This is a genomic window from Streptomyces monomycini, from assembly GCF_022271435.1.
Taxonomy (GTDB): Bacteria; Actinomycetota; Actinomycetes; order Streptomycetales; family Streptomycetaceae; genus Streptomyces; species Streptomyces monomycini.
On record NZ_JAFIQY010000017.1, the window covers coordinates 112,830 to 157,150 of the forward strand.

General features: G+C 72.1%; 38 protein-coding genes (1 of these 38 only partly in view). 20 read left to right on the forward strand and 18 right to left on the reverse strand.

All coding sequences use genetic code 11. The features are described from left to right. Both JXZ78_RS20625 and JXZ78_RS20630 read left to right on the forward strand, forming a co-directional pair. Nucleotides 1–490: the 3' portion of an amino-acid N-acetyltransferase gene (locus tag JXZ78_RS20625; RefSeq protein ID WP_030025332.1), read on the forward strand. It extends 29 nt beyond the left edge of the window; the window shows 490 of its 519 coding nt (coding positions 30–519); its start codon lies beyond the left edge, outside the window; the stop codon is at nucleotides 488–490. A gap of 156 nt (nucleotides 491–646) precedes the next feature. Then, nucleotides 647–979, forward strand: coding sequence for a histone-like nucleoid-structuring protein Lsr2 (locus tag JXZ78_RS20630; RefSeq protein WP_030025331.1), 333 nt, complete (start codon nucleotides 647–649; stop codon nucleotides 977–979). Here the strand turns inward: JXZ78_RS20630 and JXZ78_RS20635 are convergent. Continuing rightward, nucleotides 910–1,608, reverse strand: a complete 699-nt coding sequence (locus JXZ78_RS20635; protein ID WP_030025330.1) for an SCO3374 family protein — start codon at nucleotides 1,606–1,608, stop codon at nucleotides 910–912. The two genes, JXZ78_RS20630 and JXZ78_RS20635, sit on opposite strands and share 70 nt — an antisense overlap. 509 nt (nucleotides 1,609–2,117) lie before the next feature. Between JXZ78_RS20635 and JXZ78_RS20640 the strand changes: the two genes are divergently transcribed. Further along, nucleotides 2,118–4,637, forward strand: a complete 2,520-nt coding sequence (locus JXZ78_RS20640; protein ID WP_031005653.1) for an ATP-dependent Clp protease ATP-binding subunit — start codon at nucleotides 2,118–2,120, stop codon at nucleotides 4,635–4,637. A 440-nt stretch (nucleotides 4,638–5,077) separates the two neighbouring features. On the opposite strand, the gene JXZ78_RS20645 is transcribed toward JXZ78_RS20640, so the two are convergent. Beyond that, nucleotides 5,078–7,750, reverse strand: coding sequence for an NACHT domain-containing protein (locus JXZ78_RS20645; protein ID WP_238783255.1), 2,673 nt, complete (start codon nucleotides 7,748–7,750; stop codon nucleotides 5,078–5,080). Between the two features lie 526 nt (nucleotides 7,751–8,276). On the opposite strand from JXZ78_RS20645, the gene JXZ78_RS20650 reads away from it, so the two are divergent. After that, complete coding sequence (locus tag JXZ78_RS20650) at nucleotides 8,277–8,966, forward strand: M23 family metallopeptidase (RefSeq protein WP_030025324.1); 690 nt, start codon at nucleotides 8,277–8,279, stop codon at nucleotides 8,964–8,966. A gap of 66 nt (nucleotides 8,967–9,032) precedes the next feature. On the opposite strand, the gene JXZ78_RS20655 is transcribed toward JXZ78_RS20650, so the two are convergent. Further along, nucleotides 9,033–9,611: a TetR/AcrR family transcriptional regulator gene (locus JXZ78_RS20655; RefSeq protein WP_030025322.1), complete on the reverse strand. Its 579-nt coding sequence runs from the start codon at nucleotides 9,609–9,611 to the stop codon at nucleotides 9,033–9,035. A 139-nt stretch (nucleotides 9,612–9,750) separates the two neighbouring features. Here JXZ78_RS20655 and JXZ78_RS20660 point away from each other — a divergent pair, with 139 nt between their 5' ends. The 3 genes from JXZ78_RS20660 to JXZ78_RS20670 all read left to right on the forward strand — a co-directional run bounded on the left by JXZ78_RS20660 (nucleotide 9,751) and on the right by JXZ78_RS20670 (nucleotide 12,530). Continuing rightward, entirely contained in the window at nucleotides 9,751–11,370 is a 1,620-nt protein-coding gene (locus JXZ78_RS20660; protein ID WP_030025320.1) for an MDR family MFS transporter, read from the forward strand. A gap of 245 nt (nucleotides 11,371–11,615) precedes the next feature. Then, a complete protein-coding gene (locus JXZ78_RS20665; protein ID WP_050503127.1) occupies nucleotides 11,616–12,020 on the forward strand; it encodes a helix-turn-helix transcriptional regulator in 405 nt (134 codons plus the stop codon). Between the two features lie 54 nt (nucleotides 12,021–12,074). Continuing rightward, entirely contained in the window at nucleotides 12,075–12,530 is a 456-nt protein-coding gene (locus JXZ78_RS20670; protein ID WP_030025318.1) for a VOC family protein, read from the forward strand. 78 nt (nucleotides 12,531–12,608) lie between these two features. Here the strand turns inward: JXZ78_RS20670 and cseC are convergent, their stop codons facing one another. The 5 genes from cseC to JXZ78_RS20695 all read right to left on the reverse strand — a co-directional run bounded on the left by cseC (nucleotide 12,609) and on the right by JXZ78_RS20695 (nucleotide 17,178). Then, complete coding sequence (cseC, locus tag JXZ78_RS20675; RefSeq protein ID WP_031005668.1) at nucleotides 12,609–13,910, reverse strand: two-component system sensor histidine kinase CseC; 1,302 nt, start codon at nucleotides 13,908–13,910, stop codon at nucleotides 12,609–12,611. Between the two features lie 8 nt (nucleotides 13,911–13,918). Further along, nucleotides 13,919–14,629, reverse strand: coding sequence for a two-component system response regulator CseB (cseB, locus tag JXZ78_RS20680; RefSeq protein ID WP_030023565.1), 711 nt, complete (start codon nucleotides 14,627–14,629; stop codon nucleotides 13,919–13,921). Nucleotides 14,630–14,638: 9 nt separating this feature from the next. Further along, a complete protein-coding gene (locus tag JXZ78_RS20685; RefSeq protein WP_238783256.1) occupies nucleotides 14,639–15,319 on the reverse strand; it encodes a hypothetical protein in 681 nt (226 codons plus the stop codon). Nucleotides 15,320–15,369: 50 nt separating this feature from the next. Then, entirely contained in the window at nucleotides 15,370–15,921 is a 552-nt protein-coding gene (locus JXZ78_RS20690) for a SigE family RNA polymerase sigma factor (protein WP_030023568.1), read from the reverse strand. A gap of 309 nt (nucleotides 15,922–16,230) precedes the next feature. After that, entirely contained in the window at nucleotides 16,231–17,178 is a 948-nt protein-coding gene (locus JXZ78_RS20695; protein WP_030023570.1) for an HhH-GPD family protein, read from the reverse strand. Between the two features lie 183 nt (nucleotides 17,179–17,361). On the opposite strand from JXZ78_RS20695, the gene JXZ78_RS20700 reads away from it, so the two are divergent. Then, on the forward strand, nucleotides 17,362–17,856 hold the full coding sequence (locus JXZ78_RS20700; protein ID WP_030023571.1) for a pyridoxamine 5'-phosphate oxidase: 495 nt from the start codon (nucleotides 17,362–17,364) through the stop codon (nucleotides 17,854–17,856). A 105-nt stretch (nucleotides 17,857–17,961) separates the two neighbouring features. Here JXZ78_RS20700 and JXZ78_RS20705 read toward each other — a convergent pair whose 3' ends face one another. Further along, nucleotides 17,962–18,546: a phosphatase PAP2 family protein gene (locus tag JXZ78_RS20705; RefSeq protein WP_030023573.1), complete on the reverse strand. Its 585-nt coding sequence runs from the start codon at nucleotides 18,544–18,546 to the stop codon at nucleotides 17,962–17,964. A gap of 260 nt (nucleotides 18,547–18,806) precedes the next feature. Between JXZ78_RS20705 and JXZ78_RS20710 the strand changes: the two genes are divergently transcribed. Together JXZ78_RS20710 and JXZ78_RS20715 are read left to right on the forward strand one after the other, a co-directional pair. After that, nucleotides 18,807–19,622 (forward strand): hypothetical protein, encoded by an 816-nt coding sequence (locus JXZ78_RS20710; RefSeq protein ID WP_030023574.1) that lies wholly within the window; start codon nucleotides 18,807–18,809, stop codon nucleotides 19,620–19,622. Between the two features lie 110 nt (nucleotides 19,623–19,732). Beyond that, entirely contained in the window at nucleotides 19,733–20,716 is a 984-nt protein-coding gene (locus JXZ78_RS20715) for an NAD-dependent epimerase/dehydratase family protein (RefSeq protein WP_030023575.1), read from the forward strand. A gap of 60 nt (nucleotides 20,717–20,776) precedes the next feature. Here the strand turns inward: JXZ78_RS20715 and disA are convergent, their stop codons facing one another. Together disA and radA are read right to left on the reverse strand one after the other, a co-directional pair. Then, the gene (gene disA / locus JXZ78_RS20720; protein ID WP_030023576.1) at nucleotides 20,777–21,931 is read right to left on the reverse strand and encodes a DNA integrity scanning diadenylate cyclase DisA; all 1,155 of its coding nucleotides are present in this window, start codon (nucleotides 21,929–21,931) and stop codon (nucleotides 20,777–20,779) included. A gap of 274 nt (nucleotides 21,932–22,205) precedes the next feature. Then, complete coding sequence (gene radA / locus JXZ78_RS20725; RefSeq protein ID WP_030023578.1) at nucleotides 22,206–23,618, reverse strand: DNA repair protein RadA; 1,413 nt, start codon at nucleotides 23,616–23,618, stop codon at nucleotides 22,206–22,208. 255 nt (nucleotides 23,619–23,873) lie between these two features. On the opposite strand from radA, the gene JXZ78_RS20730 reads away from it, so the two are divergent. Further along, nucleotides 23,874–25,616 carry a BACON domain-containing protein gene (locus JXZ78_RS20730; RefSeq protein WP_238783257.1) on the forward strand — a complete coding sequence of 581 codons (1,743 nt, stop codon included), beginning with the start codon at nucleotides 23,874–23,876 and terminating at the stop codon, nucleotides 25,614–25,616. A 30-nt stretch (nucleotides 25,617–25,646) separates the two neighbouring features. Here the strand turns inward: JXZ78_RS20730 and JXZ78_RS20735 are convergent, their stop codons facing one another. Continuing rightward, entirely contained in the window at nucleotides 25,647–26,498 is an 852-nt protein-coding gene (locus tag JXZ78_RS20735) for a DUF3109 family protein (protein ID WP_030023581.1), read from the reverse strand. Nucleotides 26,499–26,591: 93 nt separating this feature from the next. On the opposite strand from JXZ78_RS20735, the gene JXZ78_RS20740 reads away from it, so the two are divergent. The 4 genes from JXZ78_RS20740 (at nucleotide 26,592) to ilvD (ending at nucleotide 31,066) form a co-directional block, all read left to right on the forward strand. Further along, nucleotides 26,592–27,524 carry a Ppx/GppA family phosphatase gene (locus JXZ78_RS20740; protein ID WP_030023582.1) on the forward strand — a complete coding sequence of 311 codons (933 nt, stop codon included), beginning with the start codon at nucleotides 26,592–26,594 and terminating at the stop codon, nucleotides 27,522–27,524. Between the two features lie 57 nt (nucleotides 27,525–27,581). Then, a complete protein-coding gene (locus JXZ78_RS20745) occupies nucleotides 27,582–28,394 on the forward strand; it encodes a sugar phosphate isomerase/epimerase family protein (RefSeq protein WP_078624587.1) in 813 nt (270 codons plus the stop codon). Then, a complete protein-coding gene (locus tag JXZ78_RS20750; RefSeq protein ID WP_030023585.1) occupies nucleotides 28,394–29,050 on the forward strand; it encodes a TetR/AcrR family transcriptional regulator in 657 nt (218 codons plus the stop codon). Before JXZ78_RS20745 ends, JXZ78_RS20750 begins: the two co-directional genes overlap by 1 nt. Nucleotides 29,051–29,215: 165 nt before the next feature. After that, nucleotides 29,216–31,066, forward strand: a complete 1,851-nt coding sequence (gene ilvD, locus JXZ78_RS20755; RefSeq protein ID WP_030023586.1) for a dihydroxy-acid dehydratase — start codon at nucleotides 29,216–29,218, stop codon at nucleotides 31,064–31,066. Nucleotides 31,067–31,242: 176 nt separating this feature from the next. On the opposite strand, the gene JXZ78_RS20760 is transcribed toward ilvD, so the two are convergent. Further along, nucleotides 31,243–33,564, reverse strand: coding sequence for a serine/threonine-protein kinase (locus JXZ78_RS20760; RefSeq protein ID WP_030023588.1), 2,322 nt, complete (start codon nucleotides 33,562–33,564; stop codon nucleotides 31,243–31,245). A 156-nt stretch (nucleotides 33,565–33,720) separates the two neighbouring features. Between JXZ78_RS20760 and JXZ78_RS20765 the strand changes: the two genes are divergently transcribed. Together JXZ78_RS20765 and JXZ78_RS20770 are read left to right on the forward strand one after the other, a co-directional pair. After that, nucleotides 33,721–34,110: an SH3 domain-containing protein gene (locus tag JXZ78_RS20765; protein ID WP_030023589.1), complete on the forward strand. Its 390-nt coding sequence runs from the start codon at nucleotides 33,721–33,723 to the stop codon at nucleotides 34,108–34,110. A 153-nt stretch (nucleotides 34,111–34,263) separates the two neighbouring features. Then, entirely contained in the window at nucleotides 34,264–34,791 is a 528-nt protein-coding gene (locus JXZ78_RS20770) for a hypothetical protein (RefSeq protein WP_030023590.1), read from the forward strand. Between the two features lie 626 nt (nucleotides 34,792–35,417). On the opposite strand, the gene JXZ78_RS20775 is transcribed toward JXZ78_RS20770, so the two are convergent. The 3 genes from JXZ78_RS20775 to JXZ78_RS20785 form a co-directional block, all read right to left on the reverse strand. Next, on the reverse strand, nucleotides 35,418–36,836 hold the full coding sequence (locus JXZ78_RS20775) for a M1 family metallopeptidase (RefSeq protein ID WP_030023591.1): 1,419 nt from the start codon (nucleotides 36,834–36,836) through the stop codon (nucleotides 35,418–35,420). Between the two features lie 102 nt (nucleotides 36,837–36,938). Beyond that, entirely contained in the window at nucleotides 36,939–38,426 is a 1,488-nt protein-coding gene (locus tag JXZ78_RS20780) for a SulP family inorganic anion transporter (protein WP_238783258.1), read from the reverse strand. A gap of 330 nt (nucleotides 38,427–38,756) precedes the next feature. After that, the gene (locus JXZ78_RS20785) at nucleotides 38,757–39,173 is read right to left on the reverse strand and encodes a hypothetical protein (RefSeq protein ID WP_050502913.1); all 417 of its coding nucleotides are present in this window, start codon (nucleotides 39,171–39,173) and stop codon (nucleotides 38,757–38,759) included. Nucleotides 39,174–39,339: 166 nt separating this feature from the next. Here JXZ78_RS20785 and JXZ78_RS20790 point away from each other — a divergent pair, with 166 nt between their 5' ends. From JXZ78_RS20790 to proC, 3 genes are all read left to right on the forward strand, one after another. Continuing rightward, nucleotides 39,340–40,188 (forward strand): ABC transporter ATP-binding protein, encoded by an 849-nt coding sequence (locus JXZ78_RS20790; RefSeq protein ID WP_050502914.1) that lies wholly within the window; start codon nucleotides 39,340–39,342, stop codon nucleotides 40,186–40,188. Beyond that, nucleotides 40,185–40,985, forward strand: a complete 801-nt coding sequence (locus tag JXZ78_RS20795) for an ABC transporter permease (protein WP_238783259.1) — start codon at nucleotides 40,185–40,187, stop codon at nucleotides 40,983–40,985. The genes JXZ78_RS20790 and JXZ78_RS20795 overlap by 4 nt, the downstream gene beginning before the upstream one ends. Nucleotides 40,986–41,602: 617 nt before the next feature. Next, the gene (proC, locus tag JXZ78_RS20800) at nucleotides 41,603–42,412 is read left to right on the forward strand and encodes a pyrroline-5-carboxylate reductase (RefSeq protein ID WP_030018065.1); all 810 of its coding nucleotides are present in this window, start codon (nucleotides 41,603–41,605) and stop codon (nucleotides 42,410–42,412) included. Between the two features lie 94 nt (nucleotides 42,413–42,506). Here proC and trpS read toward each other — a convergent pair whose 3' ends face one another. Both trpS and JXZ78_RS20810 read right to left on the reverse strand, forming a co-directional pair. Beyond that, a complete protein-coding gene (gene trpS / locus JXZ78_RS20805) occupies nucleotides 42,507–43,511 on the reverse strand; it encodes a tryptophan--tRNA ligase (RefSeq protein WP_030018064.1) in 1,005 nt (334 codons plus the stop codon). Nucleotides 43,512–43,956: 445 nt separating this feature from the next. After that, nucleotides 43,957–44,321: hypothetical protein (locus JXZ78_RS20810; RefSeq protein ID WP_238783260.1), on the reverse strand; the 365-nt coding region annotated here is incomplete at its 5' end.

Genomic DNA, 44,321 nt, shown 5'->3' on the forward strand with positions numbered 1-44,321 from the left:
CCGCCGTGCCCGGACCAGCGATGTACCGGCCGTACGCCGGCTCATCGACGCCTACTCCCCGGACGGCATCCTCCTCGACAAAGCCACCGTGACGCTTTACGAGTCCATCCAGGAGTTCTGGGTCGCCGAGCGGGACGAGGACGCCGAGGTCGTCGGCTGCGGAGCGCTGCACGTCATGTGGGAAGACCTGGCCGAAGTGCGCACTTTGGCGGTGGACCCGCGGCACAAGGGCGCCGGAGTCGGCCACCAAGTCCTCGACAAGCTGCTGCGCACCGCGGGCTGGCTCGGAGTGCGGCGCATTTTCTGCCTCACCTTCGAAGTGGACTTCTTCGCCAAGCACGGGTTCGTGGAGATCGGTGAGACGCCCGTCGACGGCGATGTCTACAGCGAGCTGCTGCGTTCCTATGACGAGGGCGTTGCCGAGTTCCTCGGTCTCGAACGAGTGAAGCCCAACACCCTGGGCAACAGCCGGATGCTTCTGCACCTGTGATCAGCGTTCTATGTCCGAATCGCGCCCCTATCTCATAGCTGTGGAAGCAAGCGTTCCCCGGCCGTGGTGCAACTGAACCCTACCCAGGGGTTTGTGTTTTTCCCGGAAAAGCGGTTTGCTTTCCGTCGTAATCCGCATTCGATGAAAGGGAAACCGGTGGCACAGAAGGTTCAGGTTCTTCTTGTCGACGACCTCAACGGCGGCGAGGCCCATGAGACCGTGACGTTCGCCCTCGACGGCAAGTCCTACGAGATCGACCTGTCCGACGACAACGCGCACAAGCTGCGCGAGTCGCTGGCCGAGTTCGTGAAGGCGGGCCGCAAGACCGGTGGCCGTTCCGGTGGCCGCGGCAAGGCGCGCGCGTCTTCCGGCGGCAGCCCGGACACCGCGAAGATCCGCGCGTGGGCGAAGGAGAACGGCTACAACGTCAATGACCGCGGCCGTGTGCCCGCGGAGATCCGTGAGGCGTTCGAGAAGGCGAACGGCTGACCGCCGTACCCGCAATCCGTTTGTCTTCGAGCTTGACGACCGCGCAGCAAACGGGCCCGGTGGCATTCCGTGGCCGCCGCGCTCACGAGTCGTACGAGGTCGGGGGCGCGCCCCTGGCGATCCGCGAGGGGAACACCGTGGCCCCCGCGCCCTGCCCCTGTCCCCGTGGTGGGCAGAGCCGCCTCGATCTCGCGTCCCGGTTCGGGAGGCCGCACCCACCCCGCGGCCTCCCGTGGGCCCGATCCGTACGGCCACCACGCCCGCGGTGACGGCGGCGGGGACGGCGCGGGCATCCGGTCCCCGGTGCCGCGTGCGGTCAGATCCAGCCCCAGCGAGCCCCATTCCAGCCATTCCAGAAGCTCCGGCAGTTCCTCCGCGGCCCCTGCGGTCACGAGGACGAGCATCCTGGGACCGGCGGAGCCGCTGCGGTCGATCAGCACGGGCCCGGTGGGGCCCACCCGCCCCAGTACGGCCCGGCCCGCGTCGGCCGGCAGATCGAGGGCGTCGAAGCGCACCCCGGTCAGCAGCTCCACCGGCTCCGTGCCGGTGGTCGGCCAGCGCAGCTCGTCCTCGTACCACTGCCGTACGGCGGCGAGGGCGGAGCGGGAGCGCGGGAGCGCGACGGGCATACCGGGAGCAACTCGCGAAACTCCGAGAAGTTACGCTGGGTTGACACACGGGTGCGGACTGTCGCCGCGGAAGGGGGCGTGCGGGGGCGTGACGGCGCAATGGGCGGCGCTCGGGTGTTCGCCCATAGCGGATGGAACGGGCCCACGCCGCATGGAGTGTCCGTGGCGGCGGGTAAGACATCCCCAGTGGGGAGAGACGGTGCAGCGGCGTGCGCAGCGCTTTTTCCGGAGCGGCGACGGGCTCCGGGCGGGCGTGTCGGTGACGGGTGCGTTCGCCACGGGCGTACTGGCCCGGGGCGTATATGCCTGGCCTGCGGGAACATCGTCTCGCACCATCGGGTTGGAGCAGATGTCGGCTGTTCGGCAGCAGATTTCCCCGCCGTCGCGGGGGTGATCCGGACGGATGTCGGCAGTTGGAATGAGCTGTCCCGTCCCACGGGACTAGCATGCGGAAGGACAGGGAGGGGACCGACCCCTAACTGCCTGACCGCTCTGAGGAGCGATTAACGATGTTCGAGAGGTTCACCGACCGTGCGCGGCGGGTTGTCGTCCTGGCTCAGGAAGAAGCCCGGATGCTCAACCACAACTACATCGGCACCGAGCACATCCTCCTGGGCCTGATCCACGAGGGTGAGGGTGTCGCCGCTAAGGCCCTGGAGAGCCTCGGGATTTCGCTCGAGGCGGTCCGCCAGCAGGTGGAGGAGATCATCGGCCAGGGGCAGCAGGCCCCGTCCGGTCACATCCCCTTCACCCCCCGTGCGAAGAAGGTCCTGGAGCTGTCGCTCCGCGAGGCCCTTCAGCTCGGCCACAATTACATCGGTACGGAGCACATCCTGCTCGGCCTGATCCGCGAGGGCGAGGGCGTCGCCGCCCAGGTCCTGGTGAAGCTGGGCGCCGATCTGAACCGGGTGCGGCAGCAGGTCATCCAGCTGCTCTCCGGCTACCAGGGCAAGGAGGCCGCCACCGCCGGCGGCCCGGCCGAGGGCACCCCCTCGACCTCGCTCGTCCTGGACCAGTTCGGCCGCAACCTGACGCAGGCCGCCCGCGAGACCAAGCTCGACCCGGTGATCGGGCGCGAGAAGGAGATCGAGCGGGTCATGCAGGTGCTGTCCCGCCGTACCAAGAACAACCCGGTCCTCATCGGCGAGCCCGGCGTCGGCAAGACGGCGGTCGTCGAGGGCCTGGCCCAGGCCATCGTCAAGGGCGAGGTGCCCGAGACCCTCAAGGACAAGCACCTCTACACCCTGGACCTGGGCGCCCTGGTCGCCGGCTCCCGCTACCGCGGTGACTTCGAGGAGCGCCTGAAGAAGGTGCTCAAGGAGATCCGCACCCGCGGCGACATCATCCTGTTCATCGACGAGCTCCACACCCTGGTGGGTGCGGGCGCCGCCGAGGGCGCGATCGACGCCGCGAGCATCCTCAAGCCCATGCTGGCGCGAGGCGAGCTGCAGACCATCGGTGCGACGACGCTCGACGAGTACCGCAAGTACCTGGAGAAGGACGCGGCGCTGGAGCGCCGTTTCCAGCCGATCCAGGTCGCGGAGCCGTCGCTGCCGCACACCATCGAGATCCTGAAGGGCCTGCGCGACCGTTACGAGGCGCACCACCGCGTCTCGATCACGGACGAGGCCCTGGTCCAGGCCGCTCAGCTGGCCGACCGCTACATCTCCGACCGCTTCCTGCCGGACAAGGCGATCGACCTGATCGACGAGGCCGGCTCCCGGATGCGCATCCGCCGGATGACCGCGCCGCCGGACCTCCGCGAGTTCGACGAGAAGATCGCCGACGTGCGCCGGGAGAAGGAGTCCGCGATCGACTCGCAGGACTTCGAGATGGCCGCGGGCCTGCGCGACAAGGAGAAGCAGCTCCTGGCCGCGAAGGCGAAGCGGGAGAAGGAGTGGAAGGCCGGCGACATGGACGTCGTCGCCGAGGTCGACGGCGAGCTGATCGCCGAGGTCCTGGCCACGGCGACCGGCATCCCGGTCTTCAAGCTCACCGAGGAGGAGTCCTCGCGGCTGCTGCGGATGGAGGACGAGCTCCACAAGCGCGTCATCGGCCAGAAGGACGCCATCAAGGCGCTCTCGCAGGCCATCCGCCGTACCCGGGCCGGTCTGAAGGACCCCAAGCGCCCCGGTGGCTCGTTCATCTTCGCCGGTCCGTCCGGTGTCGGTAAGACCGAGCTGTCCAAGACGCTCGCCGAGTTCCTGTTCGGCGACGAGGACGCGATGATCTCCCTCGACATGTCGGAGTTCAGCGAGAAGCACACGGTCTCCCGGCTCTTCGGCTCGCCTCCCGGCTACGTCGGCTACGAGGAGGGCGGCCAGCTCACCGAGAAGGTGCGCCGCAAGCCGTTCTCGGTCGTGCTGTTCGACGAGGTGGAGAAGGCCCACCCCGACATCTTCAACTCCCTGCTGCAGATCCTGGAGGACGGTCGTCTGACCGACTCCCAGGGCCGGGTGGTGGACTTCAAGAACACGGTCATCATCATGACGACCAACCTCGGGACCCGGGACATCTCCAAGGGCTTCAACCTGGGCTTCGCCGCCCAGGGCGACACCAAGAGCAGCTACGAGCGGATGAAGAACAAGGTCAACGAAGAGCTCAAGCAGCACTTCCGGCCCGAGTTCCTCAACCGTGTCGACGACACGGTGGTCTTCCACCAGCTCACCGAGGAAGACATCATCCAGATCGTCGACCTCATGATCGCCAAGGTGGACGAGCGCCTCAAGGACCGCGACATGGGCATCGAGCTCAGCGGTGAGGCCAAGAAGCTGCTCGCCAAGCGCGGCTACGACCCGGTGCTGGGCGCCCGCCCGCTGCGCCGGACCATCCAGCGCGAGATCGAGGACGCTCTCTCGGAGAAGATCCTCTTCAGCGAGCTGCGCTCGGGCCACATCGTGGTCGTCGACATCGAGGGTGAGGGCGAGAACGCCAAGTTCACCTTCCGCGGCGAGGAGAAGGCGGCCCTGCCGGACGCCCCGCCCGTCGAGTCCGCGGCCGGCGGCCCGGACCTGTCGAAGGACGCGTGACGGCCGGCGGTACGGACCGGGCGCCCAGCGCCTGACCGGCACGGCAGCCGACGCCGCGGCCCGGGACCTGTTCCAGGTTCCGGGCCGCGGCGTCGTCGTGTGCGGGGGGCGGGAGCCGCGTACGTGCGTTGCCGCACCACGGGGCGCGGGCGTGGGGCGTCCGAAGCCGTGAGCGGAAGTGTTTTTCCGTACCGGGGTGCGGGGATATCCGTAACCGCCGGGATACGGGGCGTTCCGCTCCGGTACGGAAGCGGCGCGAGGGTATTGCCCGGCTCCCCCGGACGTAAAGGGAAAACGTCATTCCGGTTTGCTCCGGCGGCATTGTCCGGGCGGCACCCGTCCGAATACGTACCGGGTTATTGCGCGGAACCGGGAACTCGAAGGCGGAACGTCGGGTATGGGCCCGGTAAGACAGGCCTGTACCCCGCAGGACCGCGACATCACAGCTCGACGACGCGGATTCCGTCCGGAACACCGGTGACGGCCGGCATCCGGCGGCTGACCCACAGCTCCTCCAGCCGGGGGAACGCGGCCAGCCACTCCATCGAGGCCCCGAGGCCGTACGCCAGCCAGAGCCGGCGCAGGCCGTCCGCCGGGACGATGCCGTCGACCAGCTCGGCCACCGTGAACTCCCCGGCGACCTGGAGGTACGGCCGGCCGCCGAGCCCGCGCAGCGCGGCCAGCTCCGCCACGTCCGCCGCCGGGAAGAACAGCCGGTCCGGGTCCAGGTGGGCGATGATCTCCCGGGCGTAGCGGTCGGTGTCGTACCGCCGCCAGGCACCGGCGAGCTGCGCCCGTACCGGGTGGTAGGTCCGCTTGCGCAGCCCGGTCAGGTAGTCGATCGCCATGTCGTCGGTGATGGAGGTGGCCGTGACGGCGAGCAGGTAGGCCTCGCCGTCCGAGACCTCGGCCGGCTCCGGCAGCATCTCCAGGACGATCGGGCCGATCCAGCCCAGGGCGCGGGCCCCGGCCACCGTGCTGGGGCGCACCATGTCCCGCGTGAAGCGCCGCACCCGGTGGCGCACCTCCGGGTCGAGCTCGGCGGCGTGCTCCACACAGGCCGCGGCGAGCAGCTTGCGGTGCCGGGCCTCCGCGGCGCGGATGCCGGGGAGCGGCGCCAGCAGGCCGTTCAGCAGCGCCGCGCACTCGTCGGGGCGGGCCAGGGCCACGGCCATCCTGATGACGTCCTCCCACTCGGAGAGGTGGGCGTGGTTGAGCAGGAGCCCGAAGTCGTGGCGCTGGACGGTGGCGCGGGCGGCCAGGAAGTCCTGGAAGGTGCGGTGCACGAAGTCGACGGTGCCCGGGGCCGGTTCGCGCAGCAGCCCGGTGCGGTTGAGCAGGTGGCGGTAGATCTCCTCGGCGCCGCCCTGGCGCGCGGCGTCCGGGATGGCCGCCAGGTGCTGTGCGAGCGTGTCGACGGCGATCTCGCGGTCCATCTCCGAGCGCCCGTTGACCAGCATCCAGTGCGCCAGCTTCTGCAGCAGCTGGATCTTGGGCTGGCGCGGCAGGTCGATTCCGTCCGTGGTGCCCATCGCCCGCTCCCGGTCCCGCCGCTCCAGCAGCATCGACAGGGCGGCCTCGTACAGCTCTCTGCGGCCGTTGGGCAGATAGCCGCGGCGGTCGCGGTGCAGCGCGCAGAGCATCCCGCACATCAGCGGGTTGGTGGCGAGCCGTCCCAGGTCACGGGTGATGCGTACGGCGTTGAGCAGGGTGCGTTCGTAGTGCCCGAGGCGGTCCAGGTCGTCCGGCTCCTGCTGGGCCGCGGCGCGGTGCCAGCGCTGGATGAACGCGGTGATGTCCTCGCGGCTCATCGGGGCCAGCGTCAGTTCGGCGAAGCCGTCGGCGGTCAGCCAGTCGGCGCGTACGGCGGAGGGGCGGGAGGTGACGATCCAGATGTTGCCCGGGTACAGGGCGGTCCAGTCCCGCAGCTTGCGGCGCAGCCGCTCCCGCTCGTCCTCGGGTGCCTCGTCCACGCCGTCGATCAGCAGCAGCGCCCGGCCGGCCCGCAGGACGCGGTCGGCCCAGCCCGGCGGCTGGGCCTCGGCGCCCGGGTAGCCGACCGCCGCGAGGAAGTCGCCGGGGGAGGGCAGGCCGTGCCCGGCGAAGCGGCGCACCGGCAGGAGGAAGGGCACCCGGCCGTACAGGGCGCGGTGCAGCGGGGCGGGCAGCTCGCCGCGGGCGGTGGCGACGGCCAGCCACTGGAGCAGGGTGGTCTTGCCGGAGCCGGCCACGCCTCGTACGAGGATCCGGCACCGGCCGGACAGGGCGTGCTCGGCGGGGACGGCGGGCTCCGGGGGGCCGCCGCCGTCCGCGGCGGCGGCCGGTTCGGCCTCGCAGCGCAGCCCCAGGTAGGCGGCGTCCAGCGGCCAGCTGTCCGGGGAGTGCGCGAGGTCGATGCCGAAGATGGTCAGGTGGTTGTGGAGGACGGCGGTGTCGTGGGCGTACCGCGTCTCGAAGGCGGCGTCCTCGGCGGAGCGGGACGGCAGCCGGGCGGCCAGGGCGCCGACGGCGTCGTCGAGCCTGCCGAGCGCGCGCCGGTTCTCGACGAGGGTGCGGGCGCCGAAGCCGGACAGCCGGGTGAAGAACTCCAGGATGTGCAGCGACGCGGTGTCCAGCAGGATGCCGTGCAGCTCGGCGCCGTCGCCGGTCAGCCCGCGGGTGGCGTCGGGGGCGGCGCGGTGCAGCTGCCGGGTGAGGGTGTCCGCTTCCAGCCGGGCGTCCTGCACGATCTCCAGGTCGATGTCGCCGAGGGCGCAGAGCGTACGGGCGAGGGCGTCCGCCACGGCCCGGTCCTCGTCGGGGGCGACGGGCCGCTCCAGCGCCGCGCCGGTGGCGCCGGGCAGCGGGGTCACGGCCCGGTCGACGAGCTTGGCGGCGATGCGCCGTACGTCGCGCTCCCCGAGGGTGCGTCGCTCCCCGCGGAAGGAGACCAGGCCGCTGATCCGTAAGGGTCGGTCCACCAGGAAGGCGCCGGGGCCGGGGCGGACGAGCAGTTTTCTGACGAGCGGGGCGACGATCTTCGGCAGGAGCCGGGCCATGACGATCATCGGGTCCATGCGGTGATCCCCCATCACCTGGTCGACGCCGGCCGGGCCGGGCGCCGTGGACTTCACAGCGTAGGGGGAGACGGGGGCTCCGGGGGGCTGCTCGGCCGGGCGGAGCCGTCCGGGCGGAGCGCGTTTTTCGTACCGGGCCTTTGGTCCCGATACGGGCAGGCCGAAGACCCGGCGGAAGACGCGGGAAAGGCGGGACCCGGTGACATGACGCACAGGCCCTCGGACGCCTACTACGCGGAATAGCGGGCGCTTCACGAGGTGCGGTGGGCGGGAGCGGGTGCGGGGAACGCCGCAGTACGGCGAGGGGGTTCCCGGGGTGTTCGACAACGCCGTACGTCTCGGTAAAAGCCCAGCTCAGGTGGGTGGTGACCGGAGTGATCGGCGGCCGGAAGAGGGAGGGGTTCGCGGGGTTTGGGGCCGGGCGGTGAGGGTAGTCGCGCGGGCCTATTTCCCCGGCTTTTGCTACGGGATGGGGTAGTAGAAAGGGGTATTGGCAGCATGTCGGATTCGGGTTACCAAGGTGGGGCGTTCCCGGTCGACGGCCGGGGCGCGGCCCTTTCCCTTTCCCGGAGGTAGTCCCCGCATGTCGAAGCACCACCCCCTGCACCGCCTGACGAAGAAGTCCACTCTCCGTACCCGCGCCTCCGTGCTCGCGGCGGGCCTGGGCGTCTCCGCGGCCATGGGCGTCGGGGTGGCCGTGGCGGCCGGGAGCGACGCGCAGGCGCTCGCGCTGGACGGCCTGGCGTCCGACGTCCGCTCCTCGGTGGCCGCGCAGGCCGACGCTCAGAAGAAGGCCGCCGAGGCGGAGCAGCAGGAGGCCGAGAAGGCCAAGAAGGCCGCCGAGGAGAAGGCCCGCTCCTGGGTGAAGCCGGTGGACGACTACAAGCTCGGCATGACCTTCGGGCTGGCGGGCAAGCACTGGTCCCACAACCACAGCGGTCAGGACTTCGTGGTGCCCAGCGGCACGGCCGTGCACGCCGTGCACGGCGGCACCGTGGTCAAGGCCGGCCCGAACGGCGGCGGCGACGGTCCCGCGTACGGCAACGCGGTCGTGATCAAGCACGACAGCGGTACGTACACCCAGTACGCGCACCTGACCAGCGCCGAGGTCAAGCCGGGCCAGAAGGTGGAGACCGGCCAGGAGATCGCCAAGTCCGGCAGCACCGGCAACTCGACCGGCCCGCACCTGCACTTCGAGGTCCGTACCGGCCCGAACTACGGCTCCGGCGTCGAGCCGACCGCCTTCCTGAAGGCGCGCGGCGACGGCGTGTGATCCCCGCTCCCGGCGGTGCCGCCTGTACGGCTGGTACCGCCGGTACGTCCGGTATCGCCGGTGCCGTCAGCCGAGGTTCGGCGGCTGGGCGGCGGTGATCAGTTCGGTGGCGACCTCCAGGACGGCCTTGCGCTTGTCCTCGGGGTCGCCTTCGACGTTCTGCATGGCGAACAGCCCCGCGTGCATCGAGAAGATCGCGGTGATGCAGCGCACCTGGTCCGTCAGCCGCGCCTCCGGCTCCCTGAGCAGTCCGGTGAGCCGGAGCATCCGCTGCTTGAAGGTCTCCCCGATGCTCAGGTCCCGTACGGTCGCCTGGTTCTCCTGCATGAAGCGGAAGAGCGGTTCGGCGGAGCGCAGCGCCTCGCTGTAGCGGCGCAGCACCTCGTGCTTGGTCTCCAGGGTGCGCGGCTGCCCGGCGGCCCACTCGATCAGCTCGTCGATGGGCCGCGCCAGGTCCTGGAAGAGACTGATGACGATGTCTTCCTTGGTCTTGAAGTGGTAGTACAGCGCTGCCTTCGTGACGTCGAGCCGCTCGGCGATCTCGCGCAGCGAGGTCTTCTCGTACCCCTGCTCGGCGAACAGCTCCAAGGCGACGTCCTGGATGCGCTGGCGGGTGTTGCCCCTGCGCGCGTGCGGTGTGCCCATGCTGCTGTTCTCCTGCGTCGGTCGTCCGGGCCGGGGCCGGGGGCCCACACACAAACTTACTTGACGCCCGGCTAGTTGCTGGCTACCTTACTGCACTGTACTGAACTAGCCGGGCGGCAAGTAAGTGGGAGAAGCGAAAATGGGGATGTCGCAGACGAAAGCGACCCCGACGGGGGAGATGGCGAAACCGGCGCAGACCGGGGGGAAGCAGCCGGCCAGCGTCCGTGTGGTGCTGTTCGCGCTGATGATCGCGATGCTGCTCGCGATGCTGGACAACATGATCGTGGGCACCGCGATGCCCACGATCGTCGGCGAACTGGGCGGGCTGAGCCACCTGTCCTGGGTGGTGACCGCGTACACGCTCGCGACCGCCGCCTCCACCCCGATCTGGGGCAAACTGGGCGACCTCTACGGCCGTAAGGGCGTCTTCCTGACGTCCATCGTGATCTTTCTGATCGGCTCCGCGCTGTCCGGCATGGCCCAGGACATGGGCCAGCTGATCGGCTTCCGGGCGGTGCAGGGCCTGGGCGCCGGCGGTCTGATGGTCGGCGTCATGGCGATCATCGGTGACCTGATCCCGCCGCGTGAGCGCGGCAAGTACCAGGGCATGATGGCCGGCGTCATGGCCGTCGCGATGATCGGCGGGCCGCTGGTCGGCGGCACCATCACCGACCACCTCGGCTGGCGCTGGAGCTTCTACATCAACCTGCCGCTGGGCGCGATCGCCCTGGTCATGGTGACCGCGGTGCTGCACCTGCCGAAGAAGCGGTCGCAGGCGCGCATCGACTACGTGGGCGCCGTCCTGCTCACCGTCGGCATCACCTCGCTGGTCCTGATCACCACCTGGGGCGGTACGGAGTACGACTGGCTGTCGGCCCAGATCGTCGGGCTCGGCGCGGTCGGCGTGGTGTCCCTGCTCGCCTTCGTCTTCACCGAGACCAAGGTCCGCGAGCCCGTGCTGCCGCTGCACATCTTCCGCAACGGCAACTTCAGCCTCGTCACGCTCATCGGCTTCCTGGTCGGCTTCGTGATGTTCGGGTCGATGACCTTCCTGCCGCTGTTCCAGCAGACCGTGCAGGGCGCCTCGGCCACCAACTCCGGGCTGCTGCTCCTGCCGATGCTGCTCGCGATGATGGCGGTCTCGCTGGTCGCGGGCCGGGTCACCACCAACACCGGCAAGTACAAGATCTTCGTGGTGGGCGGCGGCGCGCTGATCACCGCGGGGCTGGCGCTGCTGTCCCTGATGGACACCGGCACCACCCGCTTCACCTCGGGTGTGTACATGGCGGTGCTCGGCGCCGGCATGGGCTTCCTGATGCAGACCACGATGCTGATCGCGCAGAACAGCGTCGAGATGAAGGACATGGGCGTCGGCTCCTCGTCCGCCACCCTGTTCCGTACGATCGGCGGCTCCTTCGGCGTCGCGATCTTCGGAGCGATCTTCAACAACCGGGTGACGGACGTGATGACCGAGCGGCTCGGCGCCCAGGGTGCGGGCGCGACCGCGGGTGGCGCCCAGATGGACCCGAAGATGCTTCCCACACTGCCGGCCGCGGTCAAGGACGCGTACATGCACGCGGTCTCCGGCGGCACCCACCAGGTCTTCGTGTGGGGCGCGCTGATCAGCGTCATCGGCTTCGCCGCGGCCTGGTTCCTCAAGGAGGTGCCGCTGCGCGGCGGGCCCGCCAAGCCGGCCGAGGGCCCGCAGGACGGCGGCGAGGCCCCGGCGGCCAAGGCTCCCATGGCGGAGGCGGTCTGATCCGGCACTGAAAATCCCTGGCCTGCGGCCCCCGGCGGACATGCCGGGGGCCGCAGGCATGTCCGCGGGTCAGCCGACGACGGGCCGTTGTCAGTGGTGCGTGTCAGCATCGGAACATGAACGGCGACGGGGTGCGGGGCGAGCGGGAGGACGGGCGCGCGGGCGGCGACGACGCGGCGCCGGTGCCCCCGGTGCCCCCGGTGCCGCTCGCGCGGCTGCGGCAGCTGCGGCGGGCGAAGGACGCGATGGACCGCGACTGGGCCGCACCGCTGGACCTGGCGGCGGTGGCGGCGCATGCCGGATATTCCCGCTTCCACTTCATCCGCGCCTTCAAGCAGGTGTACGGCCTCACCCCCGGCCAGTACCTGAGCCGCCGCCGGATCGAGCGGGCCGAGGAGCTGCTGCGCACGGCCGACCTCGCCGTCACGGAGATCTGCTGGCTGGTCGGCTTCGGGAGTCTCGGCACCTTCTCCGCCCGGTTCAAGGAGCAGACCGGCCTGACACCGAGCGCGTACCGCCGGCGGCACGTGGGACAGGGCGCCGGGCTGATACCGGGCTGCTACGCCCTGCTGTGGTCCGGCGGCTTCAAGTCGTTCGAGAGCCGGGACGGGACGGCCCCGGCGGACCGCAATTTCCGAGAAGGCGGGTAGCGGAAGCGCTGCCTACGGTGAAGAGGACCGCGCAGAAATCCACGGAGGCACGCCATGATCAAGGGACTCGCCATCACCACCGTCTGGGTCCTCGACCAGGACCGGGCGAAGGAGTTCTACACCGACAAGCTCGGGCTGGAGGTCCGTACGGACATGCGGATGGGCGGTGCGGACGGGATGCGCTGGCTGACCGTCGGCGCCAAGGACCAGCCCGAGGTGGAGCTGACGCTGATGGTCCCCGGCCCGCCCGGCATGGACCCGGAGGCCGGCGAGCAGCTCAAGCAGCTGGTGAGCAAGGGGCTGATGGGCGCCGGAGTGCTGGCCACGGACGACGTGCAGGCCGATTACGCCGCGCTGAAGGCCAAGGGCGTGGAGTTCCTCCAGGAGCCGCAGGAGCGCCCGTACGGCACCGAGGCGATATTCCGCGACGACTCCGGCAACTGGTTCTCGCTGACCCAGCGCAGCGAGCAGCTCGACCTGGGCAAGGACTGGGGGGAGTGCGGGGAGTAGCCACCGCGCCGAGGACGGCTGGCCGGGGGCCGGGGGCCGGGGGCCGGGGGGCTGCCCCCACCGGTCCGGCGGCCGCCCTCACCGGTCCGGCAGCTGGATGACCGGGAAGCTGCCCGTGTTCGTCGGGGCGTTCTCCGGCAGCCACAGGACGGAGACCGCGCCGGTGGAGCCGTCCGTCAGCTCGTCCGCGTTGCGGAAGGTCAGCCGGGCGCCCAGTACGCGGGCCTGGCCCGCCGCGATGGTCAGGCCGAGACCGTGGCCGCGCCCGGCCCGGTCGCTGCTGCCGGTACGGAAGCGGCTCGGGCCCTCGCGCAGCAGGGCCTCGGGGAAGCCCGTGCCGTGGTCGCGTACGCGCACGACCCGGCCCTCGACGGTCACCTCGATCGGCGGCTTGCCGTGCCGGGCCGCGTTCGCGATGAGGTTGCCCAGGATGCGTTCCAGGCGCCGCGGGTCGGTGGAGACCTCGGCGTCCCGCAGGATCTCGATCTTGATGTCGGCGTTCAGGGCCCGCACCCGCCGGGTGACGAACTCGCCGAGCGGCACGTCCTGCAGTTCGGCCCGCTCCGCGTAGCCGTCCAGCCGGGCCACCTCCAGCACGTCCTCGACGAGGGTGCGCATCGCCTGGGCCCGGTCCCGGACCAGCTCCGAGGGGCGGCCCGGCGGCAGCAGTTCGGCCGCGGTGAGCAGCCCGGTGACCGGGGTGCGCAGCTCGTGGGCGATGTCGGCGGTCACCCGTCGCTCCGCCTCGATGCGCTTCTGGAGCGCGTCGGACATCGCGTCCACAGCCCAGGCCAGGTCGTCCGTCTCGTCCCGGATGCGGCCGCCGACCTCGTCGCGGATGCGGACGGAGGTGTCGCCGTCGGCCAGCTTGCCGGCCGCCGCCGCGGCCTTGCGCAGCCGCTGGGACAGCCGCCCGCCGATCAGCACGCCGAGCGCGCAGCCGCCGACCACGACCGCCGTCGAGCCGATCAGCAGCGCCTGGTCGAGGTCGTCGAGGACGGCGAACCGGTCGGGGAAGTAGCCCTGGATGGACAGCACCCGGCCGCCCGCGACCGGCGCCGCGGCCCACACCTTGGGCGTGGTCTGGCCGGTGTCCTCCAGGTAGGTCGCCCGCTTGCCCTTGGTGACCTCGTCCCGCAGCTCCTTGGGCAGCGCCGGATCGTCCAGCTTCGCGCCGAAGCGCAGCTGGTGGGTGGATTCGTAGATCTTCTGCGTGAAGTTGAGGCGTTCGGTCTGCACGTCGCGGCTGTTGTCCAGCATCGAACCGCGGGCCGCGTTGTGCACGACAAGGCTCAGCGCGATCGCGACCAGCGCTCCGACGAGCGCGATCGCGGCGCTGAGCTTCCATCTCAGCCCGGTACGCAGGGCGAGCCTGACCACCGCAGGAGTCAGCCTCTCAGCTTGTAACCGAAGCCGCGGACCGTCTCGATGCGGTCCTGGCCGATCTTGCCGCGCAGCCGCTGGACGTGGACGTCCACGACCCGGGTGTCACCGCCCCAGCCGTAGTCCCAGACCCGCTCCAGCAGCCGGTCGCGGGAGAGGACCGTGCCGGGCGAGTCGGAGAACTCCAGCAGCAGGCGCATCTCGGTGGGCGTCAGCGCGACCGGCTGACCGCCTTTGCGCACCTCCATGCCCCCCGTGTCGACCTCCAGGTCGCCGAAGCGCAGCACGGCCTCGGCGGGCACGGCCGTCTCCGCGGCGGCGCCGCCCGAGCCCTCCGGCCCCGAGGCGTGCCCGAAGCGGCGCAGCACCGCGCGGATCCGGGCGACCAGCACGGCGCCGTCGAACGGCTTGGTCACGTAGTCGTCGGCGCCGGCCTCCAGGCCCAGCACCACGTCGATGGAGTCGGCCCGCGCGGACAGCATGATCACCGGCACGGTGGACTCGTCCCGGATGCGCCGGCACAGGCTGACGCCGTCCAGGCCCGGCACCATCACGTCCAGCAGGGCGATGTCGGGCCGGTCGGCGCGGAACGCCTCCAGCCCCGCCAGGCCGTCGGGCATGGCGGTGACCACGAAGCCGTCCCGCTCCAGCGCGAGCTGGGTCGCCTCGCGGATGACGTCGTCGTCCTCGACGAAGAGCACATGGGTATCGGCCATGCGGTGTTCTCAATCCTCCGGTGCCGGTTCCGGGGACGCGGCCTTTGTGCCCCCGTTGTTGCTGTAGTCGGTGTGATACCGGGCGTACTCGACGAAACGGCTGCCCGTCCAGCGGTAGGTCATCACATCCTCGCCGGAAGCGCAGCACACCTTGTCGCCGGTGCCGTAGGTCTGCTTGGAGACCTCCAGCTCCCCCTTGTTGACACCCGCATACACCGAAGGCTGCTCGTCGGCGAAGACATTCTCGTACCTCCCGCCCTTCTTACGGTAGACGTACGAGCCGATGCCGACCGAGTCGGCGCAGGTCATCACGTTCACCACGATGTCGGGATCCTTGCCGTGGGTGAGCGCGGCATAGGTGACCTCGACCGGGTACTCCTCCGCGGCGCACGGTTTGCCGAGCGACTTCTTGACGTCGTCGCCGACCTTCGGGTCGTCCTTCACCAGCTGCACCGCGTCGACCTTCTCGTACGGGGCCGACACCGAGGGGGAGGGGGACGGCGCGTGGGCCGACCGGCCCGTGCCCGTGCTCGCCGGCGGGCTGCTGGCCGTGCCCTCGGTCCGCACACCCTCGCCACCGGGATTGCACCCGGCCAGCAACAGCGAAAGGGCGGCCGCTCCCGCGAGGGCCGCTCCGCCGCTGGTCCGCCGGACGGTGCTCCGTCCTCCGGCCGGCCTGTTCCTGGTCAAACCGCTCCCGCTCACAGTCCCTCTGGGTAAGCCACCGGTCGCGCAGCCGGTCAGGCCGCGCACCGCTCCCGCTCCTGCTCGCCGCGCTCCAGCATCCGCGCGTCGATGTCGCGATTCTCCAGCTCCTGGCGCAGCCGGGCCAGGGCCCGGTGCAGCGTGCTCTTGACCGTACCGGTGGACATGCCCAGCGCCGCCGCGGTCTCCTCCGTGCTCATCTGCTCCCAGTGTCGCAGCACGACGACGCTGCGCTGCTTGGGCGCGAGCACCCCGAGGATGTCCATCAGCAGGGCCCGGTCGGCGCGCTGCTCGGTGCCGTCGTCGACGCTGGCGTCCGGGAGCTGCTCGGTGGGCACCTCCTCCAGCTTGCGGGCGCGCCACCACTCGGTCCGCGTGTTGATCATGACGCGGCGGAGGTAGGCGTCGGCCAGCGACTTGTCGGCGATGCCGTCCCAGCGCCCGTACGTACGGACCAGGGCCGTCTGGAGCAGGTCCTGGGCGTCGACCGGGTCGGGTACCAGGCGCCGGGCGCTGCGCAGCAGGGCCTCCTGCCGCGTCCGCACGTACTCTTCGAAGTCCAGTACCTTGCCGCCGCTGGTCGCCATCCCGACGCCTCCGATCCGCTTGCGATTCCCCACGTTGACCGCGCTGGTGGTCATCTCCAGCACGAGGAAGACGCTACGGAGGGGGTGTTGCGGCGTAATGTGCGAGGGCCCCACAGGGAGTGCACGGAAAACCGTCGGTTGTGTAACAGCCCCCCGGGGGTCATACCTCCGGCTGACGGGGGCCCGGAAGGGGTCATCCTCCTGGGGGACAGCGGGGGCGGCCGGAAGAGCTAGGAGCAGGCCCGGGAAGCGGTGACGCGGGCCGCGCCACCACTCGGCTGTCACAGTGCGGTCAACACGGCCCCGACGTCACGACGTGCTCCGGCCGAGCGGCAGACGGTACATGCCGCCCGGCAGCGGCTCCACCAGGCCGTCCGAGACGAGACCGTCGAGCGCCCGCGCGCGCTGCACCGGCTCGTCCCACACCGTGTCCAGCACGGCCTGCGGCACGGACCCGACGGCTTCCCGCAGTACGGCGAGGAGCTTGCCGCGTACCTGGCGGTCCGTACCGGCGTACGTCTGGCCGCGCCGCGGGGGCCCGTCGTGCGCGGGCGAACCCGCCAGCCGCCAGGCGCACTGCGCCGAGATCGGGCAGCGCACACACTCCGGACCGCGGGCGGTGCACACCAGCGCGCCCAGCTCCATCGTGGCGGCAGCCCACTTGGCGGCGGTCTCCTCGTCCTGCGGCAGCAGCGCGCGGGCGAGCTTCCGCTCGGCGGCCGTGGTGGCGTTCGGCGGGTACTGCTGTCCGGTGACGGCGCGCGCGAAGACCCGGCGGACGTTGGTGTCCAGTACGGCGTGCCGCTGCCCGTACGCGAAGGACGCCACGGCCGCAGCGGTGTACTCGCCGACGCCCGGCAGCGCGAGGAGCTGGGCGTGTTCGCGCGGTACGTCGCCGCCGTGGCGTTCCTGTATGGCGGAGGCGGCGGCGTGCAGGCGCAGCGCGCGCCGCGGATAGCCGAGGCGGCCCCAGGCGCGCACCGCCTCACCGGGCGGCTCGGCGGCCAGATCGGCAGGGCGCGGCCAGCGCGCCAGCCACTGCTCGTACACCGGCAGCACTCTGCTGACCGGCGTCTGCTGCAACATGAACTCGCTCACCATCACGCCCCAGGCGCCCGCCTCGGGGCGGCGCCAGGGCAGATCGCGGGCGTGCTCGTCGAACCAGTCGGTGACGGGGCCGTGCAGCCGGGCCCCTTCGGCGGCTTCGTTGGCGGCGGTGACAGCGGCGGCGCCGGTGGCGGCAGGAGTGGAAGTCATGGCACTGCCGATCCTGGCACGACGGCGCTCCGCCGTGAAACGCACCGGGCGCGCGCCACGATGCGCCCACCCGCTCGCGGGAACGCCGGGCCGCTCCACCCGGGCCGGTCGGGGCACGAGGGGCGTGAGGGACGAGGATGTCCCCATGATGTGGATACCGACGGGACCGGCGGGAGAACGGCGATGACCACCGCGACGACTACCACGGGCGACTGCCCGGACACGATCCGCCGGGCCCTGGCCGCCCACACGACGCTGACCCTCGCCTACGCCGACGACGAGGGACCGCAGGCGTGCGCCGTGCTCTACGCCGCCGCGGACGGGCCGGTGCCCGCCCTCGTCCTCGTTACCGCCGAGACGACCCGGCACGGCCGGGCCTTCGCGCGGGCCGCCGGCGCCGGTGCCGGCGCCCGCGTCGCCTTCACGGCCCAGCGTGACGGCCAGGAGTGGACCGCGCTGACCGGGGTGCAGGGCCGGGGCTCGTGCCACCTGCTGACGGGCGCGGACCGCGCGGCCGGGTGGCGTACGTACACGGAGCGCTTCCCGTTCGTCGCGGCCGACGAACGGCTCGGAGCGGCACTGGAACGGACCGCACTCTGGGAAGTCCGCCCGGACTGGCTGCGGTTGATCGACAACGGCCGCGGCTTCGGGCACAAGGAGGAATGGCACGCGCCGTGACGTCACGGCGCGGTACGGGCGAGGCGCCACGGGAGGGTACGGGCGCGGCGCCCGCCGGGGGGCACCCCGGGGGGCGCCCCTGCCCAGGGGGACCAGGGAGACCGGTCAGGCCCGTACCAGGATCTTCCAGCGCCCCGCCCCCAGGCGCACGACCAGCGAGGTCAGCGGCCCGGCGAGCAGCGTCACGCACAGCGTGGCGGTCAGGGTGCCCAGCGCCAGGCCGGCCACCACGTCGTGCGGGTAGTGCGCGCCGACGAAGACCCGCGAGAAGCCGGTCAGCAGCGCGATCGGCAGCACCAGCCAGGCCAGCGCGCGCCAGGCGAACACGATGCCGACGGCCAGTGCCGCCGCGATCGTGGAGTGGTTGCTCGGGAAGGACCAGTCGCCCTGCGGGGGGCAGGGGACTATGGAGGCGGCGGCGCCCGCCACGGCCCGGCAGGGCCGCTCCTCGTTCAGGAAGCTCTTGACGACCTCACTCACCAGATACGCGACCGCCGTGGCGATCGGCACCAGGATCGCGAGCGCGACCAGCCGCTCCTCCCCCTTCCGGGACCGCCACCAGCCCAGTACGGCCAGGGCCATGAGCAGCAGGATGCCGCCTTCGGTACCGCCCGCGGCCAGTGAGTGGACCCAGCCGGGAGTGTCGTGCGCGAAGTCGGTGACGTCGCGATAGAGATCGGTGCTGTACATGAACGCATACGGTACGGACTGTTACGGGAAAGCCGCACCTGACCACCGTCGGGGGAAACCCCTGACGAAAGTGGGTGGCGGGGGCGGGCGCCGGCCGGGCGGCGGCCCGCCGTGGATCACTTCGGACCGCCGCACGGAACAGGCCGGGACCGCCGCGGCCGAGCCACCGCGGCCCGCTCCGGAAAGATGATGTGAAAAGTTGCTGCTTCCTGCGGCGGGTACTGGCCGGTGTGACACCTGATCTCTCGTAGAGTTTCCGCGTGGGATCTCTGCGCAATCCGATCGGGCCGCTTCCCTCCTCCATCTACTGGCGGCGGAGGGCCGTTGCGCTGGCCGTCCTCGTCGTGCTCGTCCTGTTGGTGGTGTGGGCCGTCAACTGGACCGGCAACGACGGGAAGACCGGCGACGAGGGCAAGGGGCCGGGCGGGCCGGGGCCCGCGACGTCCATCACACCGGGTCCGAACGCGACGGATTCCGGGAACGATCAAAAACCGGGCGGCCGCGACGAGTCGGGCAGCGGCGGCGGCTCCGCCACCGGTTCCGGCGGCGCGGGCGGCAGCGGCGGTGGCGCGGGGGGCTCCGGCGGCGGTACGGGCGGCAGTGGCGGCGCCTCGGGCGCCGGCGGCCCCATAGGGGAAGGCAGCGGCGCCGTGGCGGCCGGTTCGGCGCTCGCGAACTGCGCGCCCGAGAGCACCGAGTTGACGCTGCGCAGCCTGAAGGACACCTACGCGCCCGGCGAGACGCCCACGTTCGAGGTCACGATCGAGAACGCGTCCGACAGCGCCTGCAAGGTGGATCTGGGGCGCGGATACGCGGCCCTCACCATCAGCGGGCCCGCCGAGGACGAACGGGTGTGGTCCTCCGGCGACTGCCCGCGGGGCGGCGGTGGCACCGCGCCCGTGCAGGTGGCGGCGGGCGGTTCGGTCAAGCGGACCGTGAAGTGGGACCGCAGGCCCAGCGACTCGGAGTGCGCCACGCCCGCCGCCAAGGCCGTCGGACCTGGTACGTACCAGGTCGAGGCCAAGGTGGGCGGACTGGACGCGGTGCGCGCGACCTTCACGCTGGCCAAGGACTGACCCACCGCCAAAAGGCCCGCGCGGTACGGCGGTCCGGGCCGGTGCGGGAGCGATTGCGCTGTGAGCGTGAGCCGTTCCGCACCCGCCCATGATCGGGCACAGTCGGCTCCATGAAGCTACTGATTCTGGGCGGGACGGAGTTCGTGGGGCGCGCGGTCACCGAAGCGGCGCTGGCCCGCGGCTGGCAGGTGACGGTCTTCCACCGCGGCCGGCACGAAGCGCCGTCGGGAGCGTCCGTCGTGCGGGGCGACCGCACCGACCCGGCCACCCTCGCCGCGCTCGCCGACGGCACCTGGGACGCCGTGGTGGACACCTGGGCCTGGGCGCCGACCGCGGTGCGCGACGCCGCCCGGCTGCTGGCCGGCCGGGCCGGACGGTACGTGTACGTGTCGACCGGCTCGGTCTACCGGCACCCGGCCGGGCCCGGGCACACCGAAGCGAGCCCGCTGGTGGAAGGCTCCCCCGACGCGGAGGCGGTGGCGTACGCGGAGGACAAGCGCGGCGGCGAACTGGCCGCACTGGCGGCCTTCGGCGAGGACCGTACGGTGCTGGCCCGCGCCGGACTGATCCTCGGTCCCTGGGAGAACATCGGCCGGCTCCCCTGGTGGCTGACGCGCGTCGCCCGCGGCGGACCGGTGCTCGCGCCCGGCCCGCGCGACCTCGGCCTCCAGTACATCGACGTCCGCGACCTGGCCGCGTGGGTCCTGCACGCCGCGGAGACCGGGCTGTCCGGTCCGTACAACCTCATCAGCGAGCCGGGCCACGCCACGATGGGCGAACTGCTGGAGGCCTGCGTGCGGGTCACCGGCTCCGATGCGGAACTGCGCTGGTACGGACCGGAGGAGATCCTCGCGGCCGGGCTGACGCCCTGGACGGAACTGCCCGTCTGGCTGCCGCCGGGCGAGCTGTACGACGCCATCCACCGCGGCGACGCGGCCAAGGCGCACGCGGCGGGGCTGCGCTGCCGGCCGGTCGCGGAGACGGTGGCCGACACCTGGGCGTGGCTGCGGAAGCTGGACGGTCCGCCCCCGCTGCGGCCCCGGCAGCCGGTGGGACTGGCGCCGGAGAAGGAGGAAGCGTTCCTGCGGGGGTGAGGTGAGGTCCGGCGGCGTGCGGGCCCACGGATGCCCGCACGCGGTACGGCGCCGCGTGCCCTACACGTACCGTTCGAGGATCGACGACTCCGCCAGCCGGGACAGGCCCTCGCGCACGGACCGGGCGCGCGCCTCGCCGACCCCGTCCACCGCCTGGAGGTCGTCCACGCTCGCCGCGAGCAGCTTCTGCAGCCCGCCGAAGTGGTCGACCAGCCGGTCGATGACGGCGCCCGGCAGCCGCGGCACCTTCGCCAGCAGCCGGAAGCCGCGCGGCGAGACCGCCGAGTCCAGCGTCTCGGGCGAGCCGCTGTAGCCCAGCGCGCGGGCCACGATGGGCAGTTCCAGCAGCTCGGCGTGGCTGAGCGCGTCCAGCTCGGACAGCGCCTCCGGCACCGTACGGGAGCGCTTGGCCGTCGGCTCCGGCACATAGTCGCGGGCGACCAGCTCGCGCTCCGGCTCGACGCCCGCGATCAGCTCGTCCAGCTGGAGGGAGAGCAGCCGGCCGTCCGTGCCCAGCTCGACCACGTACTCGGCGATCTCGGTCGCGATACGGCGCACCATCTCCAGCCGCTGGGCGACCGCGGTGACGTCCCGGACCGTGACCAGGTCCTCGATCTCCAGGGCCGACAGGGTGCCGGCGACCTCGTCCAGGCGCAGCTTGTAGCGCTCCAGTGTGGCCAGCGCCTGGTTGGCGCGGGACAGGATCGCCGCCGACTCCTCCAGGACGCGGCGCTCACCGTCCACGTACAGCGCGATCAGCCGCATCGACTGGCTCACCGAGACGACCGGGAAACCGGCCTGTATCGAGACGCGCTGCGCGGTGCGGTGCCGGGTGCCGGTCTCCTCGGTGGGGATGGAGGCGTCCGGGACCAGCTGCACACCGGCCCGCAGGATCTTGGTGATGTCCTTGTCCAGGACCAGCGCGCCGTCCAGCTTGCACAGCTCGCGCAGCCGGGTCGCGGAGAACTCCACGTCCAGCACGAAGCCGCCGGTGCACATCGCCTCGACCGTCTTGTCGAACCCGAGGACGATCAGACCGCCCGTGTTGCCGCGCAGAATGCGCTCCAGGCCGTCCCGCAGCGCCGTGCCGGGCGCCACCGCGCTCAGCGTGGCGCGCATCAGGCCGTCCGTGCCGCCGCTGTCGCCCGACTTCCGGGCGGGCGGCCCCCAACCGGACCTGCCACCAGACGACGATGCCCGGTCGTTGGCTGCCACTGCACTCCTCCGTCGCAAGGTCTGTCGGTGCCGCAGGCCGCCCGGCAGATGCCTTGGTCACGCAGCTCACGGGCTGCGCGGGCCGACGGCATGACTTCCTTGACAGGCGAGACCGGGGCAAAGTCTACCGGCGCCCAGGCTAGAGGCTGTCTGCAAAGTCACGCCGGCCGCCCGCGCGGCGGCCGTGTCCCCGCGCGTCCCCCGCACGCGGACGCCTGCTCACGGGGCCGACGGCGCGGCCGCCGCCCGCATGAGGAGCGTAGTCGTCCGGCGGCTATTCGGCCGCGGCCTTCTCGCGCGGCGGCTCCCGGCGCGGCCGCTTGGGCAGCACCCGCAGCGCCTCGCCGACATCGGCGACCTCCAGCACCCGCATCCCCGCCGGGATCCTGCCCGGGTCGGCCGGGACCAGGGCGTGGGTGAAGCCGAGCCGGGCCGCCTCGGCCAGCCGGCGCTGCACGCCCGTCACCCGCCTGACCTCGCCCGCCAGGCCCACCTCGCCGATCGCGACCAGGTTCTTCGGCAGCGGGCTGTCACTGGCGGCGCTGGCCAGCGCGAGCGCCACGGCGAGGTCGGCGGCCGGTTCGGTCAGCTTCACACCGCCGACCGTGGCGCTGTAGATGTCGCGCTTGCCGAGGGCCGCGATGCGCCCGCGCTGCTCCAGGACGGCCAGCATCATCGAGACGCGGGAGGTCTCCAGGCCGGAGGTGGTGCGGCGGGGGGAGGGGATCTGGGTGTCGACGGTCAGCGCCTGCACCTCGGCGACCAGCGGGCGACGGCCCTCCAGGGTGACCGTCAGGCAGGTGCCCGGCACGGGCTCGTCGCGGCGGGTCAGGAAGAGGCCGGACGGGTCGGCCAGACCGGTGATCCCCTCGTCGTGCAGCTCGAAGCAGCCGACCTCGTCGGTGGTGCCGTAGCGGTTCTTCACACCGCGCACCAGGCGCAGCCGGGCGTGCCGGTCCCCTTCGAAACTCAGTACGACATCGACCAGGTGCTCCAGGAGGCGGGGGCCCGCGATGGCGCCGTCCTTGGTCACATGGCCCACCAGCAGGGTGGCCATGCCGCGCTCCTTGGACGCCCGGATCAGGGCGCCGGCGACCTCGCGGACCTGCGCCATGCCGCCGGGCGCGCCGTCGATCTCGGGCGAGGCGACGGTCTGGACGGAGTCCACGATCAGCAGCGACGGCTTGACCGAGTCCAGGTGGCCCAGGACGGCGGACAGGTCGGTCTCGGCGGCGAGGTAGAGGTGGTCGTCGATGGCGTTGATGCGGTCGGCGCGCAGCCGCACCTGGCTCGCGGACTCCTCACCCGTCACGTACAGCGTGCGGTGGTCGGCGTCGGCCGCCTTGGCGGCCACGTCCAGCAGCAGCGTGGACTTGCCGACGCCGGGTTCGCCGGCCAGCAGCACCACGGCGCCCGGCACCAGACCGCCGCCCAGGACACGGTCCAGCTCGTCGACGCCGGTCGGGCGGGCGGTGGCCTGGCGGCCGTCCACCTGGCCGATGGGCAGGGCCGCCGTCGTGACGCGGCCGGGCGCGGTCGTCCGGACGGCGGGGGCGCCGCCGAACTCCTCGACCGTGCCCCACGCCTGGCACTCCGGGCAGCGGCCGAGCCACTTCGCGGTGGTCCAGCCGCATTCGGTGCAGCGGTACGAGGGCCGCTCCTTGGCCGAGGATTTACGAGTCGCCATGGGGTTCACCGTAGCCGCGGGGTGTGACAGCGCCGGGCGCGCGGGCCTGTTCAGCGGGGCCGACGAGGTTTGCGGGAGGGGCGGACGAGGCCTGTCAGCGGGGCCCACGAGGCCTGTGGGAGCGGTGAGAGGGCCCGTAACGTGCGTGAAACCACGTTCTGGTGTCCTCTTTTGAGGGAGAACATCACCCGTATGGATTAAAAGTGTCCATGCGGCGCGATAGTGCCTGCATCATCCGCCTACCGTCGCCGGGTGATGAGCAGCAGGTCCGATCACCCCACGCACGCCACCGGCGCACACCGGGCGCACGACGGCGCTCGGCGCCACGCCCCGGCGCGGCTTCCCGAGCGGTACGAGCCCCACCTCGACGGGCTGTTCACCTACTGTCTGTCCGTCCTGTGCGAGCACGACGCGGCGACCGCCGTCCTGGGCGAGGTGCTCGCCGTCGCCGAACGGCACCACGGCCGCCGGCCACCCGACCCCGGCCTGTACCGGTCCTGGCTGTACGCGCTGGCCCGGTGGGCCTGCCTGCGACGGCTGGCCGACGGCGCACCGGGCGGCGGCGACCCGTCCGGCGGGACCGCCGACGCCGACGCGGCCCGGCAGCGGCGCGAACTGGCCGGTCTGGCCTGGCCCGAAGCCGCCGGGACGACCCCCGAGCAGCGCGAGGCGCTGGAGCTGTCCGTACGCCACCGCCTGTCCGCCGAGGAGGTCGCGGCCGTCCTCGGCGGCGACAGCGACGCCACCCGTACCCTCCTGGCCACCGCCGCCTGCGAGGTCGAGCGCACCCGTGCCGCGCTCGCCGTCGTCGAGTTCGGCCGCTGCCCGGACGTCGCGCGGCTGGCGGCCGACACCCAGATGCTGCTCGGTGTCGCCCTGCGCCGGGAGCTGGTCCGGCACGTGGACGACTGCGCGGAGTGCCGCCGCACGGCCGAGCGGGCCACCGCCCACGGGCCCTGGCCGGGCACCGCGCCCCTCGGTCACGGCGCGCTGCCGTTGATCACCACTCCGCGTACGGCCGTGCGCACGGCCATGTCGGCGGCGCGGAGTTCGCGTTCGGGGCGTGCCGAAGGGGTGGCCGGCGCGGAGGTCTCCGTACGCTCCGGGCGTGCGGGGCGCACGGGTGGCGCAAACGGTTCTCCACGCTACGACCGGCGCGGATTCCCCGTCCGCCCCAAGGACCCGGCGGCCCGCGGACGCCGTCTGCGCACCCGTGCCGTGACCACGACCGTCATCGCCACCGTCCTCGCGGCGCCGGTGCTCGCCCTGTGGGCCGCCTACCGGGGCGCGCCCCTGACCGGCGAGAGCGAGGGCCCGTCGGTGGCGGCCGGCGACCCGGGCGGCGGCCCGTTCGACGGCCGGCCGTACGAGAACGCGGGCAGCGCGCGCACGCCCGTCGTGCCGCGCCTGCTGGCGGCGAGCACCTGGCCGGACGTCCCCGACGTATCGGTGCAGGTCGTGGGTGCGGACGGCACGCTGCTGCGGCCCGGTGAACCGGACCGTTCCGGCACCGGCCCCGGACGGCTGACCGTCACCGCCGAACCGCGGGGCGGCGGCACGGCCGTCACCCTCACCGCGTCCGGCGGCGAGCCGGTCCACTGGACGGCGCGTACGGGCGCGCCCTGGCTCCGGCTGAGCGCCACGGCAGGCGTGCTGCGGCCGGGGGAGTCCGTCACGCTCCTGGTGTCCGTGGACCACGGCCGGGAACCGGACGGCTACTGGAACGCGCGGGTCACCCTGGCGCCAGGGGGCACGACGGTGACGCTGGAGGGGTGGGGCCAGGGGAGCGGCGGCCACTGGCCGGGGCACCCGGAGCCGACGGGGCCCGGCCCCCGGCCCCATCCGGAGCCGACGGCGACGGCCACACCGACGCGGGAGCCGACCGGCGAGCCGCCGTCCACCCCCACCCCCACCCCGACACCGACGCCCACGCCCACCACACAGGAACCGACGACGGGCCCGAGCCCGTCCCCCAGCCCGCCCGCGCCGACAGGCTGACGGCGACAGCCGGACCCGGTACGCGCGCCCCTACTTCGAGCCCACCGGGTCCGCCGGGTGCGGCGCCATCGGAAGCGTCGCCGCCAGCCGCTCCTCGCAGAGCTCGACGAGGCGGTCGTACCCCTCCTTGCCCATCAGCTCGGTCAGCTCGGGCCCGTAGGACACGTACACCGGCTCGCCAGCGCCGTGTGCGGACGTCGCCGACGTGCACCACCAGTGCAGGTCGTGGCCGCCGGGGCCCCAGCCGCGGCGGTCGTACTCGCCGATCGAGACCTCCAGGATGCGGGTGTCGTCGGGGCGGTCGATCCACTCGTACGTACGGCGGACCGGCAGCTGCCAGCAGACGTCCGGCTTGGTCTCCAGGGGCTCGCGGCCCTCGCGCAGCGCGAGGATGTGCAGCGAGCAGCCGGCCCCGGCCGGGAAGCCGGGCCGGTTCTGGAAGATGCACGAGCCCTTCCAGCGCCGGGTCTGGCGGTCGCCGTCCTCGTCCTCCTGGGTCCAGCCCGTGGATGTGCCGACGTCGTGGAACTGCCACAGGTCCGGTGTGAGGCGCGCCACGTGCTCCGCGACCCGCTGCTCGTCCTCCTCGTCGGAGAAGTGGGCGCCGAGCGTGCAGCAGCCGTCGTCCGCCCGGCCCGCCTCGATGCCCTTGCAGCCGCTGCCGAAGATGCACGTCCAGCGGGAGGTGAGCCAGGTCAGGTCGCAACGGAAGACCTGCTCGTCGTCGGCGGGGTCGGGGAAGGTGACCCAGGCGCGGGCGAAGTCCAGGCCGCCGACCTCGTCGGCCCGAGCCCCTTGCGCCTGCGCCGCCGCCCGCGCGGCGCGCTGCTTTTCCGCCTTCTTCAGGGCTTTTTCCTGCTTCGCCTTGTTCGTCTTAGCCACTACTCCAGCCTAAGGCGACCGGCTGCCGCCGAAGTGACTCCGTGGACGGGGGCTCGCCGTCGGTTCCCGGCCGCCCGCAGTAGGTTCGACGGTATGAGACTCGGAGTCCTCGATGTGGGGTCGAACACGGTCCACCTGCTGGTGATGGACGCGCACCCGGGTGCGTGCCCGCTGCCCGCCTACTCGCACAAGGCGGAGCTGCGGCTGGCCGAACTCCTCGACGAGGACGGCGCGATCGGCGACGCGGGCGTGGACCGGCTCGTGGCGACGGTACGGGCGGCGGTCGAGGTCGCGGAGGACAAGGGCGTCGAGGACGTCCTGCCGTTCGCCACCTCCGCGATCCGTGAGGCGTCCAACGGCGAGGAGGTGCTGCGCCGGGTCACCCGGGAGACCGGCGTGGAGCTGCGGGTGCTGTCCGGCGAGGACGAGGCCCGGCTGACCTTCCTCGCGGCCCGCCGCTGGTTCGGCTGGTCGGCGGGCCGGCTGCTGGTACTGGACATCGGCGGCGGCTCGCTGGAGATCGCGTACGGGCTGGACGAGGAGCCGGACGCGGCGGTGTCGCTGCCGCTGGGCGCCGGCCGGCTCACCGCGGCCGACCTGCCGGGCGACCCGCCGGAGGCGGAGGACATACGGGCGCTGCGCAAGCGCGTACGGGCCGAAATAGCCCGGGTGGTGAGCGATTTCACGCGCTTCGGCACCCCCGACCACGTCGTCGGCACCTCCAAGACCTTCAAGCAGCTGGCCCGTATCGCCGGTGCCGCACGGTCGGCCGACGGGTCCTGCACCCAGCGTGAGCTGGACCGTAAGGCGCTGGAGGAGTGGGTGCCGAAGCTGGCCGGGATGACCGGCGCGGAGCGTGCCGGGCTGCCCGGCGTCTCCGAGGGCCGCTCGCGCCAGCTGCTCGCCGGGGCGCTGGTGGCGGAGGCCGGGATGGACCTGTTCGGCGTGCGCACGCTGGAGATCTGCCCGTGGGCGCTGCGCGAGGGCGTGATCCTGCGCCACCTCGACCACCTGCCCGCCGGGTAGGGGCGCGGCCGACACCCGTCGGCGGCGGCCCGTACCCTGTCCCTCGTGACGGAGCCAGTGGTGCGCATCCCGGATGCGAAGGTCGCCCTGTCCACGGCCTCGGTGTATCCGGAGTCGACGGCGACGGCCTTCGAGATCGCCGCGCGCCTGGGCTACGACGGCGTCGAGGTCATGGTCTGGACCGACCCGGTCAGCCAGGACATCGAGGCGCTGCGGCGGCTCTCCGACTATCACGGGGTGCCGATCCTGGCCGTGCACGCGCCGTGCCTGCTGATCACGCAGCGGGTGTGGTCCACGGACCCCTGGGTGAAGCTGCAGCGCGCACGCAACGCCGCGGAGAAGCTCGGGGCCTCGACGGTGGTCGTCCATCCGCCCTTCCGGTGGCAGCGCAACTACGCCCGCGAGTTCGTACGCGGAGTGTGGCGGATGGAGAGCGAGACGGACGTCCGGTTCGCCGTCGAGAACATGTACCCGTGGCGCTACCGGGACCGCGAGATGCTGGCGTACGCGCCGGACTGGGACCCCACCAAGGACGACTACCGGCACTTCACCGTCGACCTGTCGCACACCGCCACCTCGCGCAGCGACGCCCTGCACATGGTCGACCGGATGGGCGATCGCCTCGCGCACATCCACCTCGCCGACGGCAACGGCTCCAACAAGGACGAGCACCTGGTGCCGGGCCGGGGCTCGCAGCCCTGCGCCGACCTGCTGGAGCGGCTCGCCGCCACCGGCTTCGACGGGCACATCGTCGTGGAGGTCAACACGCGGCGCGCGATGTCCGCGGCCGAGCGGGAGGCGGACCTCGCGGAGGCGCTGGCCTTCACCCGGCTGCACCTGGCGTCGCCGACGTGGGTGCCGGGGTCCTGATGACGCGGGGCAGCTCCGGGCCCGGGGGTACGGAACCGGGCACCCGCCCCGCCGCGTCCCGCAGGCGCGGCCGGCCCTCCCGTACGGACGCGGAGGACGGCCCCGGCGCCCGCGAGCGCATCCTGGCCGCGGCCCGCGCCGAATTCGCCGCGCGCGGGTACGAGAAGGCGTCGATCCGCGGTATCGCCAAGGCGGCGGACGTGGACCCGGCCCTCGTCCACCACTACTACGGCAGCAAGGAACAGGTCTTCGCCGCGGCCGTCGAGATGACCTTCGCGCCCGCCCTGAACGCGCCCGAGACCGTGCTCGAAGGCGGCCTGGACGGCGTGGGGGAGCGGCTCACCCGCTTCGTCTTCGGCGTGTGGGAGAACCCGGCCACCCGCGAACCCCTGCTGGCGGTCGTCCGCAGCGCCCTCACCAACGACGTCGCCGCCGCGGTCTTCCGCAAGCTCGTCGCCCGCCAGCTGCTGCGCCGGATCGCGGCCGAGCTGGCGGTCCCGGACGCCGACCTGCGGGCCGAGCTGGCGGCGGCGCAGCTGGTGGGGACGGCGATGCTGCGGTACGTGATCAAGCTGGAGCCGCTGGCGTCGGCGGACCCGGAGCGGATCGTCGCCCGGGTCGCGCCCGTGGTGCAGCAGCATCTGACCGGGCCCTGACCGAGGCGGGAGCGCCCGTGGCGGATGTCCGCCCAGCGGTCATCCGTCTCACATTCCGGATCCACTGTCCAGATCTTGGAGCCGGCGCGTAGGCTCGACTGATTCACGTACGTACGCGCACTGGGCGTACGGGAGACGTACACACACCCGAGGGAGTGGATCCACGTGCCCGAGCTGAGGTCCCGCACCGTCACCCATGGCCGCAACATGGCCGGCGCCCGCGCGCTCATGCAGGCGTCGGGCGTAGCGCGCGAGGACTTCGGCAAGCCCGTCATCGCCGTGGCCAACAGCTTCACCGAGTTCGTGCCGGGCCACACCCACCTCCAGCCGGTCGGCCGGATCGTCAGCGAGGCGATCAAGGAGGCCGGCGGCATCGCCCGCGAGTTCAACACCATCGCGGTGGACGACGGCATCGCCATGGGCCACGGCGGGATGCTGTACTCCCTGCCGTCCCGCGACCTGATCGCCGACTCCGTCGAGTACATGGTCGAGGCGCACTGCGCGGACGCGCTGATCTGCATCTCCAACTGCGACAAGATCACGCCGGGCATGCTGATGGCCGCGATGCGCCTGAACATCCCCACCGTCTTCGTCTCCGGCGGGCCCATGGAGGCCGGCCGCGCCACCCTGGTCGACGGCACGGTCCGCAAGCTGGACCTGATCAACGCGATCTCCGACGCGGTCGACGAGAACGTCTCGGACGAGGACATCCTCCGTATCGAGGACAACGCCTGCCCGACCTGCGGCTCCTGTTCCGGCATGTTCACCGCCAACTCGATGAACTGCCTGACCGAGGCCATCGGCCTGTCACTGCCCGGCAACGGCTCGGTGCTGGCCACCCACACCGCCCGCAAGGCGCTGTACGAGAACGCCGGCCGTACGGTCGTGGAGATCACCAAGCGGTACTACGACCAGGACGACGCGACCGTCCTGCCGCGCAACATCGGCTCCCGCGCCTCCTTCGAGAACGCCATGGCCCTGGACATCGCCATGGGCGGCTCCACGAACACGATCCTCCACCTGCTGGCCGCCGCCCAGGAGGCCGGGCTCGACTACGACCTGGACGACATCAACGCCGTCTCGCGCCGGGTGCCCTGCCTGGCCAAGGTCGCGCCGAACGTCGCCCCCGGCGGTACGTACTACATGGAGGACGTGCACCGGGCCGGCGGCATCCCCGCCATTCTGGGCGAGCTGTACCGGGCCGGACTGCTCAACGAGGACGTGCACACCGTGCACAGCTCCTCGATGGCCGACTGGCTCAAGACCTGGGACGTCCGGGGCGGGTCCCCGTCCCCCGAGGCCGTCGAACTGTGGCACGCGGCCCCCGGCTGCAAGCGCTCCGCCACCGCCTTCTCCCAGTCCGAGCGCTGGGACAGCCTCGACACGGACGCCGCGGGCGGCTGCATCCGCGACTTCGCCCACGCCTACTCCGCCGACGGCGGCCTGGCGGTCCTCAAGGGCAACATCGCCGAGGACGGCTGCGTGGTGAAGACCGCGGGCGTCGACGAGTCGATCTGGACGTTCGAGGGCCCGGCCGTGGTCTGCGAGTCCCAGGAAGAAGCCGTCGAGAAGATCCTCGGCAAGCAGGTCAAGGAGGGCGACGTCGTCGTCATCCGCTACGAGGGCCCCAAGGGCGGCCCCGGTATGCAGGAGATGCTCTACCCGACGTCCTTCCTCAAGGGCCGCGGCCTGGGCAAGGCGTGCGCGCTGGTCACCGACGGCCGCTTCTCCGGCGGCACCTCCGGCCTGTCCATCGGCCACGCCTCGCCCGAGGCGGCCTCCGGCGGCACCATCGCCCTGGTCGAGGACGGCGACCGGATCCGTATCGACATCCCGAACCGCACCATCGAACTCCTGGTGCCCGAAGCCGAACTGACGGCCCGCCGGGAGGCGCTGGGCGGCGTGTACGCGCCGAAGAAGCGCGAGCGCAAGGTCTCGCAGGCCCTCCGCGCGTACGCGGCGATGGCCACCAGCGCGGACAAGGGCGCGGTGCGCGACGTCGGCAAGCTGGGCTGAGCCACGCGACGGCTCGCCGGGAACCCCGTCCGCCGCACCGGTGGGCGGGGTTCTCCACGTCACCAGCGGGCAGGGGGCACGTCATCAGCGGTCAGGGGCACGTCACCAGCGGTCAGGCGTTCCCCGTCACCAGCGGTCAGAGCTTTCCATCTCACCAGCGGTCAGGCCTTTCCACCTCACCAGCGGGCAGGGTTCCGCGCGTCCGCGGCGAACACCGAGCCGTCCGGGGCCGCCGCGTAGATCCGGCCGCCCCGCGGGTCCGGCAGCGGCGCGGGCAGCTTCTCCAGGTAGCCGCTGCGGCCGGTGGCCAGCCGGGGCGGCGTCTGGCCCAGCAGCGCGCCGCGCCGGGTGTCCACGGCCAGCAGCCGGCCGTCGGCCCCGGTGAAGTACAGCCGCTCGTCCTTCGGGTCGAGCACCGGCACCGATCCCCGGCTCACCGAGGTCTCCATGCTCCACCGCCGGTCACCGACGGCCTGGAGCGTGCCGCCGGTGGTGGCGAGCACGTAGACCGTCTCGCCGCGCACCACGCCCGCCGCGTCGTCGACCGGCGCGTCCAGGGGGAGCCGCCGCACCTGGTGGGTCGCCGGGTCGTAGCGGACGACGGCCGACGTACGGGTGACGAGCAGCGGGTCGGCGGCGGTCAGGTAGAGCGAGCCGGACGCGCCCGTACCGGCCGGGGTGAGCGATCCCGGCAGCCGCCGCTCCCAGCGCAGGGAGCCGTGCACGGGGTCGATCGCGGTGACGACGGTGGAGGTGCCGTCGGCCGAGACGGTGGCCGCGTACGCCGTACGGCCGTCCCCGAGCGCGGTGAACTGGCCCAGCGGCTGGGCCGGGAACCGCTGGTGCCACAGCTCCCGGTGGGTGGCGCTGTCCAGAGCGGTGATCATGCCGTCCGGCGCGGTCAGCAGAATCGTCCCGCCCACGAACCGGACCTCGGCGTCGTACCCGCTCAGGTCCTTGCTCCAGCGCACCGCGCCCTTCCCGGCGGCCGACGGGTCCAGCGCCTCCAGCCGCTTGCCGTCCGGCGACCGTACGTGGAGCAGCCCGCCGGAGAACACCGGCGCACCAGGCGGAACGTCACTCTTGCGGACCGGCCCGCTCGGCTGCCGCCACGTCACCGCGCCGTGCTCCGCGTCCACCCGCGCGGCCTTGACCCCTCGCTCGACGCAGTACAGGGCGGAAGCGCCGTACGCGCAGAACGGCATCTCGGCCGGATGGCCCGCGGGCCGCCGCACGAGCTGGGTGTGCCACGGGCGGAAGGCCGCGGCGGGGCTGTCACCGGTGCTGCCGGTGGAGCTGTCGGTGGCGCGGTCGGCGGTGTGCGTCTGCAAGGCCGGCGCGTCCTCGGCGCCCAGGACCCGTACGCCCGCGAAGATGCCCGCCCCGGCGAGCACGGCGGCCACCGCGGCCCAGACGGCCCAGCGGCGGCGGCGCGGACCGAAAGCCACCGCACCACCTTTCCCCGCCCCCTCCACTCCCGCTCGCGATTCCGCTTCCACTTCCGGTTTCGCTTCCGCTTCCGGCCGGCGGGCCCGTACATGCGTGTCCGCGTGGTCGACCGGCACGGCGGGGACGGGCGCGGAGACGACCCGCGCGGGCTGCCGCTGCGCCGGCACGCGCGCTTCCTCGGCGGCGGGCCCGCCCGTGAGCACACCGTCGTGGGGCTCCACAGGCCCCTCGGTGTGCAGCATCCGCATCAGCACGTCCGGAGTCGGCCGGTCGGACGGCCGCTTCGCCAGGCAGGTACGGATCAGCGGCGCCAGCTCCTCCGGAACTCCCGTCAGATCCGCCTCGTCGTGCACCACCTGGTACGCGACGATGTACGGACTCTCCGAGTCGAACGGCCCCCGCCCGGTCGCCGCGTGCACCAGCACCGACCCCAGCGCGAACACGTCCGCCGCCGGCCCCACCTCACGCGGCCGCTGGAACTGCTCGGGCGCCATGAACGGCGGCGTACCGATCAGCTTGCCGGTCTCGGTCCGCATCTCGCTGTCCGCCGGACGCGAGATCCCGAAGTCGATGACCTTGGGTCCGTCGGCGGCGAGCAGGACGTTGCCGGGCTTGAGATCGCGGTGCACCACGCCCGCCCGGTGGATGTCGCGCAGCGCCTCGGCCAGCCCGGCGGCCAGCCTGCGGACCTCGTCGGGAGCGAGCGGCCCGGTGCGCTTCACATGGTCGCCGAGGGTCGGCCCGGGAATGTAGAGGGTGGCCATCCAGGGCCGGTCGGCGTCCGGGTCGGCGTCCACGACCGGCGCGGTGAACGCGCCGCTCACCCGCCGCGCCGCCGCCACCTCCTGCCGGAACCGGCCGCGGAACTCGGGATCCTGGGCGAACTCGGCGTGCACGACCTTCACCGCCAGGCGCAGCCCCGACGACGACCGCGCCAGGTGCACCACGCCCATCCCGCCCGCGCCCAGGCGCGCGTCCAGGCGGTACCGGCCCGCGTACAGCGGACGTTCCGCTTCCGGGTCCGCTCCGGAACCGCGCAGCGGCGGCATCTCCCCACCCCCGTGTCCATGGGCCGCAGATGCGACGCACGGAGCCTAGTCGATGGTGCGTACGGGACAGGTGAGGCTTGCTAGCGTGCGCGGTGAACCGGCCGCGACCATCACGTACCGTCCGGTCCCACACAGACCACTCACGGGGGAGCAGGTATGACCAGCACACCGGAGAACACCATCGGCACAGCCTCCGCCACGGAGGCGGAGGCGGCCGAAATGACCGCGGTGGTCGCGGAGGCGGAAGCCGTCACCGAGGCCGAGGGCGTGGCCGCCCAGGCAATGGCGGCGACCGCCGTCACCTACCCGGTCGCACCCGGCTACCGACTCAACGTCCGCAGCGGCCCCAGCAGCCGCAGCTCCCTCGTACGGCAGCTCCCGTACGGCGCGCGGGTCGCCATCCGCTGCCAGCGCCACGGTGAGCGGGTCGGCGGCCCGTACGGCACCAACGACATCTGGGACTGCATCGCCCCCGGCCAGTACGTCTCGGACACCTACGTCCACACCGGCAGCGACGGCCTGGTGGCCCCGCGCTGCGCGAACTGAGCGACCGCGCCTACCGGCCGACCAGGACGACCGGGCCGCCTGCGCGCCCGTCAGGGGACACGGCACCGAGGGAGCCCCGGCGGGCGCGGCGGTCGCGCCGTCCCCGGCGGCCACGGTGCCGTCGCCCGACGGCCCCCGGGGATAATCGACGGCATGAGCGACGAGACACCGACCGCCCCGGACCGGTCCGGCCCCGAGCCGGCCCCGATCCGCTTCTTCGGGACGACCTGGGTGCACCACGACGGCGGCTACGGCCTGCGCCGCGCCGGCGTCGCCATCGGCTCCCTGGCGCTCGCCGCGGCCGGCGCGGTGGTGCTGCGCTTCGCCTTCCAGGGCCTGGAGATCGCCGAGGTCGGCTCGTTCCTCAACGCCCTGATCGTGGCCTGCTTCGCGGTCTGCAGCGCAGTCGCCTTCCGCCGCACCTGGGACCGCCTGGCCCGCCCCACCGACGCCGCGGCCGCCGACCGCCCGGTCGACCGCTCCGCCCAGAGCCTGCTGCTCATCGGTTTCATCGGCTCCCTCCTCGCCTACTTCTGCCGCAGCCTCGTAGAAGCACCGGGAGAGGGCGTCCGCCGCGCCGAATACGAGGCGGAACGCGAACGCTACGAACGCCGCCGCAAGTCCCGCACCGGCAACCCGGCGACCAAGAAGGCGACAAAGACAAGGAAGAAGCGCGGCTAGGACTTCTTCTGGCCCAGCATGTGACCAGACGGGCAGCCACCGAAACTACCTGTGCGGGCGCGGGTCCGCTGCCCCTGGGGCTTCCTCGCGTCGGAGGTAATGGCCAGCCCCGCAGCTGCGGGGACCACACGGCCTTCCCGGCGACGCCGAGAATGCCCACGGGGCCACCCCCTGCACACGCGGGGACCACACGTCGTGAGTTCGCGGATTGGTCGGGTGCGGGGGACCACCCCCGCACACGCGGGGACCGCGTCGGCGAGGAGGAACCGCTCGGCGCCTTCCTGGGACCACCCCCGCACACGCGGGGACCGCAGGCCCTGACCTCGCCGTTCACCGTGCCGGGTGCTGGTTTTTACTCACTTTCAGGAAAACCGGCAAATCGGGATGCTCAGGACGTCGAAGCGAGTAGCGCACGCCGATGGTTCTGCTCATCACCGCTCCTCTCGCCCCGCCCCCCGAGCACGCCTCGCGGACGGAGATCACTGACATCTTCACACCATGCCGGGGCCGCCGGACGCCTCACCTCTGAACGTGCGCGAGAAGCGTCTCGCCGACCCGGTGCACCCGCACGCCCCCCCGCACGCAGCGACACCGGACACCCCCAACCGGCACGAACCACAACCCCCTCAGTACTCCCAATCCGGCTTCCCATCCCCATAAAGCCAGTCATCGAAAAGATCCGTCAGATCGACGTCCGTACGGTCCTGGCAGAAGTCGATGAACTGCTGGGTGTCGGCGTTGCCGTGGCGGTGTTCGGCGGGCCAGTCCTTGAGGATGGTGAAGAAGTCCTTGTCGCCGACGGCCTCGCGGAGCTGCTGGAGGACCATGCCGCCGCGTTTGTAGACGGGGTTGCCGGTCACGTTCTCCGCGGTGCCCGGGTCGCCGGGCGGGAAGTTCCAGATGTTCTCGTCGTCCTCGTCGTCCTCATCGGTCTTGTACAGCTCGTCGAACTGCTGCTGCGCCGTACGACCGCCCTTGTCCTCCTCCCACAGCCACTCGGCGTACTGCGCGAACCCCTCGTTGAGCCAGATGTCCTTCCAGGTCTTCGGCGTCACCGAGTTGCCGAACCACTGGTGCGCGGTCTCGTGCACGACCGTGCCCTCGTCCGGGGCCCCGGCGTAGAGCGGCTTGGTCTGTGTCTCCAGGGCGCCCCAGTCGACCCGTTCGGGCGTGTGGTCGACGATCGCCCCGGCGGAGGAGAACGGATACGGGCCGAACCGTTTCGCCGACCAGTCGAGGATCTCGTCCAGCTTGCCCAGCGGCCCGGCGCTCTCCTTGGCCTCCGCCGGGTCCACGGCCGTGTAGACGGGCAGCCCGCCCTTCGTGCGGGACTCCTCGACGGTGAACTTCCCGATCGTCGCGGTGGCGAGGTAGGACGCCATCGGCTCGGCGTTGTGCCACTCGAAGGTGGTCCGGCCCTTGGCGCTCTTGCGGCCGCGCAGCTCGCCGTTGGCGACGGCGGTGTACCCGTCCGGCACGGTGATCTTGAAGTCGTACGCGGCCTTGTCGCCGGGGTGGTTGTTGCCGGGGAACCACGTCATGGACCCGGCCGGCTGCCCCGCGACGAACGCCCCGTCCTCCGTACGGACCCAGCCCTCGGTCGCGCCGTCCGCGTCCTTCATCTCCTCGGGCTCGCCGTCGTACGCGACCGTCGTACGGAACGTGGCGCCCTTCTTGACCGTCGCGGGCGGGCGGACCGTCAGCTTGTGGCCCTTACGGGAGAACTCGGCGTCCTCGCCGTCCACCCGCACGCCGTGCACCTTCATCCCCTGGAGGTCCAGCTGGAAGGAGGCGAGGTCGGCCTGCGCGGTGGCGCTGATGTCGGCGGTGGCGTCCAGCGTGCCGCCGCGTACGTCGTAGTCGAGGGTGAGACCGTAGTGCCCGACCTGGTACCCGCCGTTGCCGAGGGTGGGGAAGAGCGGGTCGTGCACACTGCCCGCGCCCTGCGTGCCGTCCAGCCGCGTCGCGCTCGTACAGGAGGACAGCAGCAGGGCGACGGAGAGCGCGGCGGTCGCACCGCAGGAGCGGAGAGGCCGGCGGATCACGGGGCTCCTAGGGTCGTAGGGCGGGTGGATCAAGCTCCCTGACCCTACGGCCCATTGGCCCCGCAACGCCGCTCCCTTCCGTTTAATGGCGTTTATCGCCCTCTATGCCCGGTATGGGGGTGCGGGGGTGGTGGCGGCCATCGGATCGGGCCCGGCCGGCCGCCGCCGCTCCGCCCAGTTGCCCAGCGCCGCCGCGCAGGCGCGGTCGAGGTGCCGCAGCCCGGACAGGTCCAGGATCACGTCCCGGTCGCGCGGCAGCGTCTCCAGCTGGTCCAGCAGCCTGGGCAGCCGCAGGAAGGTGGCGTTCCCCAGCGCGCGTACGCGAACGGGCCCGGCCCCGGGCCCGTCGTCCTCCAGCCCCGACACCTCCAGATGCGCGTGCGAGGTCTCCCACGCGGACTTCGCGACCGCCATCAGCAGCCCGATGAGGACCCCCTCGAACATGTTGGTCACCACGATCGCCACCGCTGTCCCCACGAGCACCACGGCCTCCCCCCGATGCTCACGCCACAGCGGCACCATGTCCCGTACGGGAATGAGCTTGCAGCCCGCGTGCACGAGCACCCCCGCCAGCGCCGCCAGCGGCACGACACCCAGCGCCGCCGGGAACGCCGCCGCGAACAGCAGCAGCCACACGCCGTGCAGCACCCGCGACGCCTTCGTACGGGCCCCGGCCCGCACATTCGCGGAGCTGCGCACGATCACCGCGGTCATCGGCAGCGCGCCGAGCAGCCCGCACACCGCGTTGCCCGCCCCCTGCGCCATCAGCTCCTTGTCGTAGTCCGTACGCGGTCCGTCGTGCAGCCGGTCCACAGCGGCCGCGCTGAACAGCGACTCGGCCGACGCGATGAGCGCGAAGGCGAGCACGGTACCGACCGCGCCGACCCCCGCCAACTGCCCGAAGTCCGCCCCGCCCGGCGGTTGGACGGCCGACAGCAACCCCGTGACCTCCACCCGGGCCACCGGCAGACCGAGGACGGCGACGGTGCCGGTGGCCAGCGCCACGGCCGCGAGCGGAGCCGGCAGCAGGCGCGCCGCGCGCTTCCACCGGGGCCACAGCACCAGTACGGCGATGGTGCCGACGCCGACCGCCGACGCCGTCAGCGCCTGGTCCGACCAGACCGTGTCGGACGCCAGCTCCGGCAGACCGCCGAGATTGGCCAGCCCGGTGCCCGGCGGCCGGGTGTCGGTGAGCGCGTACAGCTGTCCGGCGATCAGGACGAGTCCGATGCCCGCCAGCATGCCCTGGACGACGGCCACGGAGATGGCCCGGAACCAGCGCCCCAGCCGCAGTGCCCCCATGGCCACTTGCAGCACACCGGCCGCCAGCACCAGCGCACCGAGGGCGCCCAGCCCGAATTCCTCGACCGCCTCGTACACGAGGACGGTCAGTCCGGCGGCCGGGCCGCTGACCTGGAGGCTGCTGCCGGGCAGGAAGCCGGTGAGCAGGCCGCCGACGATGCCGGTGACGAGACCGAGTTCGGCCGGTACGCCGGAGGCGACGGCCACGCCGACGCACAGCGGCACGGCGACCAGGAAGACGACGAGCGAGGCGGTGAAGTCCGCGCGTATGTCCGTTGTTTTCTGCATGAGGTGCCTCCAGCGCATTGCGACGGGCCGCGCGGCGCGGAGGTGCGCCGCGCGGAGAGGGGAGGGGAGGTAAGGGGAGGGGAGGGAATGGCGGTATATCGCCGGTAATGCCTCGCCGGACGGCGGGCTGCTGGCGGCTATCGGCAGCTACCGACGCCTGTCGTCGTCGATCACCGAAGGCCATTCACCGAGTGCCGAATGCCGAATGCCGATTACCGACTGCCGTCTACCGGACATCGATCGCCGGACGTCTATTGCCGGACATCGACCGCCGGACATCGATCGCCGACCGCCGACCGCCGCACTTCGGTCATGAACGCCGAACGTCGATCAGCAGCGGAACACGCGATGACTGATGGGAAGCTGGCCCGAACGCCGCAGAGGTACGGCGCGGTGCCCGGTGACCGGAGCCGCCGGGTCCGGCCCGGTGGCCGGCGGGACGGTGGGATCGCTCGCGCCCCTGGCCTGGTCGCCCGGGTGGAAGGCCGGTATGCCGGTCGCGGACCGCGCGGCGCGGCCGGTGGGGCAGCGCTCGCTCGCGGAGTCCGCCGGGCCGCCCTCCTCGTACGCGAACGGTGCGGCCACACCGACGGTCTGCGTCCCCGCCCTGCCGCCGGCTCCGGCACCGGCTCCGGCCGTCCGCCCGTGCGCACCCTCTGAGCCGACCGGAAACGCCAGCAGCACTGCCAAGAGGAACAGCAGCACGCGGCGCATGGCGTCGGCCCCCTCCTGCGGCTGGTTGGACACTCACCTTCAGTCTGTCCAAAGCAGCACGACTTTGAGCGAGTCGCTGTGTAACCGTCGTGTAAACGCTGAGTCAGCGAACAGGAGTGGTCGATTCCGTGCACTCCGGCGACCGCCGGAGCGCATCCCGGCCCTTGACGCGCCGTGCCGCGCGCGCGATATTCAACGCATGATGAATTACGGTCGCGACCGGCCCGCCCCGCCCCCGGTCACCCGGACCGTTCCCGAGCAGACCGCCGCCGTACGGGCCCGGACGCTCACGGTCGTACGCGGCCACCGCACCGTCCTCGACCGCCTCGACTTCGACGTCCCGCCCGGCCGTGTCACCGGCCTCCTCGGCCCGTCCGGCTGCGGCAAGACCACCCTGATGCGCGCCGTCGTCGGCACCCAGGCCAAGGTGACCGGCACCCTCGACGTCCTCGGGCGCCCCGCCGGCCACGCCCGCCTGCGCCCCCGCATCGGCTACGTCACCCAGTCGCCCGCGATCTACGACGACCTCACCGTCCGCCAGAACCTCGACTACTTCGCCGCGGTGCTGCACCCCGGCCGTGCCGCCCGGGCCGAGCGCCGGGAGAGCGTGCGCCGCGCCGTCGGGGACGTCGACCTCGCCCCGCACGCCGACGCCCTCGCCGGCAACCTCTCCGGCGGGCAGCGCAGCCGCGTCTCCCTGGCCGTCGCCCTCCTCGGCACCCCGGAACTCCTCGTCCTCGACGAACCGACCGTCGGCCTCGCCCCCGTACTCCGCCGCGATCTGTGGCAGCTCTTCCACCGTCTCGCCGCCGACCGCGGCACCACGCTCCTCGTCTCCTCCCACGTCATGGACGAGGCCGAGCGCTGCCACCGGCTGCTCCTGATGCGCGAGGGCCGCCTCCTCGCCGCGGGCACCCCCGGCGCGCTGCGGGCCCGTACGGGCGCCGCCACCGTCGAAGAAGCATTCCTCCACCTGGTGGACGAAGCCACGCCCACCGAACGCACCCCGCCCACCCTGGCGCCCCGCCCTCCGGAGCCCACCCCATGACCTGTACTCCGCCACCGACCGCCCGCCCGCTCTCAGGGGCCCGGGTCCTGGCCACCGCCGCCCGGGTACTGCGCCAGCTGAGCCACGACCCGCGCACCGTCGCCCTGATGCTGCTCGTCCCCTGCGTGATGATCGCGCTGCTCCGCTACGTCTTCGACGCGCATCCCCGTACGTTCGACAGCGTCGGCGCCTCACTCCTCGGCATCTTCCCGATGATCACGATGTTTCTGGTGACGTCCATCGCCACCCTCCGCGAACGCACCTCGGGCACCCTCGAACGCCTCCTCGCCATGCCCCTGTCCAAGGCCGACCTCCTCGGCGGCTACGCCCTGGCCTTCGGCGCCCTCGCCGTCGTCCAGTCCGCCCTGGCCACCGCCCTGTCCGTCTGGCTGCTGGACCTGGACATCACGGGCTCCCCCTGGCTCCTTCTCCTGGTCGCCGTCCTGGACGCCCTCCTCGGCACCGCGCTCGGCCTCTTCGTCTCGGCCTTCGCCTCGTCCGAATTCCAGGCCGTCCAGTTCATGCCCGCCGTACTGATGCCCCAGCTCCTGCTGTGCGGCCTCTTCGCCCCGCGCGACACGATGCAGCCGGCCCTCGAAGCGGTCTCCGCCGCCCTCCCGATGTCCTACGCGGTCGACGCCATGTCCGAAATCCTCACCCACACCACCCCCACCCCCACCTTCCTCCGCGACATCCTCATCACCACCTCCTTCACCCTCCTGACCCTCACCCTCACCGCCCCCACCCTCCTGACCCTCACCCTCACCGCCCCCACCCTCCCCCGCCAAACTCCCTAACCACCCCAAACCGCCCCTCCCCCCCCGCCCTCGCTTCGACCGCACCCGGCCTCCACACCCCACTCTCTTCCACCCCACGCCGCCCCCTCCGGCCGCACCCGGCCCCCACACCCCACCCATCGGCACGCCCCTTCACCCCAACCACCCCACCACGACCGGCTCACTCAGACCCAAGCCAAACCCAGCCCGTGCGGCTTCGTCCCGTCCTCAGCTGAATCAAGCTCGTCCGGCTTCACACAGACCCCAGCCAAATCAAGCCCGTCCGGCTTCACACAGAGCTCAGCCAAATCAAGCCCGTGCGGCTTCACACAGAGCCCAGCCAAATCAAGCCCGTCCGGCGTTTGAGGACGAGCCCGCCGGGCGATCACGGCACCCAACAACCGCACCGTCCGTCCCCCCACCCCCAGCCGCCCCACCCCACCGCCCGCAACGTGGACGCCCCCACCCCCCGAACCCACACGATGCGAGGATGACCAGGGCAAGGATGCGCAGCCCCCGCACACCGCCCGGCCGCCAAGGCCAAGGCCAAGGCCAAGGCCAAGGCCAGACCGAGGTCAAGGCCCAGGCCCGGGCCGCCCCGTACCCCCATCAGCCCCACCGGCGAGGTGAACCGCAACATGACCCAGAAGGTCGCCGTACTCGGCACCGGAAAAATCGGCGAAGCCCTCCTCAGCGGCATGATCCGAGGCGGCTGGGCCCCCGCCGACCTCATGGTCACCGCCCGCCGCCCCGAACGCGCCGACCAGCTCCGCACCCGTTATGGCGTCACCCCCGTGACCAACGCGGAGGCCGCCAAGTCCGCGGACACGCTGATCCTCACCGTCAAGCCGCAGGACATGGGCACCCTCCTCACGGAGCTGGCCCCGCACGTGCCCGCCGACCGCCTGGTCATCAGCGGCGCCGCCGGCATCCCCACCGCCTTCTTCGAAGAGCGGCTGCCCGACGCGACCCCCGTCGTACGGGTCATGACGAACACCCCCGCCCTGGTCGACGAGGCGATGTCCGTCATCTCGGCCGGCACCCGCGCCACCGCCGCCCACCTCACCCGCGCCGAGGAAATCTTCGCCACGGTCGGCAAGACGCTGCGTGTCCCGGAATCCCAGCAGGACGCCGCGACCGCCCTTTCCGGCTCGGGCCCGGCGTATTTCTACTTTCTCGTCGAGGCGATGACCGACGCCGGCATTCTGCTCGGCCTGCCGCGCGACAAGGCGCACGATCTGATTGTGCAGGCGGCGATCGGCGCGGCGACCATGCTCCGGGACAGCGGCGAGCACCCGGTCACCCTCCGCGAGAACGTGACCTCACCCGCCGGCACCACCATCAACGCCATCCGCGAGCTGGAGAACCACGGCGTGCGCGCGGCTTTGATCGCCGCCCTCGAAGCGGCCCGCGACCGCAGCCGCGAACTCGCCTCGGGCAACGGCTGACCCTGTTACCCCGCCGCCGCCCCGGACCTGCGACCCCAGGGGCGGCGGCCACCGCCGCGCACAACACCCGCACCGGTGGCCACCGAACCCCCTTTCACACCGCCGGCATCAGCCCCACCGCCCGATACGCCGCATCCACCCGCGGCCGCGCGATCGCCCGGGCCCGCTCGGCACCGTCCCGCAGGACGGAGTCCACGTACTCCGGGTCCTTCACCAGCTCCGCGTGCCGTTCCCGCACCGGCCGCAGCAGTTCCACCACCGCCTCCGCCGTGTCCTTCTTGAGCGCGCCGTACGAGTCGTACTCGTCCGCCAGCTCCGTGGGATCCCCCGCACCGCACGCGGCCAGGATGTCGAGCAGGTTGGCCACCCCGGGCCGCTCGGCCCGGTCGTACACGACGTCCGACCCGGCGTCCGTGACGGCCCGCATCACCTTCTTGCGCACCACCTCCGGCTCGTCGAGCAGATAGACGATCCCCGAGGTACGGGCGTGCGACTTCCCCATCTTCGACGTCGGCTCCTGGAGGTCCATCACCCGCGCGGCCACCTTCGGCACCGTCGCCTTCGGCACCACGAACGTCTGCCCGTACCGCTGGTTGAACCGCACCGCCAGGTCCCGCGTCAGCTCCACGTGCTGCGCCTGGTCCTCACCCACCGGCACTTCGCCGGTCCCGTACGCGAGGATGTCGGCGGCCATCAGAGCCGGATACGTCAGCAGCGACAGTCGTACGCTGCCGCCCCGGGCCCGCTCTCTCTCGGTCTTCTCCTTGTACTGGATCATGCGCCGCATCTCGCCGTCGGACGCCGTGCACTCCATCAGGTACGCCAGCCGCGTGTGCTCGTCGACATGGCTCTGCACGAACACCGTGCAGAGCCGCGGATCGAGCCCCACCGCCAGCAGCAGCGTGGCGGCCTGCCGGCTGAGCCTGCGCACCCGCGCCGGGTCGTGTTCCACGGTCAGCGCGTGCAGGTCCACGACGCAGAACAGCGCGTCCGCCCGGTGCTGGTCCTCGTCCGCCCAGCCGCGCAGCGCACCGAGGTAGTTCCCCAGGGTCAGGTGCCCCGTCGGCTTCACACCACTGAAGATCCGTGTCCGCGTCATCTCTCTCGTCTCCCGAACTACTGGTCCCGGGACCGCCGCGCCCACCGGCCGGCTGCGAGGAGATACGCGAAACGGCCGCCGGGTCCGGCGGCCGTTGTCTGCATGCACTGGGGGGCGGCCGCCGTCAGGCGGGCCACCACTGCTGTACGAGTGCACGCGTCGTCATAGGGGCCACGGTACGCCTGGATCCGCCTCCTGGCACGGGTTTGAAGCGCCCCAACCCCTCGTGTAGTGTTCTCCGAGTTGCCACGGAGCCGACAGGTCCCCACGGCAGCCCCTCACGCCGGACGGCGGCACCATCACCACTGCACGACTCCCGAACGGGACGGATTTCGGCATGCCGAAATTCTGACCAGTGACTCGATTATGCGTCACCGGGAAAAGGCACTAAAGTAGTGATCACGCCGGAAGGCGCGAACAAACCCCCTCCGACGGGGAATCGGATTCACATTCGAACCGACCAGCTTCCTTCACCGGAAGCCCGGAACGAAAAACGGATCTGATAGACTCGGAAAGACCGAAAAGCGAAAGCCGGACGGTCACCCCGCTCCAACAGGGGCCGGAAACGGAAAGCGGAAACGCCGAACGGATCTGGTAAAGTTGGAACCGCGAAGAAGCCGAAAGGCCGAAACGCACCGGCGAAAATCAGGACCGCGAGGATCTGATAGAGTCGGAAACGCAAGACCGAAGGGAAGCGCCCGGAGAGCCTGGTGAAACAGGCACAAAGGAAGCGTCCGTTCCTTGAGAACTCAACAGCGTGCCAAAAGTCAACGCCAGATATGTTGATACCCCGTCCACCGGCAGCAGCCG

What these genes read in the sequence shown, in the direction of transcription:
- JXZ78_RS20635 (WP_030025330.1), bottom strand. Translation starts at nt 1,608, where the DNA reads ATGCCCGTCGCGCTCCCGCGCTCCCGCTCCGCCCTCGCCGCCGTACGG.
- JXZ78_RS20640 (WP_031005653.1), top strand. Translation starts at nt 2,118, where the DNA reads ATGTTCGAGAGGTTCACCGACCGTGCGCGGCGGGTTGTCGTCCTGGCT.
- JXZ78_RS20650 (WP_030025324.1), top strand. Translation starts at nt 8,277, where the DNA reads ATGTCGAAGCACCACCCCCTGCACCGCCTGACGAAGAAGTCCACTCTC.
- JXZ78_RS20655 (WP_030025322.1), bottom strand. Translation starts at nt 9,611, where the DNA reads ATGGGCACACCGCACGCGCGCAGGGGCAACACCCGCCAGCGCATCCAG.
- JXZ78_RS20660 (WP_030025320.1), top strand. Translation starts at nt 9,751, where the DNA reads ATGGGGATGTCGCAGACGAAAGCGACCCCGACGGGGGAGATGGCGAAA.
- JXZ78_RS20665 (WP_050503127.1), top strand. Translation starts at nt 11,616, where the DNA reads ATGGACCGCGACTGGGCCGCACCGCTGGACCTGGCGGCGGTGGCGGCG.
- JXZ78_RS20670 (WP_030025318.1), top strand. Translation starts at nt 12,075, where the DNA reads ATGATCAAGGGACTCGCCATCACCACCGTCTGGGTCCTCGACCAGGAC.
- cseB (WP_030023565.1), bottom strand. Translation starts at nt 14,629, where the DNA reads ATGGCCGATACCCATGTGCTCTTCGTCGAGGACGACGACGTCATCCGC.
- JXZ78_RS20690 (WP_030023568.1), bottom strand. Translation starts at nt 15,921, where the DNA reads ATGGCGACCAGCGGCGGCAAGGTACTGGACTTCGAAGAGTACGTGCGG.
- JXZ78_RS20695 (WP_030023570.1), bottom strand. Translation starts at nt 17,178, where the DNA reads ATGACTTCCACTCCTGCCGCCACCGGCGCCGCCGCTGTCACCGCCGCC.
- JXZ78_RS20700 (WP_030023571.1), top strand. Translation starts at nt 17,362, where the DNA reads ATGACCACCGCGACGACTACCACGGGCGACTGCCCGGACACGATCCGC.
- JXZ78_RS20705 (WP_030023573.1), bottom strand. Translation starts at nt 18,546, where the DNA reads ATGTACAGCACCGATCTCTATCGCGACGTCACCGACTTCGCGCACGAC.
- JXZ78_RS20715 (WP_030023575.1), top strand. Translation starts at nt 19,733, where the DNA reads ATGAAGCTACTGATTCTGGGCGGGACGGAGTTCGTGGGGCGCGCGGTC.
- radA (WP_030023578.1), bottom strand. Translation starts at nt 23,618, where the DNA reads ATGGCGACTCGTAAATCCTCGGCCAAGGAGCGGCCCTCGTACCGCTGC.
- JXZ78_RS20730 (WP_238783257.1), top strand. Translation starts at nt 23,874, where the DNA reads ATGAGCAGCAGGTCCGATCACCCCACGCACGCCACCGGCGCACACCGG.
- JXZ78_RS20740 (WP_030023582.1), top strand. Translation starts at nt 26,592, where the DNA reads ATGAGACTCGGAGTCCTCGATGTGGGGTCGAACACGGTCCACCTGCTG.
- JXZ78_RS20750 (WP_030023585.1), top strand. Translation starts at nt 28,394, where the DNA reads ATGACGCGGGGCAGCTCCGGGCCCGGGGGTACGGAACCGGGCACCCGC.
- JXZ78_RS20760 (WP_030023588.1), bottom strand. Translation starts at nt 33,564, where the DNA reads ATGCCGCCGCTGCGCGGTTCCGGAGCGGACCCGGAAGCGGAACGTCCG.
- JXZ78_RS20765 (WP_030023589.1), top strand. Translation starts at nt 33,721, where the DNA reads ATGACCAGCACACCGGAGAACACCATCGGCACAGCCTCCGCCACGGAG.
- JXZ78_RS20770 (WP_030023590.1), top strand. Translation starts at nt 34,264, where the DNA reads ATGAGCGACGAGACACCGACCGCCCCGGACCGGTCCGGCCCCGAGCCG.
- JXZ78_RS20780 (WP_238783258.1), bottom strand. Translation starts at nt 38,426, where the DNA reads ATGCAGAAAACAACGGACATACGCGCGGACTTCACCGCCTCGCTCGTC.
- JXZ78_RS20790 (WP_050502914.1), top strand. Translation starts at nt 39,340, where the DNA reads ATGATGAATTACGGTCGCGACCGGCCCGCCCCGCCCCCGGTCACCCGG.
- JXZ78_RS20795 (WP_238783259.1), top strand. Translation starts at nt 40,185, where the DNA reads ATGACCTGTACTCCGCCACCGACCGCCCGCCCGCTCTCAGGGGCCCGG.
- proC (WP_030018065.1), top strand. Translation starts at nt 41,603, where the DNA reads ATGACCCAGAAGGTCGCCGTACTCGGCACCGGAAAAATCGGCGAAGCC.
- trpS (WP_030018064.1), bottom strand. Translation starts at nt 43,511, where the DNA reads ATGACGCGGACACGGATCTTCAGTGGTGTGAAGCCGACGGGGCACCTG.